A 43,289-nucleotide genomic window follows, 5' to 3' on the forward strand; every position below is an offset into this window, starting at 1 on the left:
TCTCGGCGCGAGCCGCCGCGCGCTGTTTGAGGCACTGGACCAGCCAGCGTTGAAGCCATTACCGACTGCGCCCTACGTCTACGCCGAGTGGAAGCAGTGCAGGGCCGGCCTCGATTATCACGTCGAGGTCGCGAAGCATTACTACTCGGTGCCGCACGCGTTGCTGCGCGAGGAGCTATGGGCGCGGATCACGGCGCGGACGGTGGAGCTGTTCCATGGCGGCAATCGCGTCGCTGTCCACGTGCGTTCGTCATCGGACCGCAAGCACACGACCGTGCGCGAGCACATGCCGTCGAGCCACCGGCGCTATGCCGACTGGACGCCGGAACGCATCCAGGGTCGAGCGAACGAGATCGGGCCGAAGACATCGGCGCTGATCGAGATCATCCTGCGCGAGAAGACGCATCCGGAGCAGGGCTTCCGCGCCACGATCGGCATCCTCAGGCACGCCAACAGCTTCGGGCATGAGCGACTGGAAGCCGCCTGCGGCCGCGCGCTCGAGATTGGCGCGCGCTCCTACACCTCGGTTACCTCCATCCTGAAGACCAACCTCGATCGCCGACGGCCTGCCTCCGCCACGGACGGGCCGGCGATCGTGCACGCGAACATCCGTGGCCCCCGCTACTTCCACTGAGGAGAAAACACGCAATGCTGACCCATCCAACCATCGACCAGCTGCGAGCCCTGAGGCTCGACGGCATGGCCGAGGCCTTTGTTGAACTGCAGTCGCAGGACGCTGCCCGGGATCTCGCGCCTGCCGAATGGCTGGCGCTGCTGCTCGATCGCGAGGCGGCACATCGCGGCACGCAGCGGTTCAAAAGCCGGCTGCGCAATGCGAAGCTGCGCCACGGCCAGGCGTCGATCGAGGACGTCGACTATCGTGCCGCCCGACGGCTCGACAAGGCGCTGTTCCAGCAACTGGCCGCCGGCCGCTGGATTGCCGAACATCGCAATCTGCTGATCACCGGACCGTGCGGTGTCGGCAAGTCGTGGCTCAGCTGCGCGCTGGCGCAGAGAGCCTGCCGTGATGGCTATACGGTGCATTACGCACGTGTGCCGCGCCTCTTTGCCGATCTCGAACTGGCCCACGGAGACGGCCGCTTCGCGCGTCTGTTCCGTACGCTCACCAAGGCCGATCTGCTGATCCTTGATGACTGGGGCCCAGACCGGCTCTCGGCCAACCAGCGGCGCGACCTCATGGAGATCGTCGAGGACCGTTATGGCGCCGGCTCGACGCTGATCACCAGCCAGTTGCCGGTCGATGCCCGCCTCGTGCATAACGCCCATCGTCTTGCGCTCGATGGGCCATCGATGCGCGATCCCAAGACGGCCAAGTCGGATACCTCAGCGCCGGGGCCGAGCGCGGCGGATAGGACGGTCACAAAACCGCCGACAGGAGCGAAAAAATGAACAATGCGCCCTCCGGCCCGCCCATGCGCGGCGCTGCGTTTGACTCGTGGCGGTCACTTCGCGCCGCGCACGGGCTCCACCTATCGCTTGACCCGAACCTCAAATACTGAGATCAGAAAATAAATCCAACGGCGCCATCAAGCTCGTGCGCCGCCCTGGTCGTCATCGACCGGATCACGCGGTCTCCATGCGCCGGTCAGCGTGGTCGCCTTCACCGGTATGCGCACAGCTGAAACGGATGAAGGTCCGATCCGGGCTCTCGGAATAGTGGTAAACCGCCAAAGCCCACATTACTCTGGGAAGTTGCCGTTGGAGGAGGCCGCCGACATTCTGGCATCAGCTGCGGGACATTGGGGCTCCTGCGCGGAGTACCTCAGAGAAACTGTGTCCCGCTTAGAGGAACTGGGCATTCACGACGAAGCGCTATGGCAACTCCAGGCGCTAGTGGCGGAAACGCTGCAAGTCACTCTAAGCTCCGAAAATTCGAACTAAGCCGGGTTGCCGTGCCGCTTTGGACGACGGTTGCCAACTGCACCCGCTTTTTCAAGATATCTCCGGAACGTGCAAGCGTTCGACGTCCGCATTCAAGGGACGAACGGTCTAGTGTCTATTGGGGCCCGCCTCATTCGGGCGGGCCCTTTTCTTTGTCAGCCAATATCGCCGAAGCCTTTGGTTTTTATGCGCTTTCTACGTTCTTCGGCCGACGAAAAAAGTACTGGACTACAGGACCACACGGTTTTGCCGTACGCACGGTCCGCTTGCTCGCCGCATTATCTTCCGGCCTTGTCGACGTTGCCGGAAGAATGCTGGCGAGACGAACCTGACAGCGCCGCTCGTCCGCACGCGGTTTCGGGCTCACGGAGAGCAATCCGCCCTGCCCTTAACCTCTCGCGCCCGACGCTGCCGCGTCCACCGCAACCCGGCCCGCGTTTCGAACGACTCGCGAACCGCCCCTCTTCCGTAGGCCGGGCTGTTTCGGTTTATGCCGTAATTCCGAATTTCGCTAAAGTGGAATATTTTTGCGGGGAGGGATTGACGCGCTTTGTGGTGTTTTGCCCGACGTCACATCTACCGATCGTTGATCCTCCAGGGTGAGTTGGTGGTCACAAACTCAATTTACCCCTGACCACCTGCCACCCCATAGGATCTACGAAGATCACGCCACCGCCGTATCCGGCACGCGCGCGGCTTCCATTGGCTGCTTGCCGCGGATCAGGTCGGAGGCGCGGTCGGCGATCATCATCGTTGAGGCGTTGAGGTTCGCCGAGATCATGCGCGGCATGACGGAGGCGTCGATGACGCGGAGGCCTTGCAGGCCGTGGACGCGGAGCTGATCGTCGACCACAGCCCAGGTGCTCTCCGCCGGGCCCATGCGGCAGGTGCAGCCGGGGTGGAAGGTGGTGGTGCCGCGTTCGGTGGCGGCAGCCAGGAACTCGTCGTCGGTGTTGATATTGGGGCCGGGGAAATCCTCGTAGGCGTAATAGGGCGAGAGCGGAGCCGACTTCAGCAAGCGCCGCGCGAGCTTCATGCCGGCGACGATGACGCGGCGATCGTGCTCGGCGTCGAGATAGTTGGTCTGGATGATCGGCGGGGCGAATGGATCAGATGAGCGGATGTGGACGTAGCCGCGGCTCTCGGGGCGCTGCTGCCAGGAGGCGACGGTCATACCGGGCTCGTCCTCGAGCTGGCCCTGTACGCCCTCCTTGTAGCTCGCCGGCGTGAAGGTGAGCTGCAAGTCCGAGCTCTCCGCGCTCTCGCCGGAGTGCCAGAAGCAATAGACCATGGTCGGCGACAACGACAGCAAGCCGCCGCGCGTGGTGGCCCATTTCAGAGCCTCGATCCATAGCGAGAGGCCCCGGCGGAGCTCGTTGATGGTCTTGATGTCTTTTACGCGCGCCACGGTGCGCGGTGCGTAATGGTCCTGCAGGCCTTCGCCGACCGGCAGCGCGTGACGCACGGCGATGCCGTGGGCCTGCAACAAGTCGGGCGAGCCGATCCCGGAGAGCTGGAGCAACTGCGGCGAATTATAGGTGCCGCCGGACAGGATCACTTCCTTGTTGGCGCGCACCTCGACCGGCGTGCCGCCGCGGCCGCCCTTCATGTAGCGTACGCCCACCGCGCGCTTGCCCTCGAAGATGATCTCGGTCGCATGCGCGTGCGTGCGCACGTGCACGTTCGGCCGCTTCATCGCGGGCCTCAGGAATGCGGTCGATCCGGACACGCGCAGACCCTTGTCGATGGTGCGCTGGCAGTAGGACACGCCTTCCTGGGTCTTGCCGTTGTAATCGGGATTGCGGGGAATGCCGAGCGAAACCGCGCCTTCCATGAACGCCTCGCACAGCGGATCGCGCCAGTTCATGGTGGTGACGATGAGGTTGCCGTCGCGGCCGCGATAGGTGTCCTCGCCCTCGCCGACCCGCTTCTCCAGCCGCCGGAAGTAGGGCAGCACATCGGCATAGCCCCAGCCGCGATTGCCCATCTGCGCCCAGGTGTCGAAATCCATGCGCTGGCCGCGGTTGTAGATGTGGCCGTTGATCGAGGACGAGCCGCCGAGCGTCTTGCCGCGCGGCGCGTAGATGCTGCGCCCGCCGGTCCAGGGCCCCGGCTCCTGCTGATAGGCCCAGTTGATGCTCTTCATGTGGAAGGTCTTGATGAAGCCCGCCGGCAGGTGGATGTAGGGATGCCAGTCGCTCGGGCCCGCCTCGAGCACGCAGACGCTGGTCGAGGGATCCTCGCTCAGCCGGCTGGTAAGCACGCAACCGGCGGAACCCGCGCCGACGATCACATAATCAAATCTGTCCATGGTGCCTCGGCCGTCGCTCAGCGCGGCTTGTCGTTGAGTTGATAGTCGAGATGCGTGCGCACCGTCAGCCATTCGGCCGCGGTGATGCTGTAGACCACAGTGTCGCGCAGCGTGCCGTTCGGCGCGACCTGATGGCTGCGCAAAATGCCGTCCTGCTTGGCACCGAGGCGCTCGATGGCGCGGCGGCTCTGGTGATTGAAGAAGTGGGTGCGGAATTCGACCGCAATGCAGTCTAGGGTTTCGAAGGCGTGGGTGAGCAGCAGGAGCTTGCACTGCGTGTTGAGCGGCCCGCGCTGCGCGCTCTTGCCATACCAGGTCGAACCGATCTCGACGCGGCGGTTGGCGGCATCGATGTTCATATAGGTCGTCATGCCGACGATCTTGCCGCTACCGTCGAACACGGTGAACGGCAGCATCGAGCCCGCGGTCTGAAGGCCGAGCCGGCGGTCGATCTCCTTGCCCATGTTCTCCGGCGTTGGGATCGCGGTGTACCAGATCGTGGAGAGTTTGCCGTCTTTCACGGCCTCCATCAGACCCTCGCGATGCTGATGCGACAGCGGCTCGAGACGGGCGTGCTGGCCGCGCAGGGTGATGGGATCAGGCCAGGGCATTTTGAAGTCTCCTTACGTCATTGCGAGGAGCGAAGCGACGAAGCAATCCAGACCGTCTCCGCGGACGCATTCCTGGATTGCTTCGCTTGGCTCGCAATGACGCTCACTAGCACCGTTTACTTGTTTAGAAAATTGAGTGGCAAACCGCCGCGCGGCCAGTCCATGGCGATCAGCTCGCCCTTGCCGGACAGCGTGATGTAGGCGGTCTTCAGTTCGGGGCCGCCGAAGGCGATGTTGGTGGTAACGCGGTCGCCCGTCGGGACCTGCTCCACCAGCGTGCCGTCCGGCGCGATTACCGAGATGCAGCCGGAGACCAGGGTGGCGACGCAGACATTGCCGCCGGCTTCCACCGCGAGCGAGTCGAACATCTGGTAGCCGCCGAGCCCGCAGATCGGCTTGCCACGTTCGCCGCGATAGATCGCGTCGCGCGGCTTGAGCGTGCCGGGCGCCGAGAGCTCGTAGGCCCAGAGCCGCCCCGTCGGCGTCTCGGCGATGTAGACGGTGTTCTCGTCCGGCGACAGACCGATGCCGTTCGCCGGCAGCACGCCGTGCACGACTTCCACGATCTCCGTCATGCCGGGCTTGAGATAATACATCCCGCCGACGTCCATCTCGCGCGCGCGGCGTTTTCCGAGGTCGGAGAACCACAGGCCGCCATGCTTGTCGAACACGAGATCGTTCGGCCCGCGCAGATCGTGCTCGCCGCATTTGGTCACGACGGTCTCCATCCTGCCGGATTGCAGATCGACGCGCTGGATCGATCCTCCCAAATAATCATCGGGCTGCGGTCCCGGCATGATCATGTTGCGGGTCGGGATCCAGCTGAAGCCGCCGTTGTTGCAGACGTAGATCTTGCCGTCGGGGCCAAGCGCGGCGCCGTTCGGGCCGCCCGGAATCTTCGCGACGATCTGCTTGCGGCCGTCGGGATAAACGCGGGTCAGGCGCTGGCCGCGGATCTCGACCAGCACGACCGAGCCGTCCGGCATCACGACCGGCCCTTCAGGGAATTCGAGGTCGGTGGCGAGAACACGGACGTTGGACATGAGGACCCTCCCGGCTGCTTATTATGCCTTGCCCGGATGTCCGGCACGGAGCCCCGCAGGCAAGATTTGCCAGCGGTTATGGCAAAGTCGCCAAGGCTTGCCAAGCAAGCGGGATGGTATGCCAGCCTTGCGCGGCCCTACTCAGTTCGAAGCGCGGCCGGTTTAGGCGGACGCGAGATGCTTCGCTTGATCGGCGTTGCGATCGATCGACCGTAGGGTGGGTTAGCCGCAGGCGTAACCCACCTCTTTGCCTTCTGCGAGCATAGACCTTGGTGGGTTACGCTTCGCTAACCCACCCTACTTCGCATCCTTCGTCGGCGGCGCGTCGGCCTTCTTCTTCACATCCTCCGCCATCTTCGCCTGCGCCGCCTGGAGATCGCTGACTGTCTTCTGCAAGCCGGCCACCATCGTCTTCAGCGCGTCGACCTGACGATTGGCCGCATCAAGCTTCTGCTGGTGATCGAGGGCGAGTTTGGTGATCGTCTTCTGGAGGAAATCGACGTTGCTCTGCAGGCAGCTGGTGCGCCGCTCCATGGTCTTCTCGACCGTGCAGATCTCGATTCCCGGCACGTCCTGCGCGCGGAGCGGCTCAAGCGCCAGCATGGCGAGCAGCAACATCGCGACACAAACGCCGGCGTTTCGAAGCAGCATGCAGGTTCCTCATCACATCAATCACGGCAATTTGCGCTGATTGCACGCCGCGGCCGGACGCTACCACACTCGTACCGCATTCTCGCGTTGAGCTTGCACCTGTTCCCTGGACGGGGAGCGATGATCGGGACGTGGCGAAGTGGGCGCTGCCGCTTTCCGAGTTTCATTAGGGGAGATTTCTGGAATGGCAACGCGCGATAGACGTCTGGCGGAATTCGATGGCGCCGGAGAACCGCCTCCGGGCATGCCGCTCGAAGTGCTGTGCGAGGACCACAGCGGAACGTATCAGCTGCCGTTCGCCTGCCGCTATGTCGAGGGACGATGGCAGAACCACGACGCCGGCATCGCGGTTGAAGCGACCGTCATCGGCTGGCGGCTGCCCCGCGTGAAGCAGCGCGGAGTCGCCTGAAAGCGGCTTGTCTCAGGCCCCTTTGTCCCAAAATGCAACGGCGCCGCGCGCCGCCTTAACCTTCGGAACGCGGCCCGAACGAATCACGTCCGAATCAGCAGCAAGGCCGTCCACGCCTGTTCACGGCTAAATGTCGCCAGCCGTACCGCTCGTGCGTACCATATCTGTGAGAGGCGCGGGCGGGCGTGAGACGCTGGCCGCACCAAAGGTTAATTGCGGCAATCGCACAATGGTCGGCAACACCGCGGAAGGTCGGCGCCGCCTAAACAGGCAGGGCAGGCAAAGCCTGCCTAATATTCGACCTCGAGCTCCTCGATCTCCGCCGGCTCTTCCTTGGCCGCGGCAACCCACTCCCTCATCTCGGGCATGGCCATGATGGTATCGGCATAGGCCTGGAGCCGCGGCTCGAGCTTGACGTTATAGGTCACGAAGCGCGTCACGACTGGTGCGTACATCGCATCCGCCATGGTGCGCTTCTCGCCGAACAGGAACGGACCGCCCGACAGCTCCAGGCAGTCGCGCCAGATCGCACAGATCCGGTCGATATCTGCCTGCGCGCGCGACCAGATCTTGAAGCCGGGGAAGTGCCCCTTCAGATTGACCGGCAGCGAGGCGCGTAGCGTGGCGAAGCCGGAATGGATTTCGCCGCAAATCGAGCGGCAATGGGCGCGCTGGATGCGGTCGGCCGGCACTAGCCCGGCGTCCGGCATGACCTCGTTGAGATATTCGGCGATGGCCAACGTATCCCAGACCGTGGCGCCGTCGTGCCGCAGGCACGGCACCAGGATCGAGGACGACAGCAGCAGAATTTCGGCCCGCGCGGAGGCGTCGTCCGGCGCGGTGACGATCTCCTCGAAATCAAGTCCGGAAAACTTGGTCAGCAGCCAGCCACGTAGCGACCAGGACGAGTAGTTCTTGCTGCTGATGGTCAGTGTCGCTTTCGCCATATGGCCCCTTCCCTCACGCCTGATACCGGCAGCCCGCCCGGCCCGCTTGCGTGCCCATTGCTTGTGCTTTCCCGTGTGTTCATCCGATTGAAGAGCAAGCGATGTGCCAGTTTTCCGGGCGATCTGACCCAGGTTTGGCTTCGATATTGCATGACAACATGGGACAGGTGGGCGCTTCAGTATGATGTCGATGTTTTATCAAACCTTTCAGAACCAGATGGACTTGGCAGCGCCGTGGCGGGCGGGAGCTTCGTCCGCGCTCAAATTCCTCCATCTGGTGCCGCAGGGCATGTCGGATCAGGTCGTCGGCCGGCTCGCCGCCGCGCTGGAGCTGATCTCGCGCTCCACCCTCACCTATCACCGCCCGGCCTACGGCATCGACAGCGTCATGGTCGGAAATCGCGAGGTCGCCGTCACCGAGGAGATCGCCTACGCGACACCGTTCGGCTCGCTCTTGCACTTCAGGAAAAAGGACGTGGGCGAGCAGCCGCGCATGCTGCTGGTGGCGCCGATGTCCGGCCATTTCGCCACGCTTTTGCGCGGCACCGTGAAGACGCTGCTCCAAGATCACGACGTCTACATCACCGACTGGCACAATCCGCGCGACATTCCCCGCAGCGAAGGCCGCTTCGGGCTCGACGATTACACCGAGCACCTCATCGACTTTCTCGGACAGCTCGGGCCGCGCCCGCACATGGTCGCGATCTGCCAGCCGTCGGTGTCCGCCCTCGCTGCCGCAGCGATCATGTGCGAGGACAACCACCCCTCGCGGCCTGCGACGCTGACGCTGATGGCTGGCCCGATCGACACGCGCATTCAGCCGACCCGGGTGAACGAGTTCGCCAAGAGCAAGCCGATCGACTGGTTCCAGAGCAATCTGATCAACTACGTGCCGATGCAGTGCCGAGGCGCGCTCCGCAAGGTCTATCCCGGTTTCGTGCAGCTCACCGCCTTCGTCTCGATGAATCTCGAGCGCCATATCAGACAACACATGGATCTCGCCAATCACATCGCCAAGGGCGAGAAGGAGAAGGCCGCCAGCATCAAGATCTTCTACGATGAATATTTCGCCGTGATGGACCTGCCGGCGGAGTTCTACATCGAGACCGTGCGCGACGTGTTCCAGGAGCACCTCTTGCCGCAAGGCAAGCTGATGCACCGCGGCCGTCCCGTGAACACCAAGGCCGTCAGCCGCATGGGGCTGATGACGGTCGAGGGCGAGAAGGACGACATCTGCTCGATCGGCCAGACGCTCGCCGCGCAGGACCTCTGCACCGGCGTGCGCGCCTATCGCAGGGTGCACCACATGCAGGCCGGCGTCGGCCATTACGGCGTGTTCTCAGGCAAGCGCTGGAATAACGAGATCTATCCGCTGCTGCGGGATTTCGTGCACGTCAATTCGTGAGGCGCATTCGTTACGGCGCTGTGACGGACAGCCGCAGAGTCTGAGGCGGCGGAACGGCGCTTCAGCGAGAGCCGGGGCACATACAACCTTGTGAGGCGCCCCAACTTCTGAAAATATGGCGCATGCACGACAGATTGCCTGTACGACGACACAAGACTTCGGAAGCGTCCGGAAGCGAGGGTGCGATTTCCCGCAAAGCACCGACGAAATCGCGGCGGCACCAGCGAGCCGGCCGCGCGGGTGACGATGCCATCATCGTCGAACTCGGCGGCCGGGTGAAGCGGCTGCGGACGCAGGCGGGCCTGACGCTGGAGGAATTTGCGGCGCAGTCCGGCGTCAGCCGCGCCATGCTGTCCAAGGTCGAACGCGGCGAGAAGAGCCCGACACTCGCGATCATCGTGCGGATCGCCAAGGGGCTCAATGTCTCGATGTCCACGTTGATGGGCGCGGAGCCAGATCCCGCGCAGGTCGCGGTGATTCGCAGGGCCAACAGGTTGGCCTTCAAGGATCCCGAGACCGGCTTTGAACGTCACAACCTGTCGCCGTCCCATCTGGACAACGACCTCGAGTTCCTGCTGCATCGAATTCCGCCCGGCGAATCCTCCGGCGAGCTGCCGCCCTACAAGGTGCCGACGGAAAAATATCTGGTCGTGCACGAGGGCCAGTTGACGGTGCAGACGGGCGAGGCGAATTACGTCCTCGATACCGGCGACTCCTTTTACTTCGATGTGCGTGAATCCTACCGTTTCATCAATGCGGGCAGGACTCCATGCGCCTACTATCTCGTCATCCGGCGCCGCCGCGCCTGACCCGGATTGCTCCCGTCCTACTGCAACGTAAACGGATTGGAGATCGACGGCGTCGGATTGATGAAGACGCTCTTCGGCTCCAGATATTCGTAGATGGCATCGAGCCCGTTCTCCCGGCCGATGCCGGACTCCTTGAAGCCACCGAAGGGTGAGAGATAGCTGACGACACGATAGGCATTGACCCAGACCGTCCCTGCCCGCAGTCGCTTCGGCAGCGCGATCGCGCGGCCTAGGTCGGTGGTCCAGAGGCCTGCCGCAAGGCCAAACGGCGTGTCATTGGCGAGTGCGACCGCCTCGTCGTCGGAATCAAATCTGATCACGCTGAGAACCGGCCCGAACACCTCCTCGCGCGCGATCCGCATGTCGTTGGTGACATCGGCGAAGATGGTCGGCTCCACGAACCAGCCGTCGCCGCATTCCGGCCGAAAGGCCCGCCGGCCGCCGAGGACACAGCGAGCGCCTTCCTGTTTGGCAAGCTCGATGTAGTGAAGCACCTTCTGCAGCTGCTGCTCGGTCGCAACCGGTCCGACGTCGGTCTCGGGGCTGTTGGGATCGCCGAGACGCGCCGCCTTCATCACCTCGACGAGACGCGAAAGGAATGCGTCGTGGATCGAGGAATGCAACAGCAGCCGCGAGCCGGCCATGCAGGTCTGACCGCTCGCGGCGAAGATGCCGGAAATGACGCCCTTGACCGCATCCTCGATGCTTGCATCGCCGAACACGATATTCGGCGACTTGCCGCCGAGCTCGAGCGAGACGCGCTTGAACTGCCGCGCCGCCGCTTCATAGATCTTGCGACCGGCAAGGTTGCCCCCGGTGAAGGCAATCCGGTCGACGAAGGGATGCTCGACGAGGGGCTCCCCGGTCTCGGCGCCCAGGCCCGTGACGACGTTGACCACGCCTTTCGGGAAACCGGCCTGTTCGAACAGCTCGACCAATGCGAGCAGAGAGGTGGACGCGAATTCGGACGGCTTGATGACCACAGTGTTGCCAGCGGCAAGCGCGGGTGCGAGTTTCCAGACCGTCAGCAGCAGCGGCGAATTCCACGGCGTGATTGCGCCGACGACGCCGATCGGCTCGTAGGAGACGTAGTGGAGCATGCCTTTTTTGTCGGTCGGCGGCATGCGGCCTTCGATCTTGTCGGCAAGGCCGCCGTAGTACTGAAACCAGCGCGGCAGATATCTCATCTGCCCGAGCATCTCCACCCTGAGCTTGCCGTTGTCGCGCACTTCCAACTCGGCCAACCGCTCCGCATTCGCAGCGATGAGGTCGGCAACGCGATTCAACAGCGTGCCGCGGTCGCTCGGATGCATGCTCGCCCAGGGACCGGCAACGAAGGCGCGATTCGCCGCCTGCACGGCCCTGTCGATGTCCTCCGCATTTCCCCTGGGGATGACGGCCCATGGCTTTCCCGTATACGGATCGTTGGTCTCCAGCCAACGTCCGGAGCTCGACTCGCACCATTCGCCGTCGATATGCATCTTGAACGCCTGGAGCCCGTGCGGGGCATCGCCCCGCACCTCGTCGTGCGACTTCGCGCGCATCGTATCCTCAGCATTCATGGCAGCACCTCAATTCCCAACTGCGGCTTACCTCACGGCGAGGTGAGGACATCCGCTCTTCTCGGCCGACACAAACAGGCCATCGCCCGGCAGCGTCGCGACCAGCCTGTAGAGATCCGCCGGGCTCTTGGAGTCCTGCGGGCTCTTCACCTCGAAAATGTGCATGTCGGAGACCACCCGGCCATTGGGCTGGATATGGGCGTGCTGGATCAGGTTGCCTTCGATCGGCTGTTGCAGCATCTTGGCCTGCACCTGTGCGGCATCGTCGGAGCCGACCGCGGCGACCGCCTTCAGGTAGTGGGTGGTGGCGAGATAGGCCAGCACATGGCCCATGGTCGGCACCGCATTGCCGTTGCGGGCCATGAAGCGCTTCGACCAGGCACGGGTCTCGTCGTTCAGATCCCAGTAGAACGAGGCCGCGAGCCGCAGGCCCTGCGCGGTGGAAAGGCCGAGCGAAGTGACGTTGTTCTCGAACACCAGCATGGTCGCGAGCTTGGCGCTGACGCCGAATTCTCTGGCCTGCTTGATCGCGAGGACGAGATCTGGCCCGGCATTGGCCAGCCCGATCACGTCGGCGCCGGAGCCCTGCGCCGCTAGGAGTTGCGAGGCGAGATCCGTGACATTGAGCGGATGCAGCACCTGGCCAACGACCTGGCCGCCGGAGGCCTTGACGGTCTCGCCGGCATCGGCGGCAAGATTCTTGCCGAATACATAGTCGGCGACGATGAAGAACCACTTCCTGCCGCCGGCATCGACGATGCCCTTGGCGATGGTCTTGGAGAGTTCGCTTGTCGATGGCGCCCATTGCGTGCCATAGGGCGAGCAGCCGTCGCCGCTGAAATTCGACGCATAGCCGCCGCTGACCAGCGTGGTCTTCTTCAGCGTGCGCGCAATGGCCTGCACTGCGAGCCCGACCGAACTTGCCCCACCCGGGATGATCGCGCTCACCCCCTGCTGCTCGATGTACTGGCGCGCAAGGGCCGCGCCGATGTCGGGCTTGCTTTGATGATCGGCCGAGATGACCTCGATCGGACGACCCAGCACCTTGCCGCCGAAATCTTCGACTGCCATCCTGGCGGCCAGTACCGTGCCGGGCCCGCCATTGCCGGAATAGACGCCGGACATGTCGTCGATAACGCCGACCCGGAAGGCCGCGTCTTCGGCGAGCGCCGCCGCAGGAGCGGTGCCCAATAGCATTGCAAGCGCGGCCGCGCGAAGCCGTGACAAGGTCATAGTTCCCTCCCTGAGGTATCGCTGATTTTTCATTCTCATCGCCACTAGAAAGCTACCTTGACTGCGCCCTGCAGCGCGAACTGCGGATTGCTGGTGCCGAACGTTCCCGCCGCGGTGAGCATGGCGTTGACGTTGCCTGACAGAGCCGTGCTCAGGCCGCCCACCACCTTGCCATAGGTGCGATCAGGATTGCCCTGCACGACTGTGTAGACCGGCAAAGCGAGCGCCACCGTTTCCGCCGCGAGCAGCGTCCGCGCGCCCCCGAGGAAATCATGCTCGGCGGTCAGATTGAGGAAGGAATTGACGGGACGCGTCGCAACGGTGAAGGGCGCGCGGAACTGCACGCCCGCACTGCTGATCAGGCCTTCGAGCTTCTGCCGCGCGACCGCCTGGGTGATGATGGGATCACCGGTCTCGGTGTACGGATTGACGTCGGTGTAGTCGTAGACGAGCCCGGCCAGCGGGCCAACCCGGACCGCCCCGACATCGAACAGATAGGCTGACTTGGCGCCGACCGTGAAGGTATTGCCGGTGGTGCTGCCGCGGATCGTATCGACGACGCCGGGACGATCGATGCGGTAGTTGTTGTAGCCGTACGTCGCGACGATGTCCGCCAACAGATGCGGGTAGGTGAAGGACGCAAAGCCGCCGATCTGATAGCTGTCGAGATTGAGGTGACCGGTGCCACCATGCAGATTGGCGACCGGATTGGTGTAGTTGAGCGCGCCTCCGACGCGGATGTTCGGATCGACCTTGTAGTCGGCACCGAACGTGCCGCCCGCAAGCGTGTAGTCGAAACCGGTGGCGTTTCCGTCGGCGCCGAAGCGGTCGCCGCGGCTGCCGCTGCCATAGGCTGCGGCGAGATAGACCGAGAACGGCAGCTCGGGCGCAAGACGCGGCGGTGCCTTCGTGCTCATGCCAGGCAGGTCCATGGAGGCAAAGGCCTGAGATGGTAGCGCCGTTCTCGTTACACGCGGATCGTTGGCACGCAACGCGTCGATCCGCGAGAAGATCGAATTCGAGAAATTCTGCGCAGTAAGTTGCGCGATGTCGCCCTGCGCGGCAATACCGTCCTGTGCCGCGAGCAGGTTGGCTTCGTAGCGCGCAATCACCGCATAGCCAGCATCGGTCGGATGCAGATCGAACATGAAATGCTGGTTCTGCACGTCCTTCGATGCCGTGAGGCAATTGCCATCAAAGACGCAAGCCGTACCGGTCTTGAATCCCAGGCTGGTCGGATCGGTGTAGGCCTTGGTATAGATCGCGGCGAGATCGACGACGTGAAGGCGCACGCCCGGAGCGGCAAGCGGCGCGAGTGTGCTCGCGAGATTTGTGTTTACGAGGCCGAAGAACGTCGTGGCTCCCGGAATGTTTGGAAACGCATAGGGCGCACCAAACGGATAGAAGCCGCCGATCACATAGAAATTGTAGGCCGACGACGAGAACATGTTCTCGACGATGAAATTATGTCCGCCCGCATTGATCAGTTGCGCGATGTTGCCGTACTGCTGGGACAAAGTTGCTGCGGATAACGTTTGCGGCGTGTAGGGAGTTCCGTTCGAATCGAGGATACCCAATAACGGTGCTGCCGAGTTGTTGGGCATGCCGCCGACGGCGATCAGGTCGTTCGGCCGGAAGCTTCGGCCGGCGCTGGTGAACTCGACAATTTGTTGCGCTACTGTCGGGCCGCCGTTGAATGCCGGAAAGACGCCGTTGCCTACGCCGTTGTAGGCGTAATCGTTGGGCTTGCTGAAGCTATAGCTGGTCAGCATCGACAGCCATTGCAGCGAACCGCGACCATTGCCGCAGGCACCGTACGGCGCCGATTGCGGAAACGCGATCGGGCAATTGCGCGACACGTCGAGCAGACTGTCGCCGAATCCGTAGATCGTTCCGGGCTGCTGCGCCTGCGCGCAAGCAACAGGCATTCCCGCGGCCAACAGCAATGCTGCGACCGGTACCGCTGACCTCAGTCTCACGGCGATCCCCCGTTTGCGTTGTCGTCCCTGCGTGGCGTCTTGACTGCGCCTTCACAAAACGAGCCTAGCAGAAATTTTCTATTATAAAAGAGAAATCTTCTATAGGAGATTTACCCGATCTTTTTTGAGGAGGCGACATGGAAGGTCCACTCAGCGGCATTCGCGTGCTCGAGCTTGGCACGCTGATCGCGGCACCCTTTGCGGCACGACTGTTCGCCGAATTCGGTGCGGAGGTGATCAAGATCGAGCAGCCCGGCAGCGGCGATCCCTTGCGCAAATGGCGCAAGCTGCATCAGGGCACGTCGCTGTGGTGGTATCTGCAATCGCGCAACAAGAAATCGATCGCGCTCGACCTCAAGTCCGATGAAGGCCTTGCGATCGCGAAGGCACTCGCGGCGAAGGCGGATGTGGTGATCGAGAATTTCCGGCCCGGCATCCTGGAGAAGATGGGCCTGGGCTGGAGCGTACTCTCCGCGCTCAATCCCCGCCTGACGCTGGTGCGCATCTCCGGTTACGGGCAGACCGGTCCGTACCGTGACCGCCCGGGCTTCGGCGCCATCGGCGAAGCGATGGGCGGGCTGCGCTACACGACGGGCGATGCCCAATCTCCGCCTGCGCGCGCGGGCATCAGCATCGGCGACAGCCTCGCCTCGCTGCATGCGGTGATCGGCGCATTGATGTCGCTGCTGCACGTCAAGGCCGGCGGCGGCAAGGGACAGATCGTCGACGTCTCGTTGTTTGAAAGCGTCTTCAATCTGATGGAGAGCCTCATTCCGGAATACGACCTGATGGGCCATGTCCGCACCCGCAGCGGTGGCTCGCTTCCGGGCATCAGCCCGTCCAACACCTATCCGGCGCGCGATGGCAGTTACGTCGTCATTGCGGGAAACAGTGATGCGATCTTCAAGCGGCTGATGGTCGCGATCGGCAGACCCGATCTTGCAGAAGATGAAGACCTTGCGACCAACGACAGACGCGTCGCCCGCAACGCCGAACTCGATGCGGCCATTGCGGATTGGACCCGAAAGCACACCATTGCGGAGGCGCTCGACGCGCTCGAAGCCGGCGGCATACCCGCCGGACGCATTTATTCGGTCGCCGACATTGTCGATGATCCACACTATCTCGCCCGCGAGATGATCATCCAGGCTGCACTGCCCGGTGACATCTCCGTCAAGATGCCGGGCATCGTGCCAAAGCTCTCCGATACCCCCGGCGCGGTCCGCTGGAGCGGCCCTGAGCTCGGCGCGCACACCGAAGATATCCTCGCCGAACTCGGCAAGACCGATCAGGACGTCCGGGAGCTGCGGCAGCGCGGCGTCATCCAATGAGTGCCCTGCCAGATATCAGCATCCAGGAGGTCTGCCCGCGCGACGGCTTGCAGATCGAGCCGATCGTGGTGCCGACCGACCTCAAGATCGCACTGATCGACCGCTTGTCCGCGTTGGGCTTTCGCCGGATCGAGGCGGGGTCTTTCGTCTCGCCGAAAGCGGTGCCTGCGCTCGCGGACGGCGATGCCGTGTTCCACTCCATCGCTCGACGTGAAGGCGTGGTCTTCGTTGCGCTCATCCCTAATCTCAGAGGAGCCGAACGCGCGCTGGAGGCCGGCGCCGACGAGGTGAATTTCGTGATGTCGGCGAGCGAGACGCACAATCGCGTCAATATGGGCATGGACCACCAGGGCTCATTGTCTGCACTCGCCGAGGTGACCGCCGCGATCGGCAGACGCGTTCACCTCAATGCGACGCTCGCAACGGCGTTCGGTTGCCCGTTCGAAGGCGAGCAGCACGAAGACAAGGTGCTACGGCTGATCGAGAATTATCTCCGTCTCGGTGCGCAGAGCATCACGCTCGCGGATACCACCGGCATGGCCAATCCGAAGCTCGTGCGACAGCGCGTCAAATCCATCCTCAGTCTCGTGCCGCGCGACGAACTGACGCTGCATTTCCACAACACGAGAGGCCTCGGGCTCGTGAATGTGATGGCGGGTTTCGACGCTGGCGCAGTTCGCTTCGACGCGTCCCTCGGCGGCCTCGGCGGCTGCCCATTTGCGCCGGGGGCATCGGGCAATGTCTGCACCGAAGATCTGGTCAATCTCTGCCGGGACATTGGGCTGAACACCGGTCTCGATCTCGAAGGCCTGATTGCGTTGTCCCGCGAGCTGCCGTCGATGATTGGACATCCCGTGCCGGGGCAAGTGGCCAAGGCGGGCCGCGCCTGCGATCTCCACCCGGTCCCGCTCAGGCTCACGCTGACGGACTGAGGGGACGCGAGGAGGCACGCTGATCCTGATGCTTCTGCCTCAGTCCCTGGCGGCACAATCGTCCTGTGTTGTCGGCCTCGCGCTGCGAACCAACGCGCCATTGGGCGTCGAGCTTCGAAGATGCGGGCGGAACGATCGAGATGCCTCTCTCGCCACGACCAGCTAGAGAAACGGCACGTGGCTAACGCTCCTTCTCGAGCAGTTCGTTCGCTTCAATAGCTTCTGGAAGATCTCGCTCCGCATGGAATTCAGCGAGCAGGGGAGCCAGCACCTCGGACACTGCGCCCACTCGGCCATTCTTCTTGTGCAGGCGCGCAAGTCCAAGGGCGCTGCGCAGCTCGAAAGTCCTCGCCTGTTGGTGTCGTGCGATCTCCAGCGCTCGATTGAGGGCATTTTCAGCCGTGGAATCGGCCGGGTAATCGTGACGCAACAGGAGCTCTCCTTGGACACGATGCAGCTCGGCATCAAGCCAATGCTGGCCGGATTGCGCCGTCCATGCGATCAATTCGCTCAAGATTTCCAGCCCGGTCTCGAGATGGCCCGCCTCTGCATCCGCCACGGCGACATGCATCCCCCAAAACGGCTCACAGAGGTAGCAGTCATTATCATGCAGCAAGGTCCAGCCGCGACGCATTTCCATCAGTCCGGCCATTCGGTCGCCGCCACGCCACTTGGCCAGGCCATTCAGATAGGTCCCGGCGGCCACATAAAGCGGCATCGTATGGTCGCGAGCGAGACCGAGCGCCAGGATGGTCTCCGTTTGCTGCAACAAGCCCCCGCATAGCCCGTCGAATACGGCGCGATGAACAAGCGCATTGGCCCGGGAAAGCGCCCGCTTTTCTCCTGAGGCACTCACTGCTTCAGCGGCAAGTCGGCGCGCGCGAGCGATGCTGCCAAGCGGCCAAAGCACCAGGGCAAGAAACCTCATGATTACAAACGGGAGATCCAGCGCCGAGGCCCTAAACGCCGAGGGATCCGGCTCGGCACCATAGATCGCTAGTGCCTGCTCAAGATGCGTTCTCGCGTTCAAGTAGTCGCCCCCGAACCAGCAGGTGACTCCGCCGGTCCAATGCGCAACGACGGCGGCCACCGACGAGTCCGGTCGTCGGTCGGCGGCGCTCATGATGGAATCCGCCAGCTCCCGCATCGGAGCGAACTCGCCGTGTGTCAGGCAGGCATTGAAGAGGCCCGAATGGACTGGCGCAAGTTCAACCGCATCACTGATGTCGGCCGCGATCTGTCGGGCGCGCGTCCATGCGGCCACCGTTTCCGGGGCGCTGTGCCCGAGGCTGCCTCGTAACGCGCGGCCATATGCGATTTGAAGATGCAGCCTGCTCATCAACCGGCCAGGCTCATCGGGCAGCTCATCGGCGGTGGCAATCGCCTTGCCGAAATGTGCAATTGCTTCGGAATAGGCCGAACGTTTCAACGCCTGCTGGCCCGCCTTGCGCCACCACTCGAGGGCGGCTTCGCTCAGCCCGGCCTCCGTGAAGTGGCGTGCTATAATTTCAGGCTCAATCTCAGCGACGATCGGAAATTTTTCACGCAGGACATCGGCGATGCGCGCGTGAAGCACCTGCCGTTTACTCTTGAGCAGGCTCTCGTAGGCCGTTTCCTGAACGAGAGCGTGCTTGAAACTATAGTTTGCTTCGGGAGGAGCCCCGCGACACACCAGCAGTCCGGCCTCTCCGAGTTGCTGTAGCGCAGCGCTGAGCGTCAAATCATCCCGTCCCGCCACATATCTCAGCAGCGCGTATGAGAACTCGCGACCGATAGCGGCGCCTATCTGCGCCACCTCCTTGACTGGAGCCAGCCGGTCGAGCCGCGCCATCAGCGAATCCTGCAGCGTCGCGGGAATAGCAAGCGGCGGAAGCGGACGACCGAGGCGATAGCGCCCGGCATCTTCGACGAGCAGTCCAGACTCCAGCACCATCTTTGTCAGTTCCTCGACGAATAGCGGGATGCCATCCGTCTTGTCGATGATCTGCTTCATCATCTCGCGTGGCAGCTGGCGACCAACGGTCACCTGCTCGACCAGCGCGCGCGTATCCTGCCGATCGAGCCGGTCGAGCCGCACCATGCTGACATTGGCAAGGCCCGACCAGGAAGGCTCGAATTCTGGCCGGGCTGTCATGAGCACGAGTATCGGCAGTCCCCTGATCCGGTCGACCCCGAGATCGAACAGTTCAAGCGTCGTGGCATCGGCCCAATGCATATCCTCGCAGACAACCAGCAGGGGTTGCTCTCGCGCCAGCCCCTCAAGCTGATCGAGAAGGACCGCAAATGTCTGTCGCCGCTGCTGCGCTGGACTCAAAGCGAGTGGTGGACAATGGTTGCCGGTTGGAATCGAAAGAAGAGCCGCAATGAGGGGTGTCGCTGGGGCGACCTGCTGTGTTCCAAGTGCCAGCATTGCCTCAAGCTTGTCGAGCTTTTGCCCGGGAGTGTCGTGCGAGCAGATGCCGGCGGCGCGCTCGATCTGCGCGACAAAGGGATGAAGCGCACTGTTGGTGTGGTAGGGCGAACACTGATACCGCACCCGGCGGTGCGCCCCCAAAGCGGGGCTTTCGGACAGCGTTGCGACAATGCGCGACTTGCCGATGCCCGCTTCGCCAGAAATCAACACCATCTGGCCCTGCCCCTGCCATGCGAGCCGCTGGCGCGAGAGTGTGAATTCAATCTCCTCCTTGCGGCCGACAAAGCCGATCGAGCGCGCTGCGCGGACCGCCTCGAAGCGACTCTCCGATGCGCTCGCCCCCTCGACCGCCCAGACCGCGATGGGTTCGGATATGCCCTTGACCTCGCGGCGGCCGAGATTGCGAAAAGTGAAGAGATCGCCGAGCAGCCGGCGCGTCGACGACGCAACGACGACCGCCCCCGGTTCCGCCAGGCTCTGGAGCCGGGCCGCGAGATTTGGTGTGTCGCCGACCGTTGCGTGCTCTTCCGACGCATCGCCGCTGATGAGGTCGCCGACCACCACAAGCCCGGTCGCGATTGCGATCCGCAGTTCAACCCGCTCGTCGGCGCCTGTTTTGAGCCGACTAACCGCTGAGATGGCGTCCAGGCCCGCTCGCACTGCGCGCTCCGCATCATCCTCGTGGGCGCGGGGATAGCCGAAATAGACGAGTATTCCGTCACCGACGAACCTGACGATCTTGCCGTCATAGGCAGCAATGACGCTCGCGCAGGCGGCGCGGTAGGCCCGGATCACCTCCCACATATCCTCGGGATCGAGGCGCGCCGAGAGTGCAGTCGAGCCGACCAGATCGCAAAACATGACGGTGAGGTGGCGCCGCTCGGCGTCCTGAGGAGGAGGAGCCGGCGATGCGATCAACGCGGCTGGATCGAGGTCGGCAATAGCACGCAGCATTTTACGGCGATGGCCGAGCAGGACTCCGAGCTTATCGAAGTCCTCGTCCATCAGTTCGGGAAGGACGCCCATGTCGATCCCATTTTGGGCAAAACGCTCCGCGTATTGTCCAAGCCCAAGCTTCTCGAGCCACTCCGCAATCTGCATTGACTCCACCGATCGTGTGGTTGGCGGTTAGCAGAATGTTGGACCACGGCACGCGGGGACAATATCTCAACATGACCGCGATGGCACGCCTTGTTTGTCGTGCGACAAATTAGGCTTCTCAGTGCCGATACCGCTTCCATGGATAGTGCTCGATGCGAACGGTTGCACCACTAAAAATCGCCGGCACGCAACGTTTGACTACTGAAGTTGCGAAAGATCGTCAGCTACTCACTTTCAGACTGAAGCCGAATCCAAACACTTGCGTCCAAACAGATGTCTTTCCGTGAGCACATCATCATTCCTTGTCCATAGGGGCTCCGTAGGTACGAGCCATCGTTCCCGCCGCAACTTGAAGCGAAGAGCCAACCACCCAAGAGCCGGCAACAAAGCCTATCAGGCCATTGGGAAGATTTTGATCAAGGACAAGGATACTGACGGAGAGAGTTGCTGCAATCGCGGCGCCGAACGTTCCTGCCGCGCTCATGATCTCAGCCACCTCGGAGCCGTTCCATTCTTCCGAGATGCTCGGAACCGACTTCCGCGCAACATTGCAAGACAGATCAATTCCAACATAACAGCTAAGGGCTCCGTAGAGCATCATTAGCAGCACGATCCAGCCGCTTTCAAACAGTCCACCTCTCTGACGCAACAACGTCGCACCCACATAGAGCCCGCAAGACGCTCCGATGGCTGCGAGCCCAATTCTTTCAAGAAGATGGGCCGCCTTGATCAGATCAGAACGAGCGATCCGAAGATTGCCGACGTATCCGGTTACGGATAATGCGCTGGAAATTGCATTGCTTATCTTCATTGGGGAACTCCTCAGGTAATAGCAGCCTACCGGCCGACCCCGAAAAGAGATCGTGGACGCGTTTTCGCGATGCCCTTGATTCCAATGTCTGAATATCTGTTCTGAGTGATGGTGTTGGCTTGCTCGTGAGCAAGACGAGGGCCAATCCAAAGCTGCGAGCACGCGGCTTCGCAGGCATTGCATCTCACCCGTGTCTGTAAGTTGGCTTCGGGTGTGGCAATTTCTTGCGGGAATGGTAGCTCGAAAGAGGTTGATGGAATATGAGACGGTTCACATACCGCCGTTCCCTGTCGCTCCATCCGGTCACAATTTCCGGAGATCGAGTCCCGCATTGTCGCGATACCGGGGGGCGCTGGAGCGGAGTCGACGGCGCCGTCGGTTCACAACCTGTCCGCGTTTCGCCGATGCCAGATCTATCCACTCTTGCCGTGTTCCTGCACGTCAATTCGTGAGGTCTGATCTTTTCATCTGAGACCCGCCGCGCCTTCGCGTCAGGCCGACCACTCCTCGCCCCAGATCTGCACGACGTGGCCCGGCGACACTTCACGATATTTTCGGACCGGCGGCTGGTAATCGGGCGCGCGCACAGGGCTTCTGATTTCGTCGCTCGAGGCTTCGCGTTTGGCGGCGCGGCGGGCCGGGTCGGCCACCGGCACGGCGGCCATCAGCTTCTTGGTGTAGGGATGCTGCGGATTGCCGAACACGGCCGCACGCGGGCCGATCTCGACGATCTCGCCGAGATACATCACCGCGACGCGGTGGCTCATGCGCTCGACCACCGCGATGTCGTGGGAAATGAAGAGATAGGCAAGTCCCATGCTGGCCTGGAGATCGAGCATCAGATTGACGACCTGCGCCTTGACCGAGACGTCGAGCGCCGACACCGCCTCGTCGGCGACGATCAGCTTCGGCCCGAGCGTGAGCGCACGCGCAATGCAGATGCGCTGGCGCTGCCCGCCGGAGAACTCGTGCGGAAAGCGCGCGGCCATGTCCGGGGTCAGACCAACACGGACAAGGAGGTCGGCGACCTTGTCTCGCGCTTGCGATGCGGTGGCGAGACCGTTGGCAAGCAAGGGCGCTGCGACCGCCGTTCCCACCGACATGCGCGGATTGAGGCTTGCGAACGGATCCTGAAACACGATCTGCATCTGCTTGCGACAGTCGCGCAAGGTGTGGCCGCCCATGCCGAGGACGTCCTGACCGTCGAGCAGGACGGTCCCACTGTTCGGCTCGAGCAGCCTCAGGATGGAGCGGCCCGTCGTCGACTTGCCGCAACCGGACTCGCCGACCAGCGCCAGCGTCTCGCCGGCACGTAGAGTAAAGGAGACGTTCTCGACCGCATGGACGCGGCCCGAGACTTTGCCGAACAATCCCGAGCGGATCGGAAAGCGCGTGGTGAGGTTGGATACTTCGAGCAACGGCCGCTCGGCGATCGAGACCGTATCCGGCGTCTGCGTCGGATCGTCCGACGTCCCCGTGATCTTGTCGACGATCGGAAAACGCATCGGCCGAGGCCGTCCCTCCATGGAGCCGAGGCGCGGCACGGCCGCGAGCAGCGCACGGGTATAGGGATGCGCGGGTGCCGCGAAGATGCGCGCGGTCGCATCAAGCTCCACTGCCTGCCCGCCATACATCACCACGGTGCGGTCCGCGATCTCGGCGACCACGCCCATGTCGTGGGTGATGAAGAGGATCGACATCCCCTCCTCTTGCTGCAGCTCTTTAAGCAGCTCCAGGATCTGGGCCTGGATGGTGACGTCGAGCGCGGTGGTCGGCTCGTCGGCGATCAGGAGTTTCGGCTTGCAGGCCAGCGCCATCGCGATCATCACGCGCTGGCGCATGCCGCCGGAGAAACGATGCGGATGCTCGTGGAAGCGCGATTTCGCCGCGGGAATGCGGACCCGGTCAAGCAGCCGCACGGTCTCGGCCTCAGCGGCCGCACGCGACAGGCCGCGATGGTAGATCAACGCCTCGGCGATCTGGAAACCGATGGTGAGCACCGGATTGAGGCTCGTCATCGGCTCTTGGAAGATCATGGCTACGTCGTTGCCACGGATATCCTTCATGCCGTGCTCGGGCAGCGTCAGCAGATCGCGTCCGGCCAGCATGACGCGGCCGTCGATGCGGCCGCTCTCCTTCGGGATCAACCGCATGATGGAGAGCGCGGTGACGCTCTTGCCCGAGCCGGACTCGCCGACGATCGCCACGGTCTCCCCGGCGGCGATGTCGAATGACACGTTGCGGACGACGGGAAGCCACTGCCGCTCGCGGATGAATGACGTGGTCAGGCCCGCAACCGACAGCGCCGGCGCCTGGGCTTCTGCAACGACTTGGCCAGGTGCGCTTGCACCGATGCTCATGCGAAGATCCTCACGCGTGCCGCGACGAAGGTGCGCTCCCTCCCCCGCTTGCGGGGGAGGGTTGGGGAGAGGCTGTCTCCACAATCGAGAACCCCCAAGAGGACAGAACCCTCACCCGCGCCTTCGGCGCGACCTCTCCCGCAAGCGGGAGAGGTAAGAGGAGCCTGTGGCTGCATCGATGTTCTCATCACCATATCGCCTTCAGTAGCCGCGCGCGCGATCGACACGCCCCGGCAATCCTTCGCCGCGCTGATGACGCGCGATGACGTCGAGCACGTAGTCGACGGCCGTATCAGGCATCGTCATGCTCGAATTGTGTGGAGTAACAAGGATGCGCGGGTGGCTCCAAAACGGATTGCCTGCCGGCAGCGGCTCGGGCTCGGCGACGTCGAGTACCGCACCCGACAGCGCGCCGCTGTCGAGTGCCGCAAGGAAATCTGCTTCGACCAGATGCGGCCCGCGCCCGACATTGACCAGCCCCGCACCGCGCGGCAGGCGCGCGAACAGGTCGGCGTTCAGGATGCCGCGGGTCTCGTCGGTCAGCGGCAGCAGACAGACGAGAATGTCGGTACGCTCGAGGAAGGCCGATAGCGCGTCCACACCCGCATAGCAGGCCACGCCTTCGATATCCCGCGGCGAGCGATTCCACCCGAGAAGCGGAAAGCCGAACGCCTTGAGACGTTCGAGCACGGCCAGGCCGAGCTGGCCGAGCCCCATCACGCCGACGCGCCGCCGCTTGGCCGGCGTGATGCGGATTTCGCGCCACACCTGCTCTCGCTGCTGGGCGATGAAGTGCAGGAGATCACGATGCAGCGCGAGCACGGCCATGGTGACGTATTCGACCATGGTCTCGGCAATGCCGGGCTCAAGCATCCGCACCAGCGGAATGTGGGCGGGAAGTTTCGTGGCATCGAACTGGTCGACGCCCGCGCCGACCGAGAAGACCAGCTCGAGATTGGGAAAGCTCGCCGCGATGTCATCCGGCGGCACCCAGGCCACCAGATAGCGCACGTCCGCGGGGTCGCCGATGTCGGGCCAGAGCCGGAACGGCAGGTTTGGCGCGCGCTCGGCGAAGAAGGTCGCCCATTCGGCGCCGCGCACCATGTTGGCTTTGTAGAGAACCGTCATGCCGCCAACGCTGTCAGAACGGGCTGACCGGCGCGAGCCGCCGGCCGTCGATCAAGCGCTTGTGGCTATAGGCCACGGGGTCCACCGGCGGTGTCGAGCCGGTCACGATGTCGGCAGCGAGCTTGCCGGCCGCAGGCCCAATGCCAAAACCGTGTCCGGAAAAACCAGTCGCGAGGAAAAAGCCGGGCAGCGCATCGACCGGCGCGATCACCGGAATGGTATCAGGTGTGCAGTCGATCGTGCCGCCCCAGGCTTCGGCGATCTCGATGTCCTTCAATTCAGGATTCGACTTGATCAGAGCGGCGAGTGCCGCATTGACCAGCGACATGTCCGGCTCGGGATCACGCACGCGCTCCGTTTCGAACGGCGACGGCTTGTCGAAACTCCAGCTGGTGCCGCGCATGAGCTGGTCGAAGAACGACTTGCCGAACGACATTTTCAGTCCGTTGCGGCGGTGCAGATAGGTCGGCCAGAAGGTCAGTGCATATCGAAAGAGATCGGGCGACAGCTCGACCGTGCCGCGGTTGCGCAGCGCCAGCGTAAAACCGCCGTCGAGGCGGCGGCGGATGCAGTAGAAGTCGGTGCCGAGCGCACCCGAAATGATCTCCGGCCCCGGCGTAGTCCGGCAGGCGGTGGCATTGACGAGGCCTATCGGCAGCTCGATGCCGTGGCGCCGGCAGAACAGCGACGACCATGCGCCGCCCGACAGCAGCACGGATTGCGTGCGTATGGTCCCCTTCTCGGTGACGACGGCGCTGACCCGTCCGCCTTGCGTCTCCAGACCGCGCGCGGCGCAGCCCTGGTGAATGGTGACGCCGTGCTTGCGCGCAGCGGTCGCGAGCGCCGGCACCGCCATTGACGGCTCGGCGCGCCCGTCGCTCGGCGTGTGCAGGCCGCCGACCCATTTATCGGCGCTGCCGGGCAAGCGCTCGGCGATCTCGGCCGGCGTCAGGATGGTCGAATGAACCTGCTGCTCACGCGCCATTGCGGCCCATCGCTCCCAACTCGCGAGTTCGTCCTTGCTATTGGTCAGGAACAGCACGCCTGTGCGGCGGAAGCCGGCGTCGACGCCGGCGTCGTTCTGCATGTCCTCCCATAAGCGTAGTGCCTCGCGGGCGAGCGGAATTTCCTCGCGCGCGCGACCCTGCTGGCGGCACCAGCCCCAGTTGCGGCTCGACTGCTCGCCGCCGACATGGCCCTTCTCGACGAGCGAGACGGAATGGCCCTTTTTCGCCAGATGATAGGCCGCGGAGACGCCGATGACGCCGCCGCCGATGACGACGACGTCCACCTGCGCCGGCAGGCGATCGTCGCTGGTTATACGGGTGAGCGGCGGGGACATGGGACACTCCAGATATTCAGTTCGACCAAAGCCAGTCTGCTGGTCATGGGATGTTCATCCGCGGATCGAGCGCGTCGCGCAGGCCATCGCCGAGGAAGTTGAAACTCGTGACCGCAAGGGTAATGGCGACGCCCGGCGCGATCGCCAGCCACGGCGCGCTGGTGAGATAGATCTGCGCATTGTTGAGCATGTTGCCCAAGCTCGCGGCCGGCGGCTGGATGCCGTAGCCGAGATAGCTGAGATAGGATTCCAGCAGGATCGCCTTGGCAACGTTCAGCGTCGCCGCCACAACGATCGGCGCGATCGCATTGGGCACGAGCTCGCGGAACATGATCCGCAGGTTCGACGAACCGAATGCGAGTGCAGCAACCGCAAACTCGCGTTCACGCAATGAGCGCACTTGGGCCTCAACGACGCGTGCCACCCACATCCAGGCGGTCGCCGCGATCAGCACGGTGGTGGTGACGAAGCCGGGCTCGGTGAGCGCCGCCAGCGCGATCAGGAGAAAGATGGTCGGAAAGCACAGTACAGCATCGACCAGCCGCATCAGCACCGCACCGACCACGCCGCCATAGAAGCCGGCGAAGGCGCCGACGACGATGCCGACCGCCATCGCCATCACCATCGCGACGATGCCGATCGAAAGCGAGACACGCGCGCCCATCATCAGCCGCGCCAGCACGTCGCGGCCGAGCTCGTCCGTGCCGAGGATGTGTGCGCCCGAGAACGGCGGCGCGAACCGCTTCATGATGTCGATGTATGTATCGTCGAATGGCAGCAGATATGGGCCGAATGCCGAGCCAAGAACGAGAACCAGAATGATCGACGCGCTCGCGAGCGCGAGCCGGTGCCGGCGGAATCGCCGCCAGGCGGCCTGGCCGGGCGCGAGCTGGTCGGTGGCAAGGACCGCTGTCGTCATCGCCTAGCCCACCCGGATGCGCGGATCGACGACCGCATAGAGGATGTCGGCCAGCAGCGAGCCGATCAACACCATCGTCGCCGAAAACATCAAGATGCCCATCACCACCGGATAGTCGCGATAGCCGATGGAATCGAGAAACAGCCGGCCCATGCCGGGCCAGGTGAACACGGTCTCGGCGACCAGCGCTCCTCCAAGCAGCGTCGGAAATTGCAGGCCGGCAACGGTGATCATCGGCAGCATCGCGTTGCGCAAGGCGTGCACGGTGAGGATACGCCACTCCGGCATACCCTTGGCGCGCGCGGTGCGGATATAGTCCTGGTTGATGACCTCGAGCATGGAGGAACGCATGAAGCGGCCCCACATCGCGGTCTCGACCAGCGCCAGCACCAGCGCCGGCGCGATCAGATGATGCAGCAGATCGAGCAGCGAGCCGTCGCCGACAGTCTGCCGGTTGCCGGCCGGCAGCCAGCCGAGCTTCACCGAGAACACATAGATGGTGACGAGGCCGAACCAGAAGGTCGGGATCGACAGCGCGATCATGGCGCCGACGGTCGCCAGCGAATCGAACAGCGAATAGCGGCGTAGCGCCCCTAACACACCGATCCAGCAGCCGAGCAGCACCGCGATGATCGTCGCCGTCGCCATCAGCTCCAGCGTGGCGCCTAGATGCGAAGAGATTACCGACAGCACCGCCTCGCCGTCGCGATAGGAGCGGCCCCAGTCGCCGCGCAGCATGCGGCCGAACCAGTCGAGATACTGGATCGGCAGCGAACGATCGAGCCCGAGCTGTTTTGTGACGCGGTCGAGGTCCTCCTGCGTCATCTGCGCGGAGGCGGCAAATTGCGAGAGCGGACCGCCCGGCGCCAGATGCAGCATGGCAAAGCCGATCGCGGAGACGATCACCAGCAACATGACCGCCTGCGCCAGGCGATTGACGACGTAACGCACCATCTCAGACGGGCCCGCGCACCGGACGGTTCACGCCCAATACCATTCGCGGATGTTCCAGCAGTTGATCGACATGTTGATGTTGGGGCGGAAACCCTGGAGCCCTTCCTTCACGCCTTCGGCGATGAAACCCTGGAACAGCGGCAGGATGGCAAAGTCGTTGCGGATCAGCTTTTGCAGATCGCCATAGGTGGCTTTGCGCTGCGCCAGGTCGAACTGCTTGGCGCCTTCGGCGAGAAGCCGATCCGCCTCCGAGCTGCGGTACTGATAGGTGTTGTAGCCACGGCCGCCCTTGGCGGGAATCGCGCCGGAACCGAAGCGCGGCGTCACATCGGGATCGCTGCCCAACATGAAGTTCACCCCGACTATCACCGAATTGAATTTTGATTGCTGCCAGAAGTCACCCCAGATGACGGCGGCCGGCATGTTGTTGACGCGCATCGCAGCGCCGATTGCACGCCAATCCTGGATCAGAAGCTGCTGGGTCTGCTCGCGCACCGCGTTGCCTGACGTCGTCGAATTGATGAATTCGAGCTTGTCCCGCCCTTCTCGCGCACACCGCCGGAGCCGCGAACCCACCCGGCCGCATCGAGCAGCGCGTTGGCTTTTGCGGGATCGTATTTGTGCTGCGGCAGTCCTTGCTGGAACGACCATGCCTGCTGCGGCACGAAGCTTTCGGTCTGCCTCGGCAGGCCATAGTTCAGGGCATCGATGATCGCCTGCTTGTTGATGGCGAGATACAGCGCCTCGCGCACCGTGCGGTCGGCTAACGCACCGAACTCCAGATTGGGCGCGATGTGCTCCACGGAGGACGTCGAGGAGACGAAGATCCTGCGGCCCTTCAGCGTCTTCGCCTCCTGCACGAAATTCGGCAAAATGCCTTGCAGGCCGGTGTAGTCGACCTGGCCGGTGCGGAACTGCGTGTAGAGAACGGTGAGGTCCGGGATGTATTTGAAGACGACGCGCTCGAGGTAAGGCCCCTTGCCGTGGTAGCCGGTATGGGCGTTCAACTGAATGTGGTCGCCCGGCACGCGCTCGCCCCAGCGGAATGGCCCGGTCCCGACCGGCGCGTTGTGAAACGGCGAGGCGTTCGGATCGGTCACCTTCTCCAGGATGTGCTTGGGTACAATGAAGGTCAGCGCGCCCAGGATCGACATATAGGGCGAATAGGCAGCTTCCATCCGCCAATGGATCTCGTCGGGCGCGACGACCTTGATGTCCTTCACCAGGCTATGGCCGACGCGGCTGCGCGCGCGGAAATCCGGATTGTTGATCAGATCGAGCGAGAACTTGACGTCGTCCGCCGTGAACGGCGTGCCGTCGTGCCACTTCACGTTGCTGCGCAGCTTGATCTTCCAGGTTAGACCGTCGGCCGACAGGCCGCCATTCTCGATCGTCGGGACTTCGCGGGCGAGGTCGGGAACGAAATTGCCATCGGGATCGATGAACCAGAGCGGCGAGAATACCTGCCACCAGATGCCCTGATCGACCTCGATGCCGGGCATCAGGGGATGAAAGACGGTCGGCTCCTGCGACAGTGCCGCGATCACCTGCCCGCGCGGCTTGTCCGGCGGGCTTGTCGGGCGCTCGGTCTGGGCAAAGGCGGAGCCGGAAAGACTCCACCCCGCCGCCGCGCCAGCACCGAGCTGAAAGAACTGACGGCGATTCGGAATGCCGAGATGCAGTGCCGGAGCGCCGAACCTGCCGGTGTCGTCTGCCATGACCACTCTCCGTTGTCGCACGCGGCACCATCTCCCGCGCCCCCGAGACCCCGGCAAGGGACAGGAGTGGGCTTTAGTGCTTCTAAATTTTTCTATCAAAAGTTCATCATGACTAAATACAGCTGTCAATCACATTGCTAGTATGCGCGACCTTTTCACTTTGACTAAAGCCTCGGACCGGTGCGGTCCGGCGGCGAGATGATGCATGGGAGAGCGACATGGATGGTCGCGGCGACACAAGCGGTCCGAAGGACGCCCCGACGATCGAGAGCGACGATGCGGTCGACCAGCGCCTCGGCGAGACCGTACGGCTGCTGCGCCAGCGCGCTGGCCTTTCGATCCAGGACGTCGCCAACCGCACCGGCCTTTCCAACGGCATGATCAGCCAGCTCGAACGCGCGCGCGCCATGCCGTCGATACGCACGCTGCGCCTGCTCAGCATCGCCCTCGACGTTCCCATTTCCTACTTCTTTGAGACCAGCGATCCCGCCGACGTGCAGCGCTACATCGTGCGCAAGAACAGCCGGCGGCTGCTGCGGCTCACGGCCAGCGGCGTCGTCAAGGAAGCGCTGACGCCGGCAGACCAGGGCCAGCTCGAGCTCTACGAGCTCACGCTCAATCCCGGCGCCTCCTCCGGCACCGACTTCCTGCAGCATACCGGCGAGAAGGCCGGCTATATCCTCTCGGGCAGCCTGCGGCTGTGGCTCGACAACCAGGCCCATCTGCTCGAGGCCGGCGACAGCTTTCGCTTTCCGAGCATCGTGCCGCACATGTTCGACAACCCGACCCAGCAGGTGGCGCGCGTGATCTGGGTGACGACGCTGCGCCAGGCCGATTCGCCCGCAGGTTGAACCGCCGCGGAAAAGCCGGCCGCCTCGCGCCGCCGGAAATTGACCCTCGACGCAGACGCTTGGAGTCTGTAGCTCACATGAAGCCGGACTCCTCCACAGTGCCGGCACGGTCCGGGGCTGGCGTCTTTGGTGTGAGACCATGAAACTGAGGAGGCTTGTGACATTTGCGATGGCCGTGCAGGTCGTCGTGACCGCCGCGGCCCTCCTCGCCTCCTATGCCCCGACCGGCACCGCCGGGTTCGGTAGCGCCCAGGTCGTCGCCCTCGCGGCGAGCGGTGCCGTTGGTGCTGGCCGATGTCGAGCGCTTCCTGCGCAAGCAGGCGGTTGAAGACAACGGCACACCCGGTCGCGAAAATAGCTCGTCGCCCCTAGCTCATCCGTGTCTCAGCGTCGCCGATGGCGTCTCGCCGAATTTTTCGCGATAGGCGCCGGCCATACGACCGAGATGAGTGAAGCCGAGATCGAAGGCGATGCCGGTGATGGAGGCATCAGGGGCGGCGTGCGAGAGCCGGGCGTGTAGTTTGGCAAGGCGAATGTCGAGCAGCATCTCCGAGATCGACACGCCGAAATGCCGGCGGAAGCCAAGCTGGAGCGCGCGAATGCCAACGCCGGAGGAGGATGCCAGTTGCACGAGGTCGAGCGGTTCGCAAGCCATGTCGTGGAGACAGTCGCGCGCGGCGCGCAGGGCGCGCGGCAGGCTTTCGGCCCGGCCCGAGAAGGTTCGGACCGCGCCGGACAAACCATGCGGCTGGGCATTGAGAAGATGATCGAGCAGCGCCTCGCGCCAGTCGGCGCCGGCGACCGCCGGCAGCGTGGCGCCGGGACCGAGGCGCTCGGCGAGCGTCATGAGGTCATCGAGCTTCGCCCAAAAGCTGCGCGCGGCCGGGTTATCGAGATCGATGGCCGGATCGAACTCAATCGTACCGGCCGCCCTGCCCGACAATGCAGCGGCGCGCTGCTCGACCACGCGGCGGTCGAGCAGCAGGATCGCCTGCGCGCAACCGGTCCAAACCATTCGGGTCGGAATCGTCGGCGACAACAGTGACGCCGTCCGCTCCGGCGCGGTGTCGAGTTCGCGGGCGCCGGCACGAATGCGGGCCGTGCCCGCGAGCGGGATCTGCACTAGAAAGAAGCGCTCAAGGCAGCCAGGATCGATCGTGACCGATCCACCATAGGCAACGTAGTTGATGGAGAAGCCGTCGAACGCCGCGCAATTGTGCGTAGCATAGAAGCCGGATGGCCGCGCCTGGGCCGGCATCAGGTCATGCCGGCAGAAGATCCGCCCGATCTGCTCGGCCGCCTCGTCGACGTCATCAGTAGTGACGCGGGCGAACGCCGTGAGCCTTTCGGCACCGGACCGACGCGCACTCGTTTCGAGCTCGGCAGCGGACATCGTCGACCACCCTTCGCGCCACGGAAGTATTTTAAGCCTATAAGAGTTCCCGGCCCGCGGAAAGAGCCCTAAGACAAAAACGTCGGGATGTGCGGCCAGCGGCCGCGCAGGGATTCGTTTAGCGGATAGACAGCGCCCTGCGGGTGCCCGAAGCTCCACCCTCGCTGGGATCCTATGATGGAGGCGAGCCATGACTGCACTCGAGAAGGGCGTTACCGCGAACGGCACCGGATATGGCGGCAAGACCTGGAACATCCTGGGCCAGGTCTATTTCCCCAAGGCCGTCACCGACTCCACTTTCGCGTTCGAGACCAACAGCGAGCCGGGCCAGTTCGTGCCGGTCCACATCCACCCGACCCAGGACGAATTCATCTTGGTGCAGGAGGGCATGCTCGACCTCAAGCTCGACGGACAGTGGGTCAAGGCCCATGCCGGCGACCTCGTGCGCATGCCGCGCGGCATTCCGCACGGCTATTTCAACAAGTCGGATAAGCCCTGCCGTGCGCTGTTCTGGGTCTCGCCCATGCAGAAGCTGGAAGCGTTGTTCAACCAGTTGCACAATCTGACCGACCCCGCCGAGGTGGTGCGCATCTCGGCGCTGCACGAGGTCGACTTCCTGCCGCCTGAAGCGAACGACTAGGCGGCCGGCCTCCTCCCATTTCTGCTTCGTCGCAGGTCGAGCGGCCGTACAGCGCGGCCGAACGCGGCCTGCTGTGCCCAGAACACTCGAACTTGCGAGCAATCCGATGGTCAGTCCAAAGCATGTCTGCGTAATTGGCGCCGGCGTCTCCGGCCTTGCCGCCGCCAAGGCGTTCTCGACTCGCGGTCACCGGGTCACGATTGTCGAACGCAGCGGCGATCTCGGCGGCGTCTGGGAGCCGGCGCGCTCCTATCCGGAGGTGCAGACCCAGAGCCCCAAGGAGCTCTACCGCTACACCGACCGCGCCATGCCCGACTCCTACCCGGAATGGCCGACCGGACCGCAGGTCCATGCCTATCTCAACGACTATGCCCGGAGTTTTGGCCTCGACGCCATGCTGCGCCTCAACACCGGGGTATCGGGCATGGAGCGGCGCGCCGACGGCAGGCCCGGCTGGACGCTCGCGCTCACGAACAAGGACGGCGCAGCCTCGATCGAAGATTTCGACTTCGTCGCGGTCTGCACCGGGCAGTTCAACGAGCCGCGGGAGTTGCACTGCGCCGGCGAAGACGGGTTTGTGGCGAAGGACGGAATGGTCCTGCATTCATCGCAATACAACGATCCGGCACTGACCAAAGGCCGCCGCGTCGTCGTGCTCGGCGGATCGAAATCCGCGACCGATATCGCGGTGAACGCCGTGAAGGCGGGCGCGCGCGAGGTGACGATCGTGATGCGCGAGCCGGTCTGGCGCATTCCCTACTTCATCGGCGGGCTCGTGAACTTCAAGCGCATCCTCTACATCCGCGCCCAGGAGGAGATGTTTCCGGGCTGGGGTATCGGGGCGATGTCGCGGCTTGCGCACCGCATCGCCGCACCCTTGGTCTGGGCGAACTGGCGCGGGCTGGAGGGCCTGTTGAAAACGCAGCTCAAGCTGAAGCGATGCAAGATGGTGCCGAAGGAGCGGATCGAGGATGGCGTCAACTGCTCGGTGCCGATCGCTACGCCCGACTTCTATCCGATGGTGGCCGACGGCCGCATCAAGGCCGTGTTCGGCAGCTTCGATCATTATGACGGCGACACCATCGTGATGAGCGGCGGCGAGCGCGTCGCTGCGGATGTTGCGCTGCTCGCGATCGGCTACAAGCTCGGCGTGCCATTCCTGCCCGCCGCCTATCAGGCAAAGCTGGTCGACCCGGACGGGCAGTACCGGCTCTATCGCCTGATCGCCAATCCCGACCTGCCGGACATGGGCTTCGTCGGCTTCAACTCCTCGTTCTGCACCGTGCTCTGCGCCGACCTCGCCGCCAACTGGCTGGTCCGTTATGCCGACGGTCAGCTCGCACGTCAGCCGAGTGCGCAACAGATGCGCGACAACATCGAGATGATGCTGCACTTCAAGCGGGTCGAGCGGCCGGCCGCCGGCGTCTACGGCGGTCTTTGTGTCGCGCCCTATCACTACCGCCATTTCGATGAGCTGATGGCCGACATCGGCACCAAGGAACAGAAGCGTTGCGGGCTCGCAGGCCGCTTCCAGCCGCCGGACGCGGATGCCTACGCTAAGTTCCTGGCTTCGGCTCCGGACTATCGTGCGGCGGCATGACGGCGGAGAATTGCGGTTGAGCGGGGATTTGCATCTCGCCAACCCTCGCATCTGATGTTTACGATCCTCATAGCCATCGAATCGACAGGCTTCGTCGACACACCTTGTCGCGGACCTTGGGGAACGGGCAATGAGACCGAGACGTCTTGCCGTTGCAGCCTTCACGGCTGTTGCCTTCGCCATCATGGCGCCCGCCATGGGACAGAAGAATGCGCTCACCGCCAGGCAGTCCGATGCGCTTGCCGCCTACGAGCGCACGCTCGGCGATTTCAAATCGATCCTTGCCGAGCGGCGCAACCAGATCGAGTCGAAGCAGCCGCTGCCGAACCTGCCGGGACAGGCCATCTATCTTGCCCGGGTCGCGGTGATCAGCACCTACAAGGATCTCACGGACGCCATGCCGTCCAGGATCGGAAGGCCGAACAAGTTCGAAATTCCACCGGCCTATTTTGACGCCGACATCGAACCGCTGATCGACGAATATGGACGGCTGTTCGACCTGATGGAGGCGCCGCCGGCCGGCGCGCAAGCCTCGGCGACGCCGTTCAAGGACGTCGTCGATCTCGCGGTTGCGATCGTGCGCGCCAAGGGGCTGGCGCCGGTTCACGCCGAAGCGGCGGGCCGGATCAGCCTCGGGCTGTTCTTTGCGGAGACCAACGGCAAGCAGAATGTCCGCAACGGGCGCTCGAACACTTATATGGGCAGTCTTCAGACCGGCCCGTCCGAAGACCGGAACGGACGCCGGAAATGGGAGGCCATCAAGCCTGCAGTCGCCGCGGCCGATCCCGAGCTGAACGCGCGCGACGACAAGGAAGAGGCGCGCGCCCGCGGCACCGATCATCGCTTCAACCATTGGACCGCGGTGCGAGACGGCCTCATGAACGCGCATGCGGAGCTTTTCGCGGAGATTCCCGTGATCGTGAAGACGCTGCCCGATCCGATCGACCAGATGAAGCTGTTCGAGCTGATCCAGATCATTCCCACCCCGACACGTTCAGCGCTCAAATCTGGCAATCTGCTGGACTACAGGGTGTCTAGTCCCACCATCATGAAGCATCTCCGCAACAATAGCATCTTCGCCTTCGGACAGGCCGACAGGTCGCGGACCTCGGCAAGCTTCCGCGAAATTCTCGGCGCCATGTGGCTGTTCAACAGGAAGTTCGAGCGGGGGATGGCGAAATACGCGGAGATCAAGGAGCGCTGACAGGCCGGTGCAACGAACGACGAGTAGAAAGACAACCTTGCCGCGCGGAACGCCGGCAGGACGGTCTAATTCTCCGGCTGGTAACCGTCCGTCCGCGTCTTCAGGAACGCGACCCGCAGCAAGGACGGACCGGAGTGGTGTTGGCATGTCATGCTCCCCTCACCTTTTCTTCTTGCGACCCGCTTCGTCTCTGTCGCATGGCCTTTGACACAATTCTGGTCGATCGTGCACACCATGAAAAGCGCCTCGTCATGACAAGCCTGTCAAAGGCCACGCCGCTGTTTGCAGTGCAAGCCCCTGCGCCTGCCATGGCTATGGTGTTCCACGGCCGGTCATTTGTTGCTAGCCTGCCGCTCCGACAGACAGCAATCGGGGGCCACCGAATGACCTGCGCGAATTCCGCATCTCCCGCACGACGCAGTGGAGAGTGGAGGCATATCGGGCGGGCGCTGGGCGCCGTGACGGCTGTGATTGTGCTCGCCGGCTGCGAGGACAAGAACACTTTCGTCGCCCCGCCCCCGCCCAAGGTGGATGTCGCCACGCCGGTGCAGCGGGCGGTGACGCGCTATGTCGAAGCCACCGGCAACACGGCGCCGATCAAGAGCGTCGATCTCGTGGCCCGCGTGCAGGGTTTTCTGCAATCGATCGATTACCAGGACGGCACCTTCGTCAAACAGGGCACCCAGCTGTTCACGATCGAGCCGGAGACCTACAAGCTCAAGCTGGACCAGGCGCAGGCAGCCGAAGCCGGTGCGCAGGCCACGGTCAAGCAGGCCGAAGCCGATTTCAAGCGGCAGGCCGAGCTCGTGCAGCGCCAAGCGGTCTCGCAGTCCACCCTCGACACCTCGACATCGACTCGCGACAACGCTCAGGCGAATCTCCAGCAGGCCCAGGTTAATACCAGGCTCGCCGAGGTCAATTACGGCTACACCAAGGTGAGCGCGCCATTCGACGGCATCGTCAGCGCGCACATGGTCTCGATCGGCGAGCTCGTCGGCGTCTCCTCCCCGACCCAGCTCGCGACCATCGTCGCGATGGACCCGATCTATGTGAACTTCACCGTCAACGAGCAGGACGTGCTGCGCATTCGCGCCGAGGCGGCTCGACGAGGCCTTACGCCTACTGATCTCAAGCAGTTCCCGATCCAGGTCGGCCTCCAGACCGAGTCGGACTATCCGCATGAAGGCCACCTCGACTATGTCTCGCCGACCCTCAACACGTCGACCGGCACGCTTGCGGTGCGCGGCCTCGTGCCCAACGATAAGCGGGTGCTGCTGCCCGGCTATTTCGTCCGCGTCCGCGTGCCCTTCGACCAGGATAAGGCGGCCCTGCTCGTACCCGACACCGCGCTCGGCAGCGACCAGGGCGGGCGCTATCTGCTGGTGGCTGGCAAGGACAACATCGTCGAGCAGCGCAAGGTGCAGATCGGTCCCGTCGACAACGGCCTGCGCGTGATCGAAAGCGGCCTGAAGCCGGACGACCGCGTCGTCATCGCAGGGCTGCTGCGGGTGATCCCCGGCCAGAAGATCGACCCGCAAGTCACAAAGATCGAGCAGCCGCAGGCGTCTGCCAAGTAGGAGCCGCCGGCCATGATCTCAAAATTCTTCATCGAGCGGCCGGTCCTCTCGAACGTCATCGCGCTACTGATGATCCTGATCGGCGGGGTCGCGCTATTCAACCTCGCGATCGCGCAATATCCCGACGTGGTGCCACCGACGGTGCAGGTGACGACGCGCTATCCCGGCGCCAGCGCCAAGACCGTGATCGACACCGTGGCCCTGCCAATCGAGCAGCAGGTCAACGGCGTCGAGGACATGCTCTACATGCAGTCCTACAGCGGCTCCGACGGCACCTATACGCTGACCGTCACTTTCAAGATCGGCATTGACCTCAACTTCGCGCAGGTACTGGTGCAGAACCGCGTTTCCAGCGCGCTGTCGCAATTGCCGACGTCTGTGCAGAACCAAGGGGTCACCGTCCAGAAGAAGTCGACCTCGATCCTGCTGTTCGTGACGCTGACCTCGCCGGACTCCCGGTTCGACAGCCTCTACTTGAGCAACTACGCCACCATCAACATCCGCGACGAGCTTTCGCGCCTGCCCGGCGTCGGCAACGTCACGGTGTTCGGCGCCGGCCAATATTCGATGCGGGTGTGGCTCGATCCGAACAAACTGCAAGTCCGTGGCCTCGTGCCGCAGGATGTCATCCAGGCGATCCAGCAGCAGAGCCAGCAGGTCTCGGCCGGCCAGGTCGGTGCGCCGCCGACGCCACCCGGCCAGGCATTCCAGTACACGCTCAACGTCAACGGCCGGCTCGACGACACCGGCCAGTTCGAGAACATCATCGTCAAATCAGGCACTAGCGGCGACGTCACGCGGGTGCGCGACGTCGGCTGGGTTGAGCTCGGCGCGCAGACCTACAGCCAGATCTTCTCGCTCAACAAGCAGCCCGCCACCGGCATCGGCGTATTCCAATCGCCCGGCGCCAACGCGCTCCAGGTCGAGCAGGCCGTCGAGAAGAAGATGGCGGAACTCGCCAAGCGGTTCCCGGAAGGCATCAAATACGACACGCCGTTCGACACCACCAAATTCGTCGAGGCCTCGGTGCACGAGGTCTACATGACCCTGATCGAGGCCGGCCTCTTGGTGCTGGTCGTGATCCTGGTGTTCCTGCAGGACTGGCGCGCCATGCTGGTGCCGGCGACGACGGTGCCGGTCACCATCATCGGCGCCTTCGCCGCAATGGCGGCGCTCGGCTTCACCATCAACATGTCGACGCTGTTTGCGATCGTGCTGGCAATCGGCATCGTGGTCGACGACGCCATCGTCGTGGTCGAGGGCGCCGCCCACAACATCGAGCAGGGCATGAACGGCCACGACGCCGCGATCAAGGCGATGGACCAGCTGTTCGCGCCGATCGTCGGCATCACCCTGGTGCTGATCTCGGTGTTTCTGCCGGCATCGTTCCTCGCCGGCCTCACCGGACGGATCTATTCGCAATTCGCGCTGGTGATCGCCGCGACCGCGCTGCTCAGCGCCATCAACGCCGCGACACTGAAGCCGACGCAGTGCGCGCTCTGGCTGCGGCCGACGGTGCCGCCGGAGCAGCGCAATTTCTTCTACCGAGGCTTCAACGCGGTCTATAACCGGCTCGAGCGGGGCTACACTCGGCTCATTGGCGTGCTGTGCAGGAACAGCACGATCTCGGTTGCGATCGCACTGGTGCTGATCGGGATCGGCGGCTATGGCCTCTCGCGGGTGCCGACCGGCTTCCTGCCGATCGAGGACCAGGGCTATCTGATCGCCGCCGTGCAGCTGCCCGATGGCGCCGCGCTGGAGCGAACCCAGACGGTGCTCGACAGAGCGAGCGAGCTGATCAAGGAGACGCTGGGCGTCCAGCAGGTCATCACCATCGCCGGCATCTCCGCGCTCGACAGCAGCGCGAGCCTGGCCAATGCCGGCGTCGCCTACATCATCCTGAAGGACTGGGAGGCGCGCAAAGGACCCGGCGAGGACCTGCGCTCGCTGGTGTACGGGCTGAACGACAAGCTCGCGACCATCATGGAAGCGCGCACGCTGGTGCTGCCGCCGCCGCCGATCCAGGGCATCGGCAACGCGGCCGGCTTCTCGATGCAGGTCGAGCTGCGCGACGGCAACAGCGATTTCGCAAAGCTCCAGGCCATCACCGGTGCGATGGTCTCTAACGCCCAAAGCCAGAGCGCGCTGCAGCGGGTGCAGTCCTCGTTCCGCTCTTCGGTGCCGCAGTTCAACGTCGAGATCGACCGCATCAAGACCCAGACGCTGCACGTGACGACCGATCAGGTGTTCGCGGCGCTGTCGACCTATCTCGGCTCGTCCTACGTCAACCAGTTCAACAAGTTCGGCCGCGTGTTCCAGGTGTACACCCAGGCCGATCCGGCGTTCCGCGTCACCGAGCGCGACATCGCCAACATGCAGGTGCGCAACTCGAACGGCGACATGATCCCGATCGGCACCGTCGCCAAGATCACGGCGGCGACGGGCCCGTCGCTGATCGGCCTGTACAACCTCTATCCATCCTCGACCATCGTCGGTCTGCCGGCGCAGGGCTATTCATCCGGCCAGTCGCTGCAACTGATGGAAGAGATCGCAGACAAGACGCTGCCGCCGGGCACCGGCTTCGAATGGACTGCGATGTCGTATCAGGAGAAGGCGGTCTCCAACCAGATCTACTGGGTGTTCGGGCTTGCCATGCTGCTGGTCTATCTCGTGCTCGCCGGCCAGTACGAGAGCTGGTACGCGCCGATTTCGGTGATCCTCGCGGTGCCGCTGTCGCTGATCGGGCCGATGCTGATCCTCAATGCCTTGAAGATCGATAATAATCTCTACTGCCAGATTGGCCTGATCCTGCTGATCGCGCTGTCGGCCAAGAACGCCATCCTGATCGTCGAGGTCGGGCTCGAGCTGCACGGGCGCGACGGCAAGCCGGTGCTGGAGTCCGCGATCGAGGCGGCGCGCGCCCGTTTCCGCCCGATCCTGATGACCTCGTTCGCCTTCATCCTCGGCGTGGTGCCGCTGGTGCTCGCAACCGGCGCCGGCGCCAGTGCACGCAAGTCGATCGGCATCACCGTATTCTCGGGCATGCTGGCCTCGACCTGCCTTGCGGTGCTGTTCGTGCCGGCCTTCTTCGTCGTGGTGCAGCGCTTCGAGAACTGGCGCGCGTCGAAGAAGGCGCCGAAGGTGCAGCCGGTGGCGGAGGTAAAGAGTTAGGAGCCTTGTGTTGCTCCGGGCTCGCTGCAACCTCTCCCACTTTGCGGGAGAGGTCGGTGCGCGGCGCCGGGTGAGGGCTATCTCCTCATTGCGAATCTCGCTGCGGAGACAACCCTCTCCCCAGTCCTCTCCCGCAGGCGGGAGAGGGAGCGTACCGCCCGGACGGATATAGCTGGCGCCTACGCCTTCTCCGCCGGCGCCTGCTGCGCCTCGCCGCTCGACACCAGCAGCACCGAGACCTTCGACCGCCCGAGCACGGCGTCGGCGACGCCGCCGAAGGAGAGATGATCCGCCTGGATGCGGTCGACGCCCATCACCACGAGATCGACGTCGGTGGTGTCGATCTCGCGCAGGATCGCAGCTTCCGGCGCGCGGTTCACGCGCAAAGTCGTGGTGATGTCGACGTCGTAACGGGCGGCGAGGTCGCTGGCGTCCTTCAGGATACCTTCCTCCTGGCTCAGCCCGCGGGACGCGCCGCGCTGCGCGCCCTTGTCCCGCGTCGTCGCCACATAGATCACCCGGAGCGAGCCTGATCCGGCCTGTGCCAGTGCGACCGCGACTTCCGCGCCGCGCTTCGAGACGCCGCTGCCGGAGATGGGAACGAGGATGTTGAGGGCGACCGGCGTCGGCTGCTTCAAATGCTTGCCCTTGGCCGCCACGATCGCGAGCGGACCTTCGAACCCGGTGGCGATGTCCTCGATCGTCTGGTCGAAGCGGTCCTTGGCGGCGGAGGTGACCTTGCCGACGCCGACGACAAGGAGATCAAAGCCCTTGCGCGCTTCGGCGGCGATGGTCTCGCCGAGCTCCGCGCGCCTCGTCCGCGTGACGAGATCGACGCTGCCGGCGTCGCCCTCGCCATGGGCCGACACGGCTCTGGCGGCCTTCTTCACCACGGCTTCGTGGCTCTCCTCCGCGCTGCGGCCCTTCTCCTGCTCCTCGGCGCGCTTGCCGATATGCAGGACGGTGATCGGCAGGCCGCGCATGCCGGCGATCAGGCCAGCGATATGTGCGGCGAAGGTGGCGTTGACGCTCTCGTCCACCGCCAGCAGGGGACGTTCGAGATTGGCGACGAAACCGCGCTTCTCGAACTTCTCGCGCTCCAGGCGCTCCTTCTCGTCTTCGCTCGTCGGCAGCTTCGCCAGCGCCGCGCGCAGCATCGGCGGCATCGCCATCGTCGTCACGATCGCCATGGTCACGATCATCGTGAACAGGTTCTGGCTGAGCACGCCGATGGACAGGCCGATGGTCGCGATGATGACCTCGGTCGAGCCGCGCGCGTTCATCCCGCTCGCGAGCGCCAGGGACTCCCGATAGTTCAGGCCGCCCAGGGTGCCGCCGACGAACGCGCCGCCGAACTTGCCGACACTGGCGATCACGACCAGCAGGCCGGTGAGCATCAGGAGATTGGGGTCGCGGAGCACCGACAGATCGGCGCTGAGCCCGGCAAGGCCGAAGAACACCGGCATGAAGAAGCTCGAGATCAGCCCGCGCAGGCGCTCGTCGATCTGCCGCGTCAGGATCGGCGATTCCCCGACCAGGATGCCGGCGACGAAAGCGCCGAGCACCGTGTGGACGCCGATCAGATGCGTGATCAGCGCCATCGCGCCCATCAGCAGCAGGATCACCGTGACGACTGGAGCGGTGCTGACGAGCGTGTCGTTGGCCCAGCGGATCAGCTGGAACACCAGCCGGCGGCCGATGGTGAAGCTGACGGCGAGGAAGGCGAGCGTGCCGAGGACCGCCTTGGCGAGGGAGGCGACATCCAGCGTGCCCTGCGAGGCCAGGCTGAAGATGACAGCGATGATGATCCAGCCGATGGTGTCGTCGATCACGGCGGTCGCGACGATGATCTGGCCGACATTGCGGCGCATGAAGTTCATCTCGCGCACGACCATCGCGACGATCTTCACCGAGGAGATCGACAGCGCCGTGCCCATGAACAGCGAGGCCACCAGGCGGGCTTGCGGATTGGGCAGCAGCGCATCGGGCAGGAACTCGCCGAGCGCAAAGCCGCAGGCGAAGGGCACGAGGATCCCGGCGATCGAGATCGCGATCGCGGCTTTGCCGACCTTCCTGACCAGCTTGAGGTCGGTCTCCATGCCGGTCAGCAGCAACAGCAGCAGGATGCCGAATTGGGCGATGCCGTCGATCATCGCCTTCTGCTCGGGCGCCCTGGGGAAGATCGCCTGCTGCGCCTCCGGCCAGATCCAGCCGAACAGCGACGGCCCTAGCAGGATGCCGGCGAGCAGCTCGCCCATCACCGAGGGCTGACCGATGCGCTGCATGGTCTCGCCGAGGCCGCGGCCGACGGCAATCAGCAGCACGATCTGCGCCACCAGAAGGAATTCGGAGGGAGCGGCCGATTTGCCGCCCTCGGCACCGGCCGCAATGGTGGTGAGGACAAGCGCCGCGGGGACAAGGCCGACCGGTCGGAGCAGGCTCCACTGCATGCAGGTGTCTTTCCCCCTTCAACTGTCCCGCCCCTTCAACTGTCCCGGCAAGTGCCGGAGGGAGTAGAACCCGCGGGAGGTGGAGCGGGTTCCCGCCGCTCGCGGCCGGCTTGAGAGGGCGAAAGCAAAAAAGTCGAAAACCACCCCATGCAAAGTAGAACGGCGTTGATGACGTTGAGGTTTTCCGGCCGAGCTTTTCTCGCCGCACCGACGTTTGACTCGTCGGGCAAAACACCGGCAGAATTGCATCATGGGTGGCTTACGCGAAGTGCCGCCTCATCCTCCGCCATTACGAGTTCCTCCGTCATTGCGAGCGCAGCGGTCGCGGTAGGGACGCTCATTGCTGAGCGCCCCCCGCACAGATCCGTACGTGCGGCTTTCCCGCATACGGCTCCCACCTCGGGTGAGTGACGGCGAAGCGTGCTCGCGGCCAAGGATGACGGATGTTGGGCCTGGGGAGGCAGTCACAGGCGAGGCGACTGATCGTCTCCCACCTCATGCCATCGGTCTGGCTGCGGCGCCGGAGCGTGCG

33 protein-coding genes are annotated in these 43,289 nt (G+C 63.9%); 14 read left to right on the forward strand and 19 right to left on the reverse strand.

Going from position 1 to position 43,289, the window contains the following annotated elements:
- From IVA82_RS31115 to IVA82_RS31125, 3 genes are all read left to right on the forward strand, one after another.
- On the forward strand, positions 1 to 634 hold a 634-nt coding region (locus IVA82_RS31115), incomplete at its 5' end, for a transposase (protein ID WP_247493681.1).
- A 14-nt stretch (positions 635 to 648) separates the two neighbouring features.
- On the forward strand, positions 649 to 1,410 hold the full coding sequence (locus IVA82_RS31120) for an ATP-binding protein (protein ID WP_247493682.1): 762 nt from the start codon (positions 649 to 651) through the stop codon (positions 1,408 to 1,410).
- A 219-nt stretch (positions 1,411 to 1,629) separates the two neighbouring features.
- Entirely contained in the window at positions 1,630 to 1,902 is a 273-nt protein-coding gene (locus IVA82_RS31125) for a gamma-glutamylcyclotransferase (protein ID WP_247383761.1), read from the forward strand.
- 664 nt (positions 1,903 to 2,566) lie between these two features.
- On the opposite strand, the gene IVA82_RS31130 is transcribed toward IVA82_RS31125, so the two are convergent.
- From IVA82_RS31130 to IVA82_RS31145, 4 genes are all read right to left on the reverse strand, one after another.
- Positions 2,567 to 4,213, reverse strand: coding sequence for a GMC family oxidoreductase N-terminal domain-containing protein (locus IVA82_RS31130; protein WP_247383734.1), 1,647 nt, complete (start codon positions 4,211 to 4,213; stop codon positions 2,567 to 2,569).
- A 17-nt stretch (positions 4,214 to 4,230) separates the two neighbouring features.
- Positions 4,231 to 4,824, reverse strand: coding sequence for a GNAT family protein (locus IVA82_RS31135; protein WP_247383735.1), 594 nt, complete (start codon positions 4,822 to 4,824; stop codon positions 4,231 to 4,233).
- A 116-nt stretch (positions 4,825 to 4,940) separates the two neighbouring features.
- The gene (locus IVA82_RS31140) at positions 4,941 to 5,867 is read right to left on the reverse strand and encodes an SMP-30/gluconolactonase/LRE family protein (protein WP_247383736.1); all 927 of its coding nucleotides are present in this window, start codon (positions 5,865 to 5,867) and stop codon (positions 4,941 to 4,943) included.
- A 297-nt stretch (positions 5,868 to 6,164) separates the two neighbouring features.
- A complete protein-coding gene (locus tag IVA82_RS31145) occupies positions 6,165 to 6,518 on the reverse strand; it encodes a hypothetical protein (RefSeq protein WP_247383737.1) in 354 nt (117 codons plus the stop codon).
- A 184-nt stretch (positions 6,519 to 6,702) separates the two neighbouring features.
- Here IVA82_RS31145 and IVA82_RS31150 point away from each other — a divergent pair, with 184 nt between their 5' ends.
- Positions 6,703 to 6,927 carry a hypothetical protein gene (locus tag IVA82_RS31150; RefSeq protein WP_148743510.1) on the forward strand — a complete coding sequence of 75 codons (225 nt, stop codon included), beginning with the start codon at positions 6,703 to 6,705 and terminating at the stop codon, positions 6,925 to 6,927.
- 290 nt (positions 6,928 to 7,217) lie between these two features.
- On the opposite strand, the gene IVA82_RS31155 is transcribed toward IVA82_RS31150, so the two are convergent.
- On the reverse strand, positions 7,218 to 7,874 hold the full coding sequence (locus IVA82_RS31155) for a glutathione S-transferase family protein (RefSeq protein WP_247383738.1): 657 nt from the start codon (positions 7,872 to 7,874) through the stop codon (positions 7,218 to 7,220).
- A gap of 181 nt (positions 7,875 to 8,055) precedes the next feature.
- Between IVA82_RS31155 and phaZ the strand changes: the two genes are divergently transcribed.
- Entirely contained in the window at positions 8,056 to 9,279 is a 1,224-nt protein-coding gene (gene phaZ / locus IVA82_RS31160; protein ID WP_247383739.1) for a polyhydroxyalkanoate depolymerase, read from the forward strand.
- Between the two features lie 122 nt (positions 9,280 to 9,401).
- Positions 9,402 to 10,088 carry an XRE family transcriptional regulator gene (locus IVA82_RS31165; protein ID WP_247383740.1) on the forward strand — a complete coding sequence of 229 codons (687 nt, stop codon included), beginning with the start codon at positions 9,402 to 9,404 and terminating at the stop codon, positions 10,086 to 10,088.
- Positions 10,089 to 10,105: 17 nt separating this feature from the next.
- Here the strand turns inward: IVA82_RS31165 and IVA82_RS31170 are convergent, their stop codons facing one another.
- The 3 genes from IVA82_RS31170 to IVA82_RS31180 all read right to left on the reverse strand — a co-directional run bounded on the left by IVA82_RS31170 (position 10,106) and on the right by IVA82_RS31180 (position 14,862).
- Entirely contained in the window at positions 10,106 to 11,569 is a 1,464-nt protein-coding gene (locus IVA82_RS31170; RefSeq protein WP_247383762.1) for an aldehyde dehydrogenase, read from the reverse strand.
- A 108-nt stretch (positions 11,570 to 11,677) separates the two neighbouring features.
- Entirely contained in the window at positions 11,678 to 12,883 is a 1,206-nt protein-coding gene (locus IVA82_RS31175) for an ABC transporter substrate-binding protein (RefSeq protein ID WP_247383741.1), read from the reverse strand.
- Between the two features lie 44 nt (positions 12,884 to 12,927).
- A complete protein-coding gene (locus IVA82_RS31180) occupies positions 12,928 to 14,862 on the reverse strand; it encodes an autotransporter domain-containing protein (protein WP_247383742.1) in 1,935 nt (644 codons plus the stop codon).
- A 137-nt stretch (positions 14,863 to 14,999) separates the two neighbouring features.
- Between IVA82_RS31180 and IVA82_RS31185 the strand changes: the two genes are divergently transcribed.
- Positions 15,000 to 16,193 carry a CaiB/BaiF CoA-transferase family protein gene (locus IVA82_RS31185; RefSeq protein WP_247383743.1) on the forward strand — a complete coding sequence of 398 codons (1,194 nt, stop codon included), beginning with the start codon at positions 15,000 to 15,002 and terminating at the stop codon, positions 16,191 to 16,193.
- Positions 16,190 to 17,125, forward strand: a complete 936-nt coding sequence (locus IVA82_RS31190) for a hydroxymethylglutaryl-CoA lyase (protein WP_247383744.1) — start codon at positions 16,190 to 16,192, stop codon at positions 17,123 to 17,125. The genes IVA82_RS31185 and IVA82_RS31190 overlap by 4 nt, the downstream gene beginning before the upstream one ends.
- Before the next feature lie 181 nt (positions 17,126 to 17,306).
- Here the strand turns inward: IVA82_RS31190 and IVA82_RS31195 are convergent, their stop codons facing one another.
- From IVA82_RS31195 to IVA82_RS31235, 9 genes are all read right to left on the reverse strand, one after another.
- The gene (locus tag IVA82_RS31195; protein WP_247383745.1) at positions 17,307 to 20,639 is read right to left on the reverse strand and encodes an adenylate/guanylate cyclase domain-containing protein; all 3,333 of its coding nucleotides are present in this window, start codon (positions 20,637 to 20,639) and stop codon (positions 17,307 to 17,309) included.
- 295 nt (positions 20,640 to 20,934) lie between these two features.
- Positions 20,935 to 21,450, reverse strand: coding sequence for a hypothetical protein (locus tag IVA82_RS31200; RefSeq protein WP_247383746.1), 516 nt, complete (start codon positions 21,448 to 21,450; stop codon positions 20,935 to 20,937).
- Between the two features lie 491 nt (positions 21,451 to 21,941).
- Positions 21,942 to 23,810, reverse strand: coding sequence for an ABC transporter ATP-binding protein (locus IVA82_RS31205; protein ID WP_247383747.1), 1,869 nt, complete (start codon positions 23,808 to 23,810; stop codon positions 21,942 to 21,944).
- A gap of 201 nt (positions 23,811 to 24,011) precedes the next feature.
- Positions 24,012 to 24,938, reverse strand: coding sequence for a glyoxylate/hydroxypyruvate reductase A (locus tag IVA82_RS31210; protein ID WP_247383748.1), 927 nt, complete (start codon positions 24,936 to 24,938; stop codon positions 24,012 to 24,014).
- A gap of 13 nt (positions 24,939 to 24,951) precedes the next feature.
- A complete protein-coding gene (locus IVA82_RS31215) occupies positions 24,952 to 26,280 on the reverse strand; it encodes an FAD-binding oxidoreductase (RefSeq protein ID WP_247383749.1) in 1,329 nt (442 codons plus the stop codon).
- A gap of 43 nt (positions 26,281 to 26,323) precedes the next feature.
- Entirely contained in the window at positions 26,324 to 27,199 is an 876-nt protein-coding gene (locus IVA82_RS31220) for an ABC transporter permease (RefSeq protein ID WP_247383750.1), read from the reverse strand.
- Positions 27,200 to 27,202: 3 nt separating this feature from the next.
- Positions 27,203 to 28,153, reverse strand: a complete 951-nt coding sequence (locus tag IVA82_RS31225) for an ABC transporter permease (RefSeq protein WP_247383751.1) — start codon at positions 28,151 to 28,153, stop codon at positions 27,203 to 27,205.
- Between the two features lie 27 nt (positions 28,154 to 28,180).
- Positions 28,181 to 28,648 carry a hypothetical protein gene (locus IVA82_RS31230; protein WP_247383752.1) on the reverse strand — a complete coding sequence of 156 codons (468 nt, stop codon included), beginning with the start codon at positions 28,646 to 28,648 and terminating at the stop codon, positions 28,181 to 28,183.
- Positions 28,621 to 29,871, reverse strand: a complete 1,251-nt coding sequence (locus IVA82_RS31235) for a peptide ABC transporter substrate-binding protein (protein ID WP_247383753.1) — start codon at positions 29,869 to 29,871, stop codon at positions 28,621 to 28,623. The genes IVA82_RS31230 and IVA82_RS31235 overlap by 28 nt, the downstream gene beginning before the upstream one ends.
- Positions 29,872 to 30,089: 218 nt before the next feature.
- On the opposite strand from IVA82_RS31235, the gene IVA82_RS31240 reads away from it, so the two are divergent.
- Positions 30,090 to 30,722: a cupin domain-containing protein gene (locus IVA82_RS31240; RefSeq protein WP_148743494.1), complete on the forward strand. Its 633-nt coding sequence runs from the start codon at positions 30,090 to 30,092 to the stop codon at positions 30,720 to 30,722.
- A 373-nt stretch (positions 30,723 to 31,095) separates the two neighbouring features.
- On the opposite strand, the gene IVA82_RS31245 is transcribed toward IVA82_RS31240, so the two are convergent.
- Positions 31,096 to 32,115, reverse strand: coding sequence for an AraC family transcriptional regulator (locus tag IVA82_RS31245; protein WP_247383754.1), 1,020 nt, complete (start codon positions 32,113 to 32,115; stop codon positions 31,096 to 31,098).
- A 190-nt stretch (positions 32,116 to 32,305) separates the two neighbouring features.
- Here IVA82_RS31245 and IVA82_RS31250 point away from each other — a divergent pair, with 190 nt between their 5' ends.
- From IVA82_RS31250 to IVA82_RS31270, 5 genes are all read left to right on the forward strand, one after another.
- Positions 32,306 to 32,755, forward strand: a complete 450-nt coding sequence (locus tag IVA82_RS31250) for a cupin domain-containing protein (RefSeq protein WP_247383755.1) — start codon at positions 32,306 to 32,308, stop codon at positions 32,753 to 32,755.
- A gap of 106 nt (positions 32,756 to 32,861) precedes the next feature.
- Positions 32,862 to 34,355, forward strand: a complete 1,494-nt coding sequence (locus tag IVA82_RS31255) for an NAD(P)/FAD-dependent oxidoreductase (RefSeq protein WP_247383756.1) — start codon at positions 32,862 to 32,864, stop codon at positions 34,353 to 34,355.
- A 130-nt stretch (positions 34,356 to 34,485) separates the two neighbouring features.
- Complete coding sequence (locus tag IVA82_RS31260; RefSeq protein WP_247383757.1) at positions 34,486 to 35,559, forward strand: hypothetical protein; 1,074 nt, start codon at positions 34,486 to 34,488, stop codon at positions 35,557 to 35,559.
- A gap of 383 nt (positions 35,560 to 35,942) precedes the next feature.
- Entirely contained in the window at positions 35,943 to 37,136 is a 1,194-nt protein-coding gene (locus IVA82_RS31265; protein ID WP_247383758.1) for an efflux RND transporter periplasmic adaptor subunit, read from the forward strand.
- Positions 37,137 to 37,148: 12 nt separating this feature from the next.
- The gene (locus IVA82_RS31270; protein WP_247383759.1) at positions 37,149 to 40,307 is read left to right on the forward strand and encodes a multidrug efflux RND transporter permease subunit; all 3,159 of its coding nucleotides are present in this window, start codon (positions 37,149 to 37,151) and stop codon (positions 40,305 to 40,307) included.
- 179 nt (positions 40,308 to 40,486) lie between these two features.
- Here the strand turns inward: IVA82_RS31270 and IVA82_RS31275 are convergent, their stop codons facing one another.
- Positions 40,487 to 42,757, reverse strand: coding sequence for a cation:proton antiporter (locus tag IVA82_RS31275; RefSeq protein ID WP_247493683.1), 2,271 nt, complete (start codon positions 42,755 to 42,757; stop codon positions 40,487 to 40,489).
- Between the last annotated feature and the right edge of the window lie 532 nt (positions 42,758 to 43,289).

Source organism: Bradyrhizobium sp. 142 (assembly GCF_023074015.1).
Lineage (GTDB): Bacteria > Pseudomonadota > Alphaproteobacteria > Rhizobiales > Xanthobacteraceae > Bradyrhizobium.

Bases quoted from the DNA above. Each gene is read 5' to 3' on its own strand.
- IVA82_RS31120 (WP_247493682.1), top strand. From the start codon at position 649: ATGCTGACCCATCCAACCATCGACCAGCTGCGAGCCCTGAGGCTCGAC.
- IVA82_RS31125 (WP_247383761.1), top strand. From the start codon at position 1,630: ATGCGCACAGCTGAAACGGATGAAGGTCCGATCCGGGCTCTCGGAATA.
- IVA82_RS31130 (WP_247383734.1), bottom strand. From the start codon at position 4,213: ATGGACAGATTTGATTATGTGATCGTCGGCGCGGGTTCCGCCGGTTGC.
- IVA82_RS31135 (WP_247383735.1), bottom strand. From the start codon at position 4,824: ATGCCCTGGCCTGATCCCATCACCCTGCGCGGCCAGCACGCCCGTCTC.
- IVA82_RS31140 (WP_247383736.1), bottom strand. From the start codon at position 5,867: ATGTCCAACGTCCGTGTTCTCGCCACCGACCTCGAATTCCCTGAAGGG.
- IVA82_RS31145 (WP_247383737.1), bottom strand. From the start codon at position 6,518: ATGCTGCTTCGAAACGCCGGCGTTTGTGTCGCGATGTTGCTGCTCGCC.
- IVA82_RS31150 (WP_148743510.1), top strand. From the start codon at position 6,703: ATGGCAACGCGCGATAGACGTCTGGCGGAATTCGATGGCGCCGGAGAA.
- IVA82_RS31155 (WP_247383738.1), bottom strand. From the start codon at position 7,874: ATGGCGAAAGCGACACTGACCATCAGCAGCAAGAACTACTCGTCCTGG.
- phaZ (WP_247383739.1), top strand. From the start codon at position 8,056: ATGATGTCGATGTTTTATCAAACCTTTCAGAACCAGATGGACTTGGCA.
- IVA82_RS31165 (WP_247383740.1), top strand. From the start codon at position 9,402: ATGCACGACAGATTGCCTGTACGACGACACAAGACTTCGGAAGCGTCC.
- IVA82_RS31170 (WP_247383762.1), bottom strand. From the start codon at position 11,569: ATGCATATCGACGGCGAATGGTGCGAGTCGAGCTCCGGACGTTGGCTG.
- IVA82_RS31175 (WP_247383741.1), bottom strand. From the start codon at position 12,883: ATGACCTTGTCACGGCTTCGCGCGGCCGCGCTTGCAATGCTATTGGGC.
- IVA82_RS31185 (WP_247383743.1), top strand. From the start codon at position 15,000: ATGGAAGGTCCACTCAGCGGCATTCGCGTGCTCGAGCTTGGCACGCTG.
- IVA82_RS31190 (WP_247383744.1), top strand. From the start codon at position 16,190: ATGAGTGCCCTGCCAGATATCAGCATCCAGGAGGTCTGCCCGCGCGAC.
- IVA82_RS31195 (WP_247383745.1), bottom strand. From the start codon at position 20,639: ATGCAGATTGCGGAGTGGCTCGAGAAGCTTGGGCTTGGACAATACGCG.
- IVA82_RS31200 (WP_247383746.1), bottom strand. From the start codon at position 21,450: ATGAAGATAAGCAATGCAATTTCCAGCGCATTATCCGTAACCGGATAC.
- IVA82_RS31205 (WP_247383747.1), bottom strand. From the start codon at position 23,810: ATGAGCATCGGTGCAAGCGCACCTGGCCAAGTCGTTGCAGAAGCCCAG.
- IVA82_RS31210 (WP_247383748.1), bottom strand. From the start codon at position 24,938: ATGACGGTTCTCTACAAAGCCAACATGGTGCGCGGCGCCGAATGGGCG.
- IVA82_RS31215 (WP_247383749.1), bottom strand. From the start codon at position 26,280: ATGTCCCCGCCGCTCACCCGTATAACCAGCGACGATCGCCTGCCGGCG.
- IVA82_RS31220 (WP_247383750.1), bottom strand. From the start codon at position 27,199: ATGACGACAGCGGTCCTTGCCACCGACCAGCTCGCGCCCGGCCAGGCC.
- IVA82_RS31225 (WP_247383751.1), bottom strand. From the start codon at position 28,153: ATGGTGCGTTACGTCGTCAATCGCCTGGCGCAGGCGGTCATGTTGCTG.
- IVA82_RS31235 (WP_247383753.1), bottom strand. From the start codon at position 29,871: ATGGCAGACGACACCGGCAGGTTCGGCGCTCCGGCACTGCATCTCGGC.
- IVA82_RS31240 (WP_148743494.1), top strand. From the start codon at position 30,090: ATGGATGGTCGCGGCGACACAAGCGGTCCGAAGGACGCCCCGACGATC.
- IVA82_RS31245 (WP_247383754.1), bottom strand. From the start codon at position 32,115: ATGTCCGCTGCCGAGCTCGAAACGAGTGCGCGTCGGTCCGGTGCCGAA.
- IVA82_RS31250 (WP_247383755.1), top strand. From the start codon at position 32,306: ATGACTGCACTCGAGAAGGGCGTTACCGCGAACGGCACCGGATATGGC.
- IVA82_RS31255 (WP_247383756.1), top strand. From the start codon at position 32,862: ATGGTCAGTCCAAAGCATGTCTGCGTAATTGGCGCCGGCGTCTCCGGC.
- IVA82_RS31260 (WP_247383757.1), top strand. From the start codon at position 34,486: ATGAGACCGAGACGTCTTGCCGTTGCAGCCTTCACGGCTGTTGCCTTC.
- IVA82_RS31265 (WP_247383758.1), top strand. From the start codon at position 35,943: ATGACCTGCGCGAATTCCGCATCTCCCGCACGACGCAGTGGAGAGTGG.
- IVA82_RS31270 (WP_247383759.1), top strand. From the start codon at position 37,149: ATGATCTCAAAATTCTTCATCGAGCGGCCGGTCCTCTCGAACGTCATC.
- IVA82_RS31275 (WP_247493683.1), bottom strand. From the start codon at position 42,757: ATGCAGTGGAGCCTGCTCCGACCGGTCGGCCTTGTCCCCGCGGCGCTT.